Origin of the sequence: Nitrospirillum pindoramense (genome assembly GCF_007827955.1) — a bacterium.
Lineage (GTDB): Bacteria > Pseudomonadota > Alphaproteobacteria > Azospirillales > Azospirillaceae > Nitrospirillum > Nitrospirillum amazonense_B.
Window position 1 is genome coordinate 1 of record NZ_VITR01000012.1, and the last position, 57,671, is coordinate 57,671.

General features: G+C 69.0%; 39 protein-coding genes and 1 riboswitch (1 of these 40 running past the window's edge). Of the genes, 21 read left to right on the forward strand and 18 right to left on the reverse strand.

Translation table 11 applies throughout. The features are described 5' to 3' along the window. The first annotated feature begins 272 nt into the window (after positions 1-272). A complete protein-coding gene (locus tag FBZ90_RS19250) occupies positions 273-1,016 on the forward strand; it encodes an acetoacetate decarboxylase (protein ID WP_145734615.1) in 744 nt (247 codons plus the stop codon). Between the two features lie 39 nt (positions 1,017-1,055). Here FBZ90_RS19250 and FBZ90_RS19255 read toward each other — a convergent pair whose 3' ends face one another. Continuing rightward, the gene (locus FBZ90_RS19255; protein ID WP_145734616.1) at positions 1,056-1,730 is read right to left on the reverse strand and encodes a LysE family translocator; all 675 of its coding nucleotides are present in this window, start codon (positions 1,728-1,730) and stop codon (positions 1,056-1,058) included. Between the two features lie 23 nt (positions 1,731-1,753). Then, positions 1,754-1,856: riboswitch (ZMP/ZTP riboswitch) on the reverse strand. Between the two features lie 19 nt (positions 1,857-1,875). Continuing rightward, entirely contained in the window at positions 1,876-3,153 is a 1,278-nt protein-coding gene (locus tag FBZ90_RS19260) for an MFS transporter (protein ID WP_145734617.1), read from the reverse strand. Positions 3,154-3,531: 378 nt separating this feature from the next. Between FBZ90_RS19260 and FBZ90_RS19265 the strand changes: the two genes are divergently transcribed. From FBZ90_RS19265 to FBZ90_RS19290, 6 genes are all read left to right on the forward strand, one after another. After that, positions 3,532-3,732 carry a hypothetical protein gene (locus FBZ90_RS19265; RefSeq protein ID WP_145734618.1) on the forward strand — a complete coding sequence of 67 codons (201 nt, stop codon included), beginning with the start codon at positions 3,532-3,534 and terminating at the stop codon, positions 3,730-3,732. Between the two features lie 226 nt (positions 3,733-3,958). After that, a complete protein-coding gene (locus tag FBZ90_RS19270) occupies positions 3,959-4,522 on the forward strand; it encodes a RidA family protein (protein ID WP_246130527.1) in 564 nt (187 codons plus the stop codon). 95 nt (positions 4,523-4,617) lie between these two features. Next, positions 4,618-6,219 (forward strand): flavin monoamine oxidase family protein, encoded by a 1,602-nt coding sequence (locus FBZ90_RS19275; protein WP_246130529.1) that lies wholly within the window; start codon positions 4,618-4,620, stop codon positions 6,217-6,219. Between the two features lie 10 nt (positions 6,220-6,229). Beyond that, on the forward strand, positions 6,230-6,628 hold the full coding sequence (locus tag FBZ90_RS19280; protein WP_145734619.1) for a c-type cytochrome: 399 nt from the start codon (positions 6,230-6,232) through the stop codon (positions 6,626-6,628). Positions 6,629-6,914: 286 nt separating this feature from the next. Next, positions 6,915-9,380, forward strand: coding sequence for a TonB-dependent receptor plug domain-containing protein (locus tag FBZ90_RS19285; RefSeq protein WP_246130530.1), 2,466 nt, complete (start codon positions 6,915-6,917; stop codon positions 9,378-9,380). 140 nt (positions 9,381-9,520) lie between these two features. Beyond that, positions 9,521-9,883: a DUF1304 domain-containing protein gene (locus FBZ90_RS19290; protein ID WP_145734620.1), complete on the forward strand. Its 363-nt coding sequence runs from the start codon at positions 9,521-9,523 to the stop codon at positions 9,881-9,883. A 72-nt stretch (positions 9,884-9,955) separates the two neighbouring features. Here the strand turns inward: FBZ90_RS19290 and FBZ90_RS19295 are convergent, their stop codons facing one another. Then, a complete protein-coding gene (locus FBZ90_RS19295) occupies positions 9,956-10,972 on the reverse strand; it encodes a DUF6607 family protein (protein ID WP_145734621.1) in 1,017 nt (338 codons plus the stop codon). A gap of 129 nt (positions 10,973-11,101) precedes the next feature. After that, positions 11,102-13,423 carry a TonB-dependent hemoglobin/transferrin/lactoferrin family receptor gene (locus tag FBZ90_RS19300; RefSeq protein ID WP_145734622.1) on the reverse strand — a complete coding sequence of 774 codons (2,322 nt, stop codon included), beginning with the start codon at positions 13,421-13,423 and terminating at the stop codon, positions 11,102-11,104. A gap of 239 nt (positions 13,424-13,662) precedes the next feature. On the opposite strand from FBZ90_RS19300, the gene FBZ90_RS19305 reads away from it, so the two are divergent. The 3 genes from FBZ90_RS19305 to pnuC are packed head-to-tail and all read left to right on the forward strand — an operon-like array spanning position 13,663 to position 17,708. After that, on the forward strand, positions 13,663-15,846 hold the full coding sequence (locus tag FBZ90_RS19305) for a TonB-dependent siderophore receptor (RefSeq protein WP_145734623.1): 2,184 nt from the start codon (positions 13,663-13,665) through the stop codon (positions 15,844-15,846). A gap of 33 nt (positions 15,847-15,879) precedes the next feature. After that, positions 15,880-17,079: a phosphotransferase enzyme family protein gene (locus tag FBZ90_RS19310; protein WP_145734624.1), complete on the forward strand. Its 1,200-nt coding sequence runs from the start codon at positions 15,880-15,882 to the stop codon at positions 17,077-17,079. A gap of 53 nt (positions 17,080-17,132) precedes the next feature. Beyond that, positions 17,133-17,708 carry a nicotinamide riboside transporter PnuC gene (gene pnuC, locus FBZ90_RS19315; RefSeq protein ID WP_145734625.1) on the forward strand — a complete coding sequence of 192 codons (576 nt, stop codon included), beginning with the start codon at positions 17,133-17,135 and terminating at the stop codon, positions 17,706-17,708. Positions 17,709-17,757: 49 nt separating this feature from the next. On the opposite strand, the gene FBZ90_RS19320 is transcribed toward pnuC, so the two are convergent. Continuing rightward, a complete protein-coding gene (locus FBZ90_RS19320) occupies positions 17,758-18,039 on the reverse strand; it encodes a hypothetical protein (protein ID WP_145734626.1) in 282 nt (93 codons plus the stop codon). Beyond that, entirely contained in the window at positions 18,036-18,395 is a 360-nt protein-coding gene (locus FBZ90_RS19325) for a hypothetical protein (RefSeq protein ID WP_145734627.1), read from the reverse strand. Before FBZ90_RS19325 ends, FBZ90_RS19320 begins: the two co-directional genes overlap by 4 nt. Positions 18,396-18,533: 138 nt before the next feature. Here FBZ90_RS19325 and FBZ90_RS19330 point away from each other — a divergent pair, with 138 nt between their 5' ends. From FBZ90_RS19330 to FBZ90_RS19335, 3 genes are all read left to right on the forward strand, one after another. Next, on the forward strand, positions 18,534-19,022 hold the full coding sequence (locus tag FBZ90_RS19330) for an Lrp/AsnC family transcriptional regulator (protein WP_145734628.1): 489 nt from the start codon (positions 18,534-18,536) through the stop codon (positions 19,020-19,022). A gap of 62 nt (positions 19,023-19,084) precedes the next feature. Next, positions 19,085-19,906 carry a type 2 periplasmic-binding domain-containing protein gene (locus tag FBZ90_RS27930; protein ID WP_186455921.1) on the forward strand — a complete coding sequence of 274 codons (822 nt, stop codon included), beginning with the start codon at positions 19,085-19,087 and terminating at the stop codon, positions 19,904-19,906. Positions 19,907-20,045: 139 nt separating this feature from the next. After that, a complete protein-coding gene (locus tag FBZ90_RS19335; RefSeq protein ID WP_186455922.1) occupies positions 20,046-20,831 on the forward strand; it encodes a type 2 periplasmic-binding domain-containing protein in 786 nt (261 codons plus the stop codon). Between the two features lie 198 nt (positions 20,832-21,029). On the opposite strand, the gene ppdK is transcribed toward FBZ90_RS19335, so the two are convergent. From ppdK to FBZ90_RS19350, 3 genes are all read right to left on the reverse strand, one after another. Further along, positions 21,030-23,717, reverse strand: a complete 2,688-nt coding sequence (gene ppdK, locus FBZ90_RS19340) for a pyruvate, phosphate dikinase (protein ID WP_145734630.1) — start codon at positions 23,715-23,717, stop codon at positions 21,030-21,032. 259 nt (positions 23,718-23,976) lie between these two features. Further along, positions 23,977-26,106, reverse strand: coding sequence for a glycine--tRNA ligase subunit beta (gene glyS, locus FBZ90_RS19345; RefSeq protein ID WP_145734631.1), 2,130 nt, complete (start codon positions 26,104-26,106; stop codon positions 23,977-23,979). Between the two features lie 3 nt (positions 26,107-26,109). After that, entirely contained in the window at positions 26,110-27,024 is a 915-nt protein-coding gene (locus tag FBZ90_RS19350; RefSeq protein WP_145734632.1) for a glycine--tRNA ligase subunit alpha, read from the reverse strand. A 362-nt stretch (positions 27,025-27,386) separates the two neighbouring features. Between FBZ90_RS19350 and FBZ90_RS19355 the strand changes: the two genes are divergently transcribed. From FBZ90_RS19355 to adhP, 4 genes are all read left to right on the forward strand, one after another. Beyond that, positions 27,387-29,078: a bifunctional aminoglycoside phosphotransferase/ATP-binding protein gene (locus FBZ90_RS19355; protein WP_186455923.1), complete on the forward strand. Its 1,692-nt coding sequence runs from the start codon at positions 27,387-27,389 to the stop codon at positions 29,076-29,078. Positions 29,079-29,083: 5 nt separating this feature from the next. Then, entirely contained in the window at positions 29,084-30,076 is a 993-nt protein-coding gene (locus FBZ90_RS19360; protein WP_145734634.1) for a DnaJ C-terminal domain-containing protein, read from the forward strand. 4 nt (positions 30,077-30,080) lie between these two features. Further along, positions 30,081-30,455: a chaperone modulator CbpM gene (locus FBZ90_RS19365; protein WP_145734635.1), complete on the forward strand. Its 375-nt coding sequence runs from the start codon at positions 30,081-30,083 to the stop codon at positions 30,453-30,455. Between the two features lie 114 nt (positions 30,456-30,569). Further along, on the forward strand, positions 30,570-31,598 hold the full coding sequence (gene adhP, locus FBZ90_RS19370; RefSeq protein ID WP_145734636.1) for an alcohol dehydrogenase AdhP: 1,029 nt from the start codon (positions 30,570-30,572) through the stop codon (positions 31,596-31,598). Between the two features lie 31 nt (positions 31,599-31,629). On the opposite strand, the gene FBZ90_RS19375 is transcribed toward adhP, so the two are convergent. The 3 genes from FBZ90_RS19375 to FBZ90_RS27935 all read right to left on the reverse strand — a co-directional run bounded on the left by FBZ90_RS19375 (position 31,630) and on the right by FBZ90_RS27935 (position 34,501). Next, positions 31,630-31,878, reverse strand: coding sequence for a hypothetical protein (locus tag FBZ90_RS19375; protein ID WP_145734637.1), 249 nt, complete (start codon positions 31,876-31,878; stop codon positions 31,630-31,632). Between the two features lie 132 nt (positions 31,879-32,010). After that, on the reverse strand, positions 32,011-33,477 hold the full coding sequence (locus FBZ90_RS19380) for a class I SAM-dependent methyltransferase (protein ID WP_186455924.1): 1,467 nt from the start codon (positions 33,475-33,477) through the stop codon (positions 32,011-32,013). A 73-nt stretch (positions 33,478-33,550) separates the two neighbouring features. Then, complete coding sequence (locus tag FBZ90_RS27935) at positions 33,551-34,501, reverse strand: glycosyltransferase family protein (protein ID WP_186455925.1); 951 nt, start codon at positions 34,499-34,501, stop codon at positions 33,551-33,553. A gap of 328 nt (positions 34,502-34,829) precedes the next feature. On the opposite strand from FBZ90_RS27935, the gene FBZ90_RS28680 reads away from it, so the two are divergent. Next, positions 34,830-36,782 carry a glycosyltransferase family 2 protein gene (locus FBZ90_RS28680; RefSeq protein WP_186455926.1) on the forward strand — a complete coding sequence of 651 codons (1,953 nt, stop codon included), beginning with the start codon at positions 34,830-34,832 and terminating at the stop codon, positions 36,780-36,782. A gap of 39 nt (positions 36,783-36,821) precedes the next feature. Here FBZ90_RS28680 and FBZ90_RS19390 read toward each other — a convergent pair whose 3' ends face one another. From FBZ90_RS19390 to FBZ90_RS19410, 5 genes are all read right to left on the reverse strand, one after another. Continuing rightward, complete coding sequence (locus FBZ90_RS19390) at positions 36,822-40,493, reverse strand: ligand-binding sensor domain-containing diguanylate cyclase (protein ID WP_145734640.1); 3,672 nt, start codon at positions 40,491-40,493, stop codon at positions 36,822-36,824. Between the two features lie 252 nt (positions 40,494-40,745). Continuing rightward, the gene (locus FBZ90_RS19395; RefSeq protein WP_145734641.1) at positions 40,746-42,011 is read right to left on the reverse strand and encodes an MFS transporter; all 1,266 of its coding nucleotides are present in this window, start codon (positions 42,009-42,011) and stop codon (positions 40,746-40,748) included. Positions 42,012-42,136: 125 nt separating this feature from the next. After that, the gene (locus FBZ90_RS19400) at positions 42,137-42,721 is read right to left on the reverse strand and encodes a nucleotidyltransferase family protein (RefSeq protein ID WP_145734642.1); all 585 of its coding nucleotides are present in this window, start codon (positions 42,719-42,721) and stop codon (positions 42,137-42,139) included. 149 nt (positions 42,722-42,870) lie between these two features. After that, the gene (locus FBZ90_RS19405; RefSeq protein ID WP_145734643.1) at positions 42,871-45,141 is read right to left on the reverse strand and encodes a TonB-dependent receptor; all 2,271 of its coding nucleotides are present in this window, start codon (positions 45,139-45,141) and stop codon (positions 42,871-42,873) included. A 183-nt stretch (positions 45,142-45,324) separates the two neighbouring features. Next, positions 45,325-47,142 (reverse strand): alkaline phosphatase D family protein, encoded by a 1,818-nt coding sequence (locus FBZ90_RS19410; RefSeq protein WP_145734644.1) that lies wholly within the window; start codon positions 47,140-47,142, stop codon positions 45,325-45,327. Between the two features lie 176 nt (positions 47,143-47,318). Between FBZ90_RS19410 and FBZ90_RS19415 the strand changes: the two genes are divergently transcribed. From FBZ90_RS19415 to FBZ90_RS19425, 3 genes are all read left to right on the forward strand, one after another. After that, positions 47,319-48,515: a glycosyltransferase family protein gene (locus FBZ90_RS19415; RefSeq protein WP_145734645.1), complete on the forward strand. Its 1,197-nt coding sequence runs from the start codon at positions 47,319-47,321 to the stop codon at positions 48,513-48,515. 417 nt (positions 48,516-48,932) lie between these two features. Continuing rightward, positions 48,933-51,272 (forward strand): TonB-dependent receptor, encoded by a 2,340-nt coding sequence (locus FBZ90_RS19420; RefSeq protein ID WP_145734646.1) that lies wholly within the window; start codon positions 48,933-48,935, stop codon positions 51,270-51,272. A gap of 67 nt (positions 51,273-51,339) precedes the next feature. After that, the gene (locus tag FBZ90_RS19425) at positions 51,340-52,485 is read left to right on the forward strand and encodes a metallophosphoesterase family protein (protein WP_186455927.1); all 1,146 of its coding nucleotides are present in this window, start codon (positions 51,340-51,342) and stop codon (positions 52,483-52,485) included. Positions 52,486-52,487: 2 nt separating this feature from the next. Here FBZ90_RS19425 and FBZ90_RS28685 read toward each other — a convergent pair whose 3' ends face one another. Beyond that, positions 52,488-57,671, reverse strand: the 3' portion of a protein-coding gene (locus FBZ90_RS28685; protein WP_145734648.1) for a tetratricopeptide repeat protein. The gene runs 3,303 nt beyond the window's last position; 5,184 of the gene's 8,487 nt are visible here — the last part of the coding sequence; its start codon lies off the right edge, out of view — the gene reads right to left on this strand; the stop codon is at positions 52,488-52,490.

Below are 57,671 nucleotides of genomic sequence, written 5' to 3' on the forward strand. Positions count from 1 at the left end.
GTCCGAATGTCTCCGCCACGCATCCCATCCTCCTCATCGTCATGAGGAAGCGAATCACGACAGGAACTCAGACGAAAGGGTTTTTCCGCATCCTGTTAGGTGCAACGCAACAAAGATTACTCGGGCGGGGAATGGTTTTCCCGGGATGCGTCCGTCATCCTGGGTTCGCTCCGCCCGGGTATCGGTCCATGCCACGTCAGTCCACCCGCCCCGTCGACCGGTCCCGGCACCCCATCTCCCTTTTTTGCCCCAACCCCGGGAGTCGTGCCGACATGAATCGTGACGAGATCCTCTCCGCCAGTTCCATGCCGCTGTTCAGCCCCAGCTATCCGCGGGGGCCCTACCGTTTCATGCGCCGGGAATACCTGATCATCACCTATGAGAGCGATCCAGAGGCCATCCGCCGGGCCCTGCCCGAACCGTTGGAACCGGCGCCGGGCAACCTTTGCTTTTATGAGTGGATGAAGATGCCCGACAGCTCCGGCTTCGGCGATTACGAGGAAAGCGGCACCGGCATCGTCGCTCAGTGGAACGGGGAGCCGTGCAACTTCTCGGTCCAGATGTACCTGGATGACGAGCCGCCCATCACCGCCGGCCGGGAGATCTGGGGCTTCCCCAAGAAATACGGCGTCCCGCGCCTCAAGGTGCAGAAGGACACCCTGACCGGCACCCTGCACTATGATGAGGAACGGGTGGCCATGGGCACCATGACCTATAAGCACCACAGCCTGGCCGACCGCCTGGATGAGGTGGCCAAGGGCATCGGCAAGCTGAACGTGAACCTGAAGTTCATCCCAGATGTGGATGGCGGGCCCAAGGTGGCCCAGCTGGTGGGCTACAACCTGACCGACATCCATGTGCATGGCGCCTGGGACGGCCCCGCCCGCCTGCACCTGACGCCGCATGTGAATTGCCGCGTCGCCGACCTGCCGGTCCGCCGCATCGTCGGCGGGCGGCACCAGGTGGTGGACTTCACCCTGCCGTTCGGGCGGGTGCTGCACGATTATCTGGCTTGATACGGCTGGTGGGCGCATCCGCGCCCACCTTTCCCCCGCTCAACGGGCTGAGACGGCGTCGCGGACGGCATCCACCATGAGGCGCAGGCCCAGGGCGCCCATGACGGTGCCGGTCACCCGGTCGATGCCGCCCTTGGCCTTGAGATAGCCGCGGCGCGGCGCCTCCAAGGAAAAGGCCAGGGCCACCACGCTGTACCAGCCGGCCTCGATCAGGAAGATCATGGGCGGGAGGACCAGCAGCAGGTGGCGCGACGGTTCCCCGACCTGGGACGGGGCGGGCAGCAAAGCCGCGAAAATGCTGGCATAGGCGATGGCGGTCTTGGGATTGCTGAGCTGGGTCGCCAGCGCCACGATGAAGGCGCGGCCCAGCGACGGCACCTGACCGCCCGCCGGCGCGCCATCAGTCATGGCCAAGGGCGTAGCAAGGGGCGTGCCGGCCCCCTGCCACATGCGCAGGGCGAGATAGAGAAGGTAGAGGCCACCCGCCAGGCGCAAGACCATGTTCAACCAGACCACCTGGGTCAGCAGCGCGGTCAGGCCCAGCAAGGCCAGGGTGCCGAAGAGGGTGCCACCCACGCCCATGCCGGCGGCGGCGGCCAAGCCGTTGCGGCGGGATTGGCCGACGGCGGTGCGGGTGACCAGCACGAAGCTGGGTCCGGGGGACATGGCCCCCAGCAACAAGGCGACAAGAATAGGGATCAGGCTGGCAAGCATGGGGCGTCCCTTCCGTTGCGACGGTGGATGGCCCAGGCGCGCGGCACGGCATGCCCCCGCGCTTCCCGATGGTGCCCCATCTTTGACCCCGTCGTCCCGGGGCCTGCGCCAGTCACGCGGATGAAGGAGCGTAACCGCCGCGGGCTCAGCCCGCAACCGCGCCTTGCCGACCCGCCCGCCGGCCGAAGATGCCGGCCATGGCCAGGATGGCAAGCCCGCAGGAGGCCATGACCAGGGGCGTGGGCAGCAGGGTCAGCAGCGTGGGCGCCGCCATCATGGCCACCAGCGTCCCCAGGCAGTCCAGCACCAGGAACAGGCGGAAGACGGCCGCGATTTCCCCGCCGGTGAACCGCGTCTGCCGCAGCGTGGTCACCGGAATCTGCGACAGCGGGCCGCCGGTGGCGGTCCCCATGGCCGCGATCGCCATGGCCGGCAACGTCCAGGGGGCCGGCAGCAGCGAGGCCAGCGACAGCACGACGAAGCCGCCCCCGACCAACATATCGCCAGCCATCACGAGGATTAGTGGCCGCCGCGCGAGCATGCCGCCCGGTGGCAGGCTGCCCACCACCAGGTTGCTGACCAGATTGCCGGCGCCGTAGGCGGAGAACAGCAGGGCCAGCGCCGACAGGCCGCTGAGGCCGAAGCCTTCCACGCCCTGCTGCCGCACCAGCAGCGGCAGCGACAGCCAGATGGTCAGGGTCCACAGCCCGCCGGTCAGCCCGTTGCGCCAGAGCAGGTAGGTGAAGGGCGGTTCGCGCCGCACCAGGCGCCAGCCCGCCAACAGCCGGGCGGACAATCCGTCCGCAGCTCGGGTGGGGGGCGGCGGTTCCGATGCGGGCGGATCGGCGAGGTGGGGCCGCACGCTGAATACCGCGACGGCGGAAGCCAGGAAGCTGATGCCGTTCACTCCCATCAGGGCCACCGGCGGCATCAGCGTCGCCAAGGCCCCCGCCAGTGTGGGCCCCACCAGCCGGGCCAGGCGCAGCGTGCCGTCGAACAGGGCATTGGTGGCTGCCAGCAGGCTGCGGTCGCCCGCCAGCCGGGGCAGCGACGCCTGAAGCGCGGGATCGAACAGGCCGGCCAGGGCGGACAGCGCCACCGACGGCACCACCAGGGTCCACAGCGTCAGATGGCCGCTCACAGCCGCCAGCACCGGCACCGCCGCCAGCCCGGCCCGCGCCAGGTCGGCCGCCATCATGACGCTGCCATGATCCCATCGCCCGACCCAGGCGCCGGCCAGCAGGGCCACGGTCATGAGCGCCAGCGTGTCGGCCGCCGCGACATAACCAGTGTCCGCCCCCACCAGGCCCACGGCCAGCCAGACCAGGGCCATCTGGTGCAGTTGGTCGCCCACGGCCGAGAGCGACAATGCGCCCCATAGACGGGCGATGGGGCCGTGCGTCAAAGGTTTCAACAGGCGCATGGGTGGGGCTTTAGGCTGAGGACCGGAAGGACGGGCGCGGGCCCCTGCTTACAGCAAGCGGACGATCCGCGCAGTGGCGAACCCCACAGCGGCCGCATCGGGGCGCTTATCCGCCCAAAAGCTGCACAGCTTTGCGGCAACATGCCTGTAACACTCCAGAACTGCCCAATCACTGGGCGCTGATCCCACCCTGCGCGCAGCCGAAATGCTTATATCGCAGCAGCGAAGCAACTGGCCCGGTTATTGCTGACACCCCAAGATAGAGTGAAAGCGGTCCCACGCCCTTAATCGGGCGTCGGGAGGTACTGTTTTGGCAGATGGGTCGAGTAAAGAGAGCGAATAACTTATTTTTCCCAACCCATGAATTGACAGAGACGAATGACGAAACGGGCCGTCACCATCATTGTCAAAGCCATAAGCCGGATGCCGGGCGCTGATGACCGGCACATTTTCACGGCACTCTGGATGATTCCAGCTCTCGTTATTTCAAGAACACATAAATATTCCTTCAATATGGCCACCCATCAGGGCGACCATATGAATTTCCGCACCCTCCATTACCCTTCAACCCCAGCATGAGGCAACGCCCCGGGAGCCGAGCGCGGCGCTGACCCGGCAGCGCGACCCGTCACCGGCGGTCATTGATTGGTGCATCGCACCCGGCCGCCGCCGATTACCCCACTCCGCCCGCCGGGTCCGACCCGGCGGGCCGGAGACGAAAGTCGAAGACGACGCCGCGCCCCCGTCACCCTTGGGGCGGGCGGATGCAGGACCACAAAAAATAACGGAACAGGAGAGCCTTGCCTTGACCACGAATCCTCCGCAGCGCGCCGAGCGCCGCATGGCCCGTTTCCTGGGCGCCCTGGCCCTGACGGCCGTGCTGGCCGCCATCATCACCGAGGCCGGCGTCATCTCGTCCAGCGGGACGGCCACGGCCAAGCAGCCCATCACCCGCACCGATGCGGGCAGCTTCCCCATCTCCGCCGCCGTGTCCGTCCCGGCGGGATCGGATGTCGTGTATCTCAGCGGCATGACGCCGTCGGTCGCCGACCCGAACGCGCCCAAGGGCAGCATCGAGGCGTATGGCGACACCGCCACCCAGACCGTCAGCGTCCTGAACAAGATCAAGGAGGCGCTGGCCGCCCAGAAGCTGACCATGGGCGACGTGGTCATGATGCACGTCTATCTGGTGGGCGATCCGGCCCATGACGGCAAGATGGACTTCGCCGGCATGATGTCCGGCTACACCCAGTTCTTCGGCACCGCCGACCAGCCGAACAAGCCCGCCCGCAGCACCCTGCAGGTGGCGGGCCTCGCCTCCCCCGGCCTGTTGGTCGAGATCGAGGTGATCGCCGCCCGCGCTCCCTGAGCCGGGGCGTCCGCCACCAGGCCACCGCCGGGTGACGGAACGGCCAGACGATCGTTTTCCAAACGATCGCTTCGACGCAGACGAGGAAGGTGCTTATGCCTGCCATGACCGAACTGCCCGGCGCCGGGGTGACACGGCGCCATTTCCTGGAAAAGGCGGCGCTGCTGGGCGGCAGCGCCATGGTGATGACCGCCTTGAACGCCTGGGGCGCCGGCATCGCCTCCATGACCAGCGCGCCGCCCGCCCTGCGCGGGTCCGGTGCGGGACACAAGCTGCTGATCCTGGGGGCCGGCGTCGCCGGCATGACCGCGGCTTATGAGATGTCCAAGCTGGGCTACCAAGTCACCATCCTGGAGGCCCGCGCCTTCGGCGGCGGCCGCTGCCAGACGGCGCGCAAGGGCTTCAAGTTGACGGAGCTGGGCGGGGAGGAACAGGAGTGCAAGTTCGATGAGGGGCAGTACCTGAACCACGGCCCCTGGCGCATCCCGTTCTGCCACCGCTCCACCCTTCATTACACCAAGACCTTCGGCATCCCGCTGGAGGTCCTGGTCAACGAGAATGACGCCAGCTACGCCCGCTTCGACACCGTGAAGGGCCCGCTGGCGGGCAAGCGGGTGCGCCAGTTCGAGGTCCGGGCCGACATGCGCGGCTATACCTCGGAACTGGTGGCCAAGGCGGCCACCTCGGGCAAGCTGGATACCGGCCTGGCCAAGGACGACGTGGAACTGTTCGTCGAATACCTGCGCGGTGAAGGCTATCTGGAAAACGACCTCAGCTACCGCGGCACGGAAGGCCGGGGATACAAGGTCAATCCGGGCGCCGGTATCGACGACCCCGGCCCCGGCGTGCCCAGCACGCCCTACGCCTTCCCCGACCTGGTGCAGTCCAAGCTGTGGCGCATGGTGCAGTCGGTCGGCACCTTCGACCAGCAGCACACCATGTTCCAGCCGGTTGGCGGCATGGACCGCATCGCCAAGGGCTTCGAGAAGCATGTCGGCCACCTGATCAAATACAACGCGGAGGTGGAGCGCATCCGCCAGTCCGACGGCGGCGTGACGGTGGACTATCTCGACACCAAGACTGGCAAGCGCAGCACCATCAGCGCCGATTACTGCCTGTGCACCATCCCGGTCAGCGTGCTGCGCACCATCGACGCCGATTTCTCCGACACCTACAAGCAGGCCATGGCCCTGCTGTCCTATGACCCGGTGTGCAAGATCGGCCTGCAGATGAAGCGCCGGTTCTGGGAGGAGGACGACGCCATCTATGGCGGCCATGTCTACACCGATGCGCCCGGCATCAATTTGATCAGCCTGCCGTCATCGGGCTGGCAGTCGGCCAAGGGCGTGCTGCTGGGCTATTACATGTTCGGCGCCGACGCCACCGACATGAGCGGCAACACCCCGGCGGAGCGCACGGCCATCGCGCTCGACGTGGGGCAGCGCATCTTCCCGCAATACAAGGAGAACTTCGAAACCTCGTTCTCCGCGTCCTGGCACCTGATCCAGTACAATCTGGGCGGCTGGGGCAACTGGAGTGCGGAGGCGCGGAAGGTGGCCTATCCCGTGCTGAACAAGCCCGACCGCCGCATTTACCTGGCGGGGGAGCATATCAGCTACATCGGCGGCTGGCAGGCCGGCGCCATCGAATCCGCCTGGCACCAGATCGCGCAAATCCATCAGCGCGTCGCGGCGTGAGGGGGACAGGATGCGTACAGCCCTTCTTGCCGCCGCCCTGGTCACCGGCACCTTTCTGACCACGGCGCCCGCCCTGGCCCAGGACGTGGCCAAGGGCCAGGATTTGTTCAACCACAAATGCGCCGCCTGTCACCAGAAGACGGGCCTCGGGGTGAAGGGCGCCTTCCCCGCGTTGGCGGGGGACCCCTTCGTCGTGGGTGATCCCGAACTGGTGGTGCGCACCGTGCTGCAGGGACGGGGCGGCATGCCCACCTTCGCGGCGTTGCTGAGCGAGGATCAACTGGCCGACATCATCAGCTACATCCGGCAGGCCTGGGGCAACAGCGCGCCGGCCGTGAACGCGGGCTTCGTCGTCACCGTGAAGACGAACGCCCATCCGCAGGACAAGGCGCCGACCGTCACGCATTGAGCGGAACGGCGGCAGGGTTTCAACGGGCCCCAAGGACATCGTGACCGGGCTGGAAGTCGGGAAGCTTCCAGCGCGGGCATGGAACCCAAGGGGCGGAAAGCGAAAGGAGTACAATGGCAAGTCACGGCGCCTTTTCAAAAGGCGATTTGACTTGCGGCTGAACAGTTGTTTGAGACTTTGAAAAGAGGCGGACGGGGCTAATGAGCCGCCTTATTCTGAAAAAATTGCGGGGAATCGCGCCATCAAGCGCCGTGATCTAACAAAATCCAAAGATCAGGGGGCCAACATGACGCATACAAACAACACCAACGCCATAAGTGCGCGTGCCATGGGTGCGCGCAAAGCCTGGACCATCGCCCTGTTGTGCACGGCGGGCTATCTCGCCATGGGCACGGCCAGCGCCGCCACGGCGCCGGCACCGGCGGCGGACACCGACAGCCTGTCGGAAATCGTGGTGACCGGCAGCCGCCGCGTCGACCGGTCGGTCGCGGACTCGCCGTCGCCCATCGACGTCTTCTCGCCGGAGGATCTGTCCCGCCAGGCCGGCGGCGACACCAACGACCTGCTGCGCCAGCTGGTGCCGTCCTTCAACGTCGCCCGCTTCTCCATCTCCGACGGGTCGACCTTCGTCCGCCCGCCGACCTTGCGCGGCCTGCCGCCCGATGAAACCCTGGTGCTGATCAACGGCAAGCGCTTCCATCGCTCCGCCCTGGTGCAGATCGGCGCCAACGGCCTGACCCAGGGGTCGCAGGGCCCCGACCTGGCGCAGATCCCGTCCATCGCCATCAAGCAGCTGGAAGTGCTGCGCGACGGCGCCGCCGCCCAATATGGTTCCGACGCCATCGCCGGCGTCATGAACTTCACCCTGAAGGACAGCGCCGACCAGGGCACGGTGGTGGCCCAGTGGGGCCAGACCTATGCCGGCGACGGCGGCAGCGCCCATATCCAGGCCAATTCCGGCCTGCCCCTGGGTGATCGCGGCTTCGTCAACATCAGTGCCGAGTATGTGAAGAACGATCCGACGTCGCGCGGCACCCAGCGCCCCGACGCCGCCAAGCTGGCGGCGCAGGGCCTGACCATCCCCAACCCCGCCCAGCGCTTCGGCGACCCGGCGGTGGAGGCGGAGCGCCTGTTCGTCAACAGCGGCATCGACCTGGGCGACAATTCCAAGGTCTATCTGTTCGGCAACTTCGGCCACAGCTACGCCAAGGAAAGCTTCAACTACCGCAACCCCACCACGGTGTCCTGGCTGATCACGCCCATCACCCTGGACAGCGGCGCCACCTTCAAGTGGAACAGCGTCTTCCCCAACGGCTTCACGCCCTGGTTCTACGGCGACATCCTGGATAGCAGCATCACCGGCGGCTACAAGACGACGCTGAAGAACGGCCTGATGATCGACGCCAGCGCCAGCTACGGCAAGGATGAGCTGCGCTACAGCATCCGCAACACCGTCAACCCCTCGCTCGGGCCGAGCAGCCCCCGGCAGTTCTACGTCGGCACCCAGATTCAGGAGGAAACCAACCTGAACCTGGACCTGACCTATCCCGTGAACCTCAGCTGGCTGGCCAGCCCGTTGACCCTGGCGGGCGGCGGCGAATACCGGCGCGAAACCTACACCATCAAGTCGGGTGATGTGGCCTCATACCAGGCGGGCAAGTACTACACCTACGGCATGCCCATTGGGTCCAACGGCTATCCCGGCTTCACCGCCAGCGACGCCGGCCAGTATCCACGCGGCAACTACGCCTTCTACGCCGACGCGGAAGCCGACATCATCAAGGACCTGAGCGCCGGCGTGGCCGTGCGGTATGAAGACTTCGACGATTTCGGCGACACCACCAACTGGAAGGTCTTCGGCCGCTATCAGCTGACCAACTGGCTGGCCATCCGCTCGTCCGTCAACACCGGCTTCCGTGCGCCGACGCCGGGCCAGTCGCACATCAGCAGCACGCAGACCACCTTCAAGGCGGGCAGCCCGGAACCCATCGTGCTGGGCACCTTCCCGGTGGACAGCGCGGTCGCCCAATATTACGGCGCCAAGACGCTGAAGCCGGAAACCTCGTTCAACATCGCTGGCGGCCTGGTCTTCGACCTGCCGGGCGGGGTCAACCTGACCGTCGACTATTACAACATCAAGGTCGAGGACCGCATCGGCATCACCAGCGACTTCACCGTGTCCGCCGCTGACCAGGTCAAGCTGGCGGCGCTGGGCGTGGTGGGCGCCAACACCCTGGGCAACGTCAACTACTTCGCCAACGCCTTCGACACCCGCAGCCAGGGCGTCGACATCGTCGCCAACAAGACCTTTGACCTGTATGACGGCGAACTGCGCCTGACGGCGGCGGCGAACATCAACCACACCGACGTCACCAAGTACGACTCCACCGTCATCGATGCCAACCGCAAGGCGGACATCGAGAACGGCCTGCCGCACTATCGCGTGAACCTGACCGCCACCTATGATATCGGCGCGTTCAACTTCATGTATCGCGGCAGCTATTACGGCGCCTGGCAGGACAACTCCAGCGCCGGCCAGCACTACGACCCCAATTGGATCTTCGACGCGGAAATCGCCTACAAGGTGACCGAGGACCTGACCGCCACCGTCGGCGCGCAGAACCTGTTCGACACCTATCCGCAGAAGAACCGCAGCGCCGGTCGCCTGAACTACGGCGACCAGTACCCCGATACCTCGCCCTTCGGCTATGATGGCGGCATGTATTATTTCCGCCTGGCGTATAAGTTCTGATCGCCCGCCAAGTTTTGATCGCCCAACTGGGCGCAAGGGAAGGCCGTCCGGGAAACCGGGCGGCTTTTTCTTTGGGCGAACGCGGTCTTTCCCGTCATAGTGGCAGCCATAACAACGCAAAAATGGGGAACGCCCTTTTCATGAGCATGATCGCGAACATCCTGGTGGCCCTCGTGGCCCTGTTGCACGCCTGGATTCTGGTGCTGGAAATGGTCCTGTGGACCAAGCCCGCGGGCCTGCGGGCCTTCCGCAACTCTCCGGAAAGGGCCGCACAGACGGCCGTGCTGGCCGCCAACCAAGGCCTGTACAATGGTTTCCTGTCGGCGGGTCTGTTGTGGGGCCTGGTCTATCCGGACCCGTCGGCGGCCCTGCACATCAAGACCTTCTTCCTGCTGTGCGTGATCGTGGCCGGCGCTTACGGCGCCTGGTCCGTCAGCCGCCGCATCCTGGTGATCCAGGCCCTGCCGGCAGCGGTGGCCTTGGCCGCGCTGTGGCTGGCGTGAACTCAAAAAAAAGACCGGCGCCCCCCCCCCTTGGTACGGGCGGGTGGAGGGGGGCGCCGGCCCGGGGGGACGTCAGGCGCCGGACTTCGCGGAGCCCTGCGTCGCGTCGGCGATGACGCGGCGGGCCTCAGCGATGGCATCCGGAACGCCCTTGTCCCCCTTGGCGATGCTGTCGGCCAGGCCCATCAGCGCCTTGCCGGTAACGGAGCCGTTGTTGGCCTCTTCCGCCACGCTGACGCCCTGGTGCCGGGCGATGACCTGGTCCCAGGCGGCGCGAACGGCCGCCCAGTAGGTCATGGTCTTGGTCCAGTATTCATCCGCCGCGGCGACGGGGAAGGCGTTGGACCGGCTGTAGGTGTTGATCACCGTTTCATGCACGAAGGTCACCAGGGCCCCCTCGCGGAGCCCCAGCTTGGCGTTGTCCTGCTCATGCACCCAGCCGGCGGGCGTCAGCGCGTGGCGGTTGGTGCCGCTGTAGCGGTCATAGGGCGGATGGCGGGTGGCGTCGCGGCGGGCCAGGGGGCGCCACGTCTCGTCACTGGTCCAGCGCGAGACGCCGGCATCGTGGCGCCAGCGGCCCACCCCGCCATAGCGCGGGGAATCGTCCGTCTGCCACACGGTCTGGGACCAAGCCCCCTTGGCCACCGCCCCGTCCACCGGGGTCAGCGACCAGTGGCCCGTGCCCTGGTAGGTCAGCACGGCGGCCGGCTGGTAGGTCCAATCCTGCCGCCAATGCTTGACCACCACGGGCAGGCCATCCTCACCGTCCACCACCAGGATGTGCTGCAGGCGAATGACGGAGCCGCCGTCCTCCACCACCCGCACCACCTCATCCCCGCCGCTGACCTTGGGCGCGATGGGCGTGTAGTCGGGCAGGAAGGATGTGGTCTCACGGAAATCGAAGGTCACCTTATAGGTGCCGGCCATGCCCAGGATGGCGCGCCTGTCCTGTTCCGGGGCGGGGCCCACGGAAGCGGTGGCCGCCTCGGCCGCGCGGGCCGCCCGCGGCAGGTGGGTGGCGACACCCAGCAGGGCGGCGCCGGTCATGAAAGTGCGGCGGCCGGCTTTAAGCGTCTCATGCATGGTCATCGGGGTGCCCTCCTTGGGCAGGTCATGCGATCGGGGAGGAGGGTGGCGGCGGGCACGGGCGGGGCCCGCCGCCACCGGGATCCGGCCGGACGTCCCCCCGCCGGCCGGATCGGGATCAGCGCATCAGGGTCACAGCTTCAGGGTCAGCGAGGCGCCGACGTTGCGGCCCGGCTGGGTCCACGCATCCAGCACGGTGGAGGTCGCGGACTGGCCGCGCACATCACCCCACCACCAGTACTTCTCATCCGTAAGGTTGAAGATTCCGACGCGCAGGCTGGCGTTCTCCGTCACCGTCCAGTAGGCCGTGGCATCAAGGATGGTGAAGGCCTTGGGCAGGAAGTAGGTGGCGCTGCTGACGTCGGACCGATCCTTGGCGCCGGAATGGGTCATGGTCAGCTGACCGCCGTACCGGCCAGCCGGATCGCGGTAGGTCAGGCCCAGCACCACCTTCCACGGATCGACGCTGTCCAGCGGCGTGGTGACGCCGCCGGAGGTGCTGTCGCCCTGGGTGTAGGAAAAGGCGGCCAGCGCCCCGATGCCGGAGTTCAGGGTGACCTGGCCCTTGGCCTCCGCCCCGCGCAAGGTCACCCGCGACAGGTTCACGTACTGGTAGATCGCCGGGTTGGCGGCGGTGAAGGTGCCGCCAACCTGCACCTGGTCGATGAAGTCGCGGTAGCGGCCGGCATAGCCGGTGACGCTGGCGTCCCAGCGGCCGCCGCCCAACGCGGCATTGCCAGAACCCGCACCCGCCGCTTTTTCACCCCAGCCCCCGTTGAACTTGAAGCCACCCTCGATGGTCTGGCTGGTTTCCGCCTTCAGGTTGGGGTTGGAGACGGACTTGTAGTTCTGCGTGGGGTTGGCGAAGCCGTTGTTCACCTGCGATGGTGCCGGCGCCTTGAAGCCTTCCGCCAGGTTCACGAACACGCCCACGTCCGGCAGCACGTGGTAGAGGATGCCCAGCTTGGGTGAGACATGGCTGTCGTTCTTGGAAATGGGCGTCAGCGCCGTGAACAGCGGGTCGTCCTTCTTGGGCGACAGGTCGTAATAGTCGAACCGGACGGCGGGATAGAGCGTCAGCCGCCGGTCGAAGGCGTTGATCTCGTCCTGCACGAAAACGCCCGCCAGTGTGTAGTCGGTGGTGGGATAGGCGCGGGACGGGAAGGCATCGCCGGCGGACGGCACCGTGCCGTCGCGCAACGACTCCTGGTGGGTGACCGAATAATCACCGCCGTACACGAAGGTATGCGTCAGGTCGTGGCCCAGCGTCCGGCTCTGTGCCTGAAGGTCGAAGCCATAGACCCGCGTGTCGAAGGTGCTGTCGCGCGTGCGATCGGTGGCGGTGTTGCGATCCTCCGCCCCATACTGGGTGGCATGGGTTTCCTGGTAGTAGGCCGTCCAGCGCAGGCTGTCGATCACGTCCGCGCCGATATCATAGCGGTGGTCCAGGCTGACGCGGTTGCGGTCCTCGCGGTCGCGGGCGATGAGCCCCAGAACGCTGGTGGAGGACAGCGGTGGCTTGGCGATGGCGCTCAACACCGTGGTGTTGGTGTGGTTGTCATCATGATCGAAGGCCAGGCGCAGGCGGTGCGCGTCCGATGGCTCATAAACCACCTTGGCCAGGACGGCGTTGGACTGCAGGTCCTGCGGGTTGGCGGTCGTGCGGTCGGTGTTGGCGGCGTTGTTGTCGCCGTTGGTCGCGGTCTCGTTGCCGTCGCGCCGGGTATAGGCCACCAGGGCCTGCAGCTTGCCCACGCGGCCCGCCGCGACGGCGCCCTTGGACCAGGCGCCATCGGCGGAGGTGTAGCCGACCGAGCCCTGCGCCGCCCAATCCCTTGTTTTCCCATCTGGGCCCGCGGTCAGAAAATCTTCCGGATCCTTGGTGATGAAGCTGACGGCGCCGGCCACGCCGTCGCTGCCGTACAGCGCCGATGCGGGGCCGCGCAGGATTTCCACGGACTTCAACAGCCCCAGATCGACATAATCGCCGCGCCCCATGTTCTGGGCGCCGAAGCTGTAGGCATCGGGCACGCGGATGCCGTCGGTCAGCATCAGGACGCGATTGCCCTCCAGCCCGCGGATGTTGAAACCGCTGTCGCCATCGCGCCCGGTGGATGACCCGGCCAAGGTGAAGCGCGCCGGGCTTTTTCGGACCGAGACACCGGGTTCGTAGCGCACCAGATCCTTGATGTCCGTCACCAGTTGGTCGTCGATCTGCTGGCTGGTGATGACGCTGACGCTGGCGGGGACGTCACTGATGTCCTTGGCCGTGCGCGTGGCGGTAATGGTGATCGTCGCCGCGGTGTCGGCCGCATCCGCGGGCGCCGCGTCAGGTGGGGCCGCCGACGACGCGGCATCGGACACCGCCGCCGACGCGGCGTGGGACAGGGTGGCGCCCCCCAGCGCCGCCAACAGCCAAAGCGGAACGGTCGCCTGCAACAGCGTTCGCTGCATTTTTGTTTTCCCCCGTGAGGTTGGTTCCTGCCGCAGCTATATGACGCATGATATTAAGAATCAATCTCATTCTTAATTACGGGTTTGGCGGGCGCGCAACCCGGCCCTGACCAGGCAGAGGTTTGACCCGGCGACAGGAATCCGCCAAAAAACCGCCAATCCCAATTCTGTTCGTGGCTTGCCCACGCCGCCCTTCCGCGGCGGACAGGGCGGGCCGCCCCTTTCAGGATGACTGCCCCGTGACGATTTTCCTCCGCCGCCCCCACCGCCTTATGCACTCCGTGGCGGCGATCGCCCTGGTGGTGGGTGGGGCCGCGCAGGCCGAACCGGCCGACCAGCCGGCCACCGTCATCATCACCGGCGTGCGCGACCAGGGCTTCCGCGCCACCGACACCCAGTTCGGTGCCGCCGGCACGGTGCTGGACACCCCAGCGTCGGTCAGCGTCGTCACCCGGGACCTGATGGACGACCAGCAGGCCCGACGTCTGAGCGATCTGATCCGCAACGACGCCTCCATCGGTGAGAACTACGCGCCGGAGGGCTATTACGAAGACATCGCCATCCGCGGCTTCCCGCTGGATCTGGCCACCGGCCTGCAGATCAACGGCCTGACCATCGCCGGGGAACAGCCGGTGGCGCTGGAGAACAAGCAGCGGGTGGAGTTCCTGAAGGGCCTGGCCGGGGTGGATGCCGGCGTGGTGGCTCCGGGCGGCCTGGTCGATTACGTCACCAAGCGGCCGGCGGATGTACGCAGCCTGACCCTGGGCACCGACAACCGGGGCGGTTTCTACAGTGCGGTGGACGTCGGTTCCGTCTTTGGCGAGCGCAAGCAGTACGGTTTGCGCCTGAATGCGGCGCATGAGGACATCGCCAGTTACGTCGACCATGCCGACGGCTACCGCAACTTCGGCTCCATCGCCGGCGATTGGCGCGCGACGGAGAACGATACCTTCAATCTGGACCTGGAATACCAACGCCGGGTGCAGCACTCCGTCTCCGGCTACCAACTGCTGGGCGGCACCGCCCTGCCGGCGCTGGACACCGTGTCGCCGGAGCGGATGCTGGGCGCGCAGTCCTGGACCAAGCCGGTGACCATCAACGCCCTGAACCTGTCCGGCCAGTATGAGCATCGGTTCAGCGACGATTGGCGCCTGGCGGTTTCGGCCGGCCATAGCCGCACGGTCATCGACGACAACGTGGCCTTCGCCTATGGCTGCTACAACGTCCCCAGCTGCGCCGCCGGCGAATCCCCCGGTTACTACTTCGCGCCCAACGGCGACTTCGACGTCTACGACTACCGCAGCCCGAACGACGCGCGGGAGGATGACCAGGCCCAGGCCCTGCTGCTGGGCAAGGCGGCGACCGGCGCCATCGGCCACAGTCTGACCCTGGGCGCCAGCGTCTTCCGCCGCACAGTGACGCAGACCGACTACGTCTATGACTATGTCGGCAGCGACAACATCTATAATCCCACCCCCCTGGCCTTCGACCGATCCCCCAACAACCCGGGGGCCAATTACCAGCGGCTGGACAGCCGCCAATACGCGCTCATCGGCATGGACAGGGTGGACCTGGGCGCCCTGGTCCGGGGGCTGGAGCTGGACGCCGGCGTGCGGGGCGTGTTCCTGCGCGAACGCGCCTATGATGTCAGCCACACCACCATCCGCAACACGGCGGAAACCCTGCCCCTGCCGCAGGCGGCCCTGGTCTACAAGCCGCTGGCGGCCGTGACCCTGTATGCCAGCCACTCGCGCGGCCTGTCGCTGGGCGGGCAGGCGCCGGCCTGGGCCACCAACGCCAGCGAGATCCTGTCGCCGTCGCTGTCCTGGCAGGACGAGGTGGGCGCCAAGTACGACTGGAACGGCCTGCTGCTGGGCGCCAGCGTCTTCCGCCTGAGCAAAGCCTATGAGTATGCCAAGCCCGACGACAGCGCCTATGGCTTCACCTATGTGCGCCAGGGGACGGAGCGGCACGACGGGCTGGAGCTGAACGCCGCCGGCCAGGTGACTGAGGCCCTGCGCCTGACGGCCAGCGCCACCTTCATGCACGCCGTGGCCTATGGCACGGGCACGCCCGCCTATGACGGCCACCAGGCCATCAATGTGCCCCACGTGCGCACGGCCCTGTACGCCGATTACACCCTGCCCCACCTGGACGGCCTGGCCCTGCTGGCCGGCTGGCAGTATGTGGGCGCGCGGGCGGCGGCGCGCGACGCCGTGGCCACCGCGCCGGCTTATCACCTGTTCAACGCCGGCCTGCGCTACGCCCCCAGCGCGCTGGATGAAAAGCTGACCCTGCGGCTGTCGGTCGACAACCTGCTGGATCGGCGCTACTGGAAGGATGTTGGCGAAAGCGCCGGCGACGCCTATCTGCATCTGGGGGCGCCGCGCACGGCACGCTTCACGATCCAGTATTCCCTGTAAGGCCAACAGTCTCTGTAAGGTCCGCCCCTTTTCATGAGCGCCTCCCCCGCCCGGTCCCGGTTAGAAAGCCCGCACCACACCCTTCCCCTTGCCCACGGCATGGGCGTGGATACGGTGCTGCCCGACTGGCCCCCCCTGACGGTGGTGGAGGTGGCGGGCCTGCTGCGCCATTACCCGGACGCGGGCGCGGTGCGCGGCATCCTGAGCCACAGCCCCCGCCCGTTCTCCGCCGCCTCGGTGGTGGCGACGGTGGGGGGAAGCCGCGCGGCGGTGTTCGTGAAGCGCCACCACGCGCGGGTGCGCAGCGCCGCCCAGCTGGAAGACGAGCATGCCTTCATGGATCACCTGCGCCGCAACGGTGCGGCCTTGGGGGTGGGGATCTGCGAGGTGTTGGTCACCGGCACCGCCGCCCGCGCCCTGACCCTGGGCGAGTGGACTTACGAGGTGCACGGCCTGGCGCCGGGCCTGGATGTGTATCGGGAGGCGCCATCCTGGACCCCGTTCCAGGAGGTCGCCCACGCCGAGGCGGCGGGCAGGGTCCTGGCCCGCCTGCACCAGGCGGCGGCGGGGTTCGACCGGCCGCATCGTGCCGGCCAGCCGCTGGTGTCGGGCTTCACCCTGTTCGCCGGCGACGATCCGCTGGCGGCCATGGCGGACTATGTCGCCGCCCGGCCCGCCCTGGCCGACTATCTGTCCACCCGGCCCTGGCGGGACGACACGCGCCGCCTGCTGCTGCCCTTCCATGACCGGCTGAGGCCCCACCTGGGCCACCTGGCGCCCTTGTGGACGCACAACGACCTGCACGCCTCCAACCTCACCTGGACGGGGGCCGGCCCCACGGCGACGGTGGCGGCGGTGCTGGATTTCGGGCTGGCCGACCGCACCACCGCGTTGTACGACCTGGCCACGGCCATCGAGCGCAACACCGTGGAATGGCTGGCCCTGACGGAATCGCGGGCCCCCACGGTGCACCACGACCAGGTGGCGGCGTTGCTGGCCGGCTATCATGCCGTCAGCCCCCTCGGCACCGAGCAGCGCCAGGCGTTGGCCGCCCTGCTGCCCCTGGTGCATGCGGAATTCGCCCTGGCGGAAACCGACTATTTCCACGGCGTCACGCGGTCCGCCGGGAATGCCGGCCTGGCCTACGAGGGCTATTTCCTGAGCCATGCCGACTGGTTCCACGGCGCCGACGGCCAGGCCCTGCTGGCCTTCATCCGCGACCTGCCCCTGTAACAACGAAACCCTGTAACAACGCCCCCCTCTAACAACGAACGGCGCCGCCCCCCATGTCCCCGCTGGAAATCGTCGCCGTCATCGTCAGCGCCCTGGCCGTCTGGACCACCACCCGCCGGTCCCTGTGGTGCTGGCCGTTAGGGCTGGCGTCCGTCGCGCTCTACGGCGTGGTCTTCCTGGAGGCCAAGCTCTATTCCGACATGCTGCTGCAGGCGGTGTTCGGCGCCTTCCTCGTCTATGGCTGGGTCTGCTGGCGCCGGGGCGTGCGCGATGAGGGGCAGGTGGTGGTGCGGCCGCTGTCCACCCGGAACGCCATCCTGGCCCTGGCCGCCGGCGCCGTCGCCAGCGCTGCCTGGGGCCTGGCCATGGCCCGTTGGACCGATGCCTCCCTGCCTTATCTGGACGCCACCCTGGCCGGCTTCAGCCTGGTGGCCCAGTATTGGACCGCCCGCAAGCATATCGAGAATTGGTGGCTGTGGATCGCGGTCGACGTGGTCTATGTCGCCCTGTACCTGGTCAAGGACCTGTACCTGACCGCCGGCCTCTACGCCGCTTTCATCGTGCTGGCCATCCTGGGTCTGCGCAGCTGGCGGGCCGGCACCGAAGCACCGGCCGTGCAGCCGCTTTAAGCTGTTCCCTCAATTGCCGGGTGGACGCGGTCGCGTCCTAATTTTTTCCTTAGACCGAACCAGCGACTTGATGCACGCCCACCACGTTGCGGAACAGGGCCGCCACCCGGTCGCTGTAGGCCGATGCCGTGTCAGGCAGCTGGATGTCCACCTCCAGCATGTCCTCACCCGGAACGTCGGCGCGGCGGCGGGCGTAGACGTGCAGAGGCACGATGTCCAGCCGGGCCAGCGTGCCCATCAGGCGGGACAGCAGGCCGGGGCTGGCGTCGGCCGCCACCGAAAGCATGACGGGGCTGGAGTTCAGGGGCGCGGCGGCCGGCGCCGCGGTCATACCCGGGTCTCCGGCAGGCCGGCCACCGGCACGGCGGCCACGGCGACGGCCCGGCGCACGGCAGCCTCAGCCGCCTCACCCTCATGCCCGACGACGACGGCGTGGGCCGTAGCCCAGGGCCGGCCGGCCCGCCGGTCGGCCTCACCGCGATGGCGGGCGACCGACAGGGCGTAGTCGATGGCGGCGTCCAGGCCGTCCGTGTTCTCCACCGGGTCCAGGCGGCTCCAGTCCAGGGTCACGTCCAACGGACCGGCACGGTTGACGGCCAGGGCGACGAAGCCTTCGCCACTGCGCACCAGCGTCAGGGTGGGATGCAGGACGGCGTAATCGGCGGGGGAACAATCCAAGGGGGGCATGGCGGCGGCTCTTCAACAAATCGTGTTCCGATGAGAGCAACAATAGCGATCATCGCGCGCATAGTCTTTGCGAAGACGGTGTAATTTTGCCATTCTCCGCATGAGTCATGTTTGAAGCTACTATTTAGGAAATGAGTCATGCGGCATAAGCTGGATGGGCTGGATTGGAAAATCCTGGACGTGCTGCAACAGGACGGCGCCGCGTCGGCCGCGGACGTGGGGGACAAGGTGGGGCTGTCGCAATCCCCCTGCTGGCGCCGCATCCAGCGGCTGGAGGAAACCGGCCTGATCCGGCAGCGGGTGGCCCTGCTGGACCGGCGGGAGCTGGGCCTGAACTTCCTGGTCTTCGCCCATGTGAAGCTGGAGGCGCACGCCGGCGACAGCCTGGATGCCTTCCGCCGCGCCATCGCCGACATTCCAGAGGTGCTGGAATGCTTCGTGCTGATGGGCCAGGTGGATTTCCTGCTGCGCATCGTCGCCAAGGATGTCGAGGCCTATGAGGCCCTGTTCTTCAAGAAGCTGTCGCAGTTGCCGGGCGTGCGGGAAATCAATTCGATGATGGCAGTGTCGACCGTCAAGGAAACGACCGCGTTGCCGTTGGGTCAGCTACGCGCGGATTTAGGGTAGTTTAGAGGCCCAATGTTTCCCACCTAAGCGGGAACGCTCTTGCTACCGGCCGGCCGCCAACCATGCCCCTGCACCGCCGCACCGTCCTGTCCCTGCTGCTGGCCTTCAGCGCCGGCGGGATGCGCGTCGCTCCGGCCCAGGAGGTGACGCGGGCGCCATCGACACGCATCCGCATGCTGGTGCCGGAACTGCCGGTTTTGGGGGAGCGTGATCCGCAAGGACACCCCACCGGGCTGGTGGTGGACCAGGCCCGGGCCATCCTGGACCGCGCCGGTATTCCCGCCACCATTGAACTGGTGCCGGCTGTGCGCCTGTACGCCGAGCTGGCGCGGGCGGAGGTGACGCCGGCAGGGGCGCCGGCGGAAACGAGCGGCCCCAAAACCTACGGCATGATCGCCCTGCCCATCCGCGCGCCCTATCAGGCCATCGTGCCCTTGGCCCTGACCATGTCCGCGCGCCTGGTGGCGGCCGCCCGCCGGGGCGTGCCGCTGGCCACCCTGGAGGATCTGCGCCAGGTGGGGCCGGTCGCGGTCAGCGCCTCGGGCACCCAGGCGTTGACCCCCGTCATCCAGCAGTACGGCCTGGCCGTGCAGACGGTGCCCTCCGTCGTGAACGGTCTGCGCATGCTGGCCCATGGACGGGTGAACGCCATCCTGGGCATCGCCGCCGCCATCGACATGGTGGCGCGGGAGGATGGCCTGGCCGACCAGTTGGGGGACCGGCTGGAGATCACCACCATGGACGCCTGGCTGGCCTGCGCCCCCACCGCACGGACCGCGCCCGAAACCGCCGCCCTGCGCGAGGCGGCCGAGGCGCTGTACCGCGAAGGCCGGCTGGAGGCCATCGCCCGCCAGCATTTCCATAAGGCGGACAGCGGCAGCTGAACAACCGGTCAGCGGGCGTGCCCTGGCACCAACGCGACCGCTCGCAATAAGGTCAATTGCGCGTCGAATTGGGGTAGTCCAGACGGGGACGGTCGCCCACCTGACCGATGACGTCACCGTTTCCAGGCCTGCCTGTCCCATGACACTAGATCGCCGCGCCCTGCTGTTCGCGCTGCTGGCTGTGACCGCCAGCACCAAGGCGCGCGCCCAAGCGCAGGCCCCAACGGGACCGATCCGCCTGCTGGTGCCCGAATTGCCGGTATTGGGCGCGTGGAACGCCCAAGGGCTGCCCACGGGGGTCATGGTGGAACAGGCACAGTCCATCTTGGACCGGGCTGGCGTCCGCGGCACCATCGAACTGCTACCGGCCGTCCGCCTCTATACCGAACTGCTGCGGGACCAGGGCAGCGGCGGCCCCAAGACCTACGGCATTATCGCGCTTCCCCTTGAGGCGCGTCACCGGGCCATCGCGCCCCTGGCTCTGACCATGCGCGCGGCCGTGGTGGCGATAGCCCGCCGGGGCGTGCCGTTGGCGGCGCCGGACGATTTGCGCCGGTTGGGTGTGGTGGCGGTCAGTGCCGCCGGTATCCAGGTGCTGACCCCCCTTATACAGCACTACGGGCTGTCGGTGCAGGCGGTGCCGTCCATGGTGAATGGCCTGCGCATGGTGGCCCGGGGGCGGGTGGACGCCATGCTGGGCATCGCCTCGGTCATCGACGTGGTGGCGCGGGAGGATGGACTGAGCGACCAGCTGGGGGACCGGCTGGAGATCACCACCATGGAGGCTTGGCTGGCCTGCGCCCCCAATACCCAAGACGCGCTGGAAACCGCCGCCCTGCGCGAGGCGGCCGAGGCGCTGTACCGCGAAGGCCGGCTGGACGCCATCGCCCGCCCATATTTCCACAAGGTGGACAGCGACAGCTGAGCCGGCCAGCTGGTGAGCCGGCCAGCTGGCCCACATCCTGGTCACCAGCGGCTATAATTTCCAACGCTACGAGCGGGAAGCCGCCCGGACTGAGGACAACCGGACAAGAGAGGGGCCGGGAAGTCGCCCTCCCGGCCCCGTTACCCGTTGATCACCCCCTGCGGGATTTACGCCCTGGGGGATTTACGCCTCAGGGATTTACGCCTCGCTGGCCGGCCGGTCGCCCATCAGGGCCGCCTGCGCCGCCGCCAGGCGGGCGATGGGCACGCGGTAGGGGGAGCAGGAAACGTAGCTGAGCCCCACCTTCTCACAGAAATAGACCGACGCCGGGTCGCCGCCGTGCTCACCGCAGATGCCCAGCTTAATGTCCGGGCGGGTCTTGCGGCCGCGTTCGGCGGCGATGGACACCAGCTCGCCCACGCCTTCGGTGTCCAGGGTCACGAAAGGATCGTGTTCGAAGATGCCAGCCCGCTGATAGTCGGGCAGGAAGCTGGCAGCGTCGTCGCGGCTGATGCCGAAGGTGGTCTGCGTCAGGTCGTTGGTGCCGAAGCTGAAGAACTCCGCCGACTGGGCGATCTCCGCCGCCCGCAAGGCCGCGCGCGGCAGCTCGATCATGGTACCGACCAGATAGTCGATCTGCACGCCGGATGACTGCTTCACCTCGCCCGCCACCCGGTCGATCACGGCCTTCAGGATGTCCAGTTCCTTCTTGGTGCCGACCAGCGGGATCATGATCTCAGGGATCACGGTCTGGCCGGCCTTGCCCACCTCGACCGCCGCCTCGAAGATGGCGCGGGCCTGCATCTCATAGATTTCTGGGTAGGAGATGCCCAGGCGGCAGCCGCGATGGCCCAGCATGGGGTTGGCCTCGTGCAGCTGCAGGGCGCGGTGGCGCACCCGCTGGATGTCTGTGCCGGCGGCCTTGGCCACCTCGTCCATCTCCTCCTCGCTGTTGGGCAGGAACTCGTGCAGCGGCGGATCGAGCAGACGGATGGTGACCGGCAGGCCGGCCATGATGCGGAACAGCTCCACGAAATCCTGGCGCTGCATCGGGGCGATCTTGGCCAGGGCAGCGCGGCGGCCGGCCTCCGTCTCCGCCACGATCATCTCGCGCACGGCGATGATGCGCTCGGTATCGAAAAACATGTGTTCGGTACGGCAGAGGCCAATGCCTTCCGCCCCGAACTTCACCGCCGTGCGGGCATCCAGCGGGGTTTCCGCGTTGGTGCGCACCTTCATGCGGCGGAAGCGATCGGCCCAGCCCATCAGGGTGGCGAAGTCGCCGGACAGTTCCGGCTGGATGGTGGGCACATGGCCCAGCATGACCTCGCCGGTCGAGCCGTCGATGGTGATGATGTCGCCGGCGGCGATCTTCTCGCCGCGCACGGTCATGACGCCGGTCTTGTAGTCGATGCGCAGCTCACCGGCACCCGACACGCAGGACCGGCCCATGCCGCGCGCCACCACGGCGGCGTGGCTGGTCATGCCGCCGCGGGTGGTCAGGATGCCGGCGGCGGCGTGCATGCCGTGGATGTCCTCCGGGCTGGTTTCCACGCGGCAGAGGATGACGGCGTCGCCCATCTGGGACAGGCGCTCCGCCTCGTCGGCCGAGAACACCACCTTGCCGCAGGCCGCCCCCGGGCTGGCGGGCAGGCCCTTGGCGATAATCTTGCGCTCGGCCTTGGGGTCCAGGGTGGGGTGCAGCAGCTGGTCCAGGGACTTGGGCTCGATGCGGCGCACGGCCTCGGCCTCGTCGATTAGCCCTTCCTGCGCCATGTCCACGGCGATCTTCAGCGCGGCGGCGGTGGTGCGCTTCCCGTTGCGGGTCTGCAGCATGTACAGCTTCTTCTGCTGCACCGTGAACTCGATGTCCTGCATGTCGCGGTAGTGCCGCTCCAGCTTCAGGCGCACGGCGTCCAGCTGCTGGAACACCTCCGGCATGCTCTCTTCCATGGCCGGCAGGTCGGACCCGTTGGCCTGGCGGCCGGCGATGGTCAGGTGCTGCGGCGTGCGGATGCCGGCCACCACGTCCTCGCCCTGGGCGTTGATAAGGTACTCGCCGTAGAAGGCGTTCTCACCCGTGGACGGGTTGCGGGTGAAGGCGACGCCGGTGGCGCAGTCGTTGCCCATGTTGCCGAACACCATGGCCTGGACGTTCACCGCCGTGCCCCAGCTGGCCGGAATCTCATGCAGCTTGCGATAGGTGATGGCGCGCTGGTTCATCCAGCTGCCGAACACGGCGCCGATGGCGCCCCACAGCTGTTCCTGCACATCCTGGGGGAAGGGGCGGCCCAGGGCCTCCTGCACCACGTCCTTGTAGCCCTCGATCACCGCCTGCCAGTCGCTGGCCTCCAGATCGGTGTCGTAGCTGAGGCCCCGGTCACGCTTGTGGCTGTCCAGGATCTCCTCGAAATGGTGATGGTCCACGTCCAGCACGACGTTGCCGTACATCTGGATGAAGCGGCGGTAGCTGTCATAGGCGAAACGCTCATCGCCCGACCGCTTGGCCAAGCCGCGGACGGTGATGTCGTTCAGGCCCAGGTTCAGCACCGTGTCCATCATGCCGGGCATGGAAGCGCGGGCGCCGGAGCGGACGGAGACCAGCAGCGGGTTGTCCGCGTCGCCGAAGGTGGCGCCGATGATGCCCTCCACCGCCGTCAACCCGGCGGCAACCTGGTCCTTCAACTCGGCCGGGTACTGGCGGCCGTTGTCATAGAACCAAGTGCAAACCTCGGTGGTGATGGTGAAGCCGGGCGGCACGGGCAATCCCAGATTGCTCATCTCCGCCAGGTTGGCACCCTTGCCACCCAGAAGGTTCTTCATCTCGGCCCGGCCCTCGGCCTTGCCGTCACCGAAGCTGTACACCCACTTGGACACGCTGCTCATGGTTCCTCACCCGATGCGTTCGGCGGGGCCGCGGCCGGTTGTCTGTTGGGCCGCCGCTCGCCAGTTTCCCCGAAGTTTTCACTGCGATTTATGTTTTTTCGGGGTCCGGCCAAGACCGGCCCCGTTTTGGTCACGCGTACTGATATCAAAGCCTTGCAAACAATCCCGGCCAGCGGAAGGGCCAAGATTGTGACCGCCCGATGCGGTGGGCGCGGGCGGCCCATACGAAAACGGGGGCCGGTTTCCCGGCCCCCGCGACTCATCCCTCGATAACCGAGAAATCCGCCACATGGTTCAGCGTGCGACGGATGCCGGCCAGCAGACGCAGCCGGTTGGCCCGCAGGGCCGGATCGTCCGCGTTCACCGTCACCTTGTCGAAGAAGGCGTCCACCGGGCCGCGCAGGGTGGCCAGCGCCGCCATGGTGCCGACGTAGTCCTCGGCCGCCAGGGCCGGTTCGGACGACGCGCGGGCCGCATCCAGCGCCGCCGCCAGCGCCTTTTCCTCATCCACCCGCAACAGCGCCGCGTCCGGCACGCCGTCATGGGCGTGGCCGTCCTTCTTCTCCTCGATGCGCAGGATGTTGGCGGCACGGCGGAAAGCGGACAGCAGGTTGGCGCCGTCGTCGGTGTTGACGAAACCGGCCAGCGCGTCCACGCGGGCCAGCAGGCGGACCAGGTCACCTTCCGCCCGTCCGGCGAGCGCGGCGGCGATCAGGTCGTGGCGCACGCCCTTCTCGCGCAGGGCCACCACCAGTCGGTCGGCGAAGAAGGCCAGCAATTCGCCATCCAGGGCGGCGTGGTCCAGGCCCAGTTGGCCGCGCGCCACCAGGAACAGGTCGCTGAGGTCCACACGCAGGCCGTTTTCCACCACCAGGCGGATGACGCCCAGGGCGGCCCGGCGCAGCGCGAACGGATCGCGGGAGCCCGTGGGCTTCTCATCGATGCCGAAGAAGGCCACCAGGGTGTCGATCTTGTCGGCCAGGGCGACCGCCACGGAAACCGGGGCGGTGGGGCAGCTGTCGCTGGGGCCCAGGGGCTTGTAATGGTCGGCGATGGCCTCGGCCACGGCGGCGCTCTCGCCCTGCTCATAAGCGATGTAGCGGCCAACGACGCCCTGCACCTCGGGGAACTCACCCACCAGGCCAGTCACCAGATCGGCCTTGGCCAACCGGGCGGCGCGGCGGGTGGCGTCCACGTCGGCATGGATGGCCCGGGCGATGACCGCCGCCAGGCCTTCCACCCGCTGCACCTTGGCCGCCGTCGTGCCCAGCTTGGCATGGAAGGTGATGTCGGCGAGCTTCTTGGCCTGGTCTTCCAGCGGCACCTTGCGGTCCAGGTCCCAGAAGAACTTGGCGTCCGACAGGCGGGCGCGCAGCACGCGCTCGTTACCCGCCACCACGGCTTTGCCGCCGTCCTCGGTGGTACGGTTCGCCATCAGGATGAAGCGCGGCGCCAGCTTGCCGTCACTCGTTTCCAGGGCGAAATAGCGCTGGTGCGTGCGCATGGAGGTGGTCAGCACCTCCGCCGGCACGTCCATGAAGGCCTGGTCGATGGTGCCGATCAGGCCCACGGGCCATTCCACCAGACCCGCCACCTCTTCCAGCAGGCCGGGATCGTCGCGCAAGCTCAGGCCCTCGGCAGCGGCGAGCGCGTTGGCCTGTTCCAGGATGCGGGCCTTGCGCGCCTCACGGTCCAGCACGACGAAGGCGCCGGCCAGCTTTTGCTGGTAATCGGCGAAGTCGGCGATGGTCAGCACGTCGGGCGCCAGGAAGCGATGGCCGCGCGTGGTGTCGCCATAGAGCAGGGTGACGGCAGTGGGCTCGCCACTCAAGCAGACGTTGCCTTCGGACGCCTCGGGCGCCGGTTCGGCCGTCTTCAGGGTGAGATAGCCAGGCACCACGGCGCCGTCGAACAGCGCCAGGATGGACTGCAGCGGCCGCACCCAGCGGAAGGTGTTGTTGCCCCAGCGCATGGACTTGGGCCAGGGCAGTTCGCGGATGGCGGCGTCGATGATGCCCGGCAGGGCGTCGATGGTGGCCACGCCCGGCTTTTCCACCACGGCGAACCAGAACACGCCCTTGCCCGTGTCGCGCTGTTCGCACTGGTCCAGGCTGGCGAGGCCGGCGCCGCGCAGGAAGCCCTGCACGGCCGCGTCGGGGGAACCGACGCGCGGGCCCTTGCGCTCATCCCGCACGTCGGCCTGGCGCACCGGCAGGCCGGTCACGGCCAAGGTCAGGCGGCGCGGGGTGGAATGGGCGATGGCGTCGGTGAAGGCCAAGCCGGCATCCGCCAGCTTGGTGGTCACCAGGCGCTTGAAGTCCTCGGCCGCGCGCACCTGCATGCGGGCGGGGATCTCCTCGGAAAACAGCTCGATCAGCAGCTCGGCCATGGCTCAGGCCCCCTTACCGGAAACGGGCCCAGGCAGGGTCCAGTCAACTTTCTTATCCCCGGCCACCCAGGCTTCGCAGCAGGCCTTGGCCAGGTTGCGGACGCGCAGGATGTAGCTCTGCCGCTCCACCACCGATATCACGCCGCGCGCGTCCAGCAGGTTGAAGTTGTGCGAGGCCTTAACGCACTGCTCATAGGCCGGCCAGGCCAGGCCGCGCTTCAGCAGCTCGGCGCACTCATGCTCCGCGTCCTCGAAATGGCGCAGCAGCATGGCGGTGTCCGCTACCTCGAAATTATAGGCGCTCTGCTCCCGCTCATTGCGGTGATAGACGTCGCCGTACTTCACGCCCTGGCCGTTGAAGTCCAGGTCGTACACGTTCTCGACGTTCTGGATGTACATGGCCAGGCGTTCCAGGCCGTAGGTCAGCTCGGCCGCCACAACCTCGCACTCGATGCCGCCCACCTGCTGGAAATAGGTGAACTGCGTCACCTCCATGCCGTCGCACCAGACCTCCCAGCCCAGGCCCCAGGCGCCCAGCGTGGGGCTTTCCCAGTCGTCCTCGACGAAGCGGATGTCGTGCTGCGCCGGGTCGATGCCCACGCGGCGCAGGCTTTCCAGGTAAATCTCCTGCACGTTGGCCGGCGAGGGCTTCAGGATCACCTGGTACTGGTGATGCTGGTGCAGGCGGTTGGGGTTCTCGCCATAGCGGCCATCCTTGGGCCGGCGCGACGGCTGCACGAAGGCGGCCTTCCACGGCGTGGCGCCCAGGGCGCGCAAGGTGGTGGAGGGGTGGAAGGTACCGGCCCCCATCTCCATGTCATAAGGCTGGAGGATCAGGGCCCCCTGCTCCGACCAGAACTGGTGGAGCGTCAGGATAAGTCCCTGGAAACTGAGCTTCGCCGCGCCTGAGGCCGCCATTGCCTGACCGTCTTCACACTGGAAGGGCGGAAAAGGAACCTTTCGGGCCCGAAAACCCGTCCTCCCCAGCCCTTTGTTGCGTTGCGGCGCACCTTACAAGGCGGGTGAACCCCAAATCAAGGCGGCGACCGGCGCGTTTGCCGCATGCGGCCCCCCTTTTGGCGCGGGTGTGGCAGGCATGTTTCGCGGGGCACCGCCCCGCTTTGAAAGGTCCTGATCTGTTTTGCAAAGGAATGGGCCGGGTTGATCCCGCTCAACGCGGCGGAACCCTGGGCCGACGTATCGTTTTTCCAAGAGGAGCCTGCTGGCGCCCCGCCACCCCCAGGTCCCCGCCCCCTTTCTTCCCAGGGAGTCTGCCTTTCATGGACGACCAGACCGAGACGCTTGTCTTCCTGACCTATCCTGAATCCTTCGGCGCCCGGGGGCGGGTGGAGCGCATCGACACCCACATCTCCCACGTCTTCCTGGCGGGCGACCGGGCCTACAAGCTGAAGCGCGCCGTGCGCTATTCCTATCTGGATTATTCCACGGTGGAGCGGCGGCGGCATTTCTGCCTGGCGGAACTGGCGGTCAACCGGCGCTTCGCCCCCAACCTGTACCTGGGCCTGCGCCCGGTGCTGCGCACCCCGGACGGCCTGATCCTGGGGCCGGAATGGGCGGCGGGGGAGGATGAGCCGCCGCTGCCCGAGGGCCAGGTGGTGGATTGGCTGCTGGTCATGCGCCGCTTCGACCAGGACGCCCTGCTGGACCGCATGGCGACCCAGGGGCGCCTGACGCCGTCCCTGATGCTGGATCTGGCCGACCGTCTGGCCCGGCTGCACCGGGCCCAGCCCGCGCGGATGGACGGCGGCGGGGCCCAGGGCCTGGGCGAGGCCATCGCCATCACCCGCGCCAACCTGAAGCCGGGCGACGCCTTCACCGCCGGCGAGATCCGCGCCTGGAACGCCAAGGCGCAGGCCGCCCTGGCGGCGCAGGGCTTCCTGCTGGACGCGCGCCGCGACGCCGGCCGGGTGCGCGATTGCCACGGCGACCTACACCTGGGCAACGTCTGTCTGGTGGACGGCGCCCCCACGCCCTTTGACGCCATCGAGTTCGACCCCAGCCTGGCGCGCACCGACGTGCTCTATGACCTGGCTTTCCTGCTGATGGACCTGTGCTTCCGCGAGCGGACGGATTTGGCCAGCCTGGTGCTGAACCGCTATCTGGACCTGACGGGGGAGGATGTGCCCAGCCCGGAGGGGCGGCCGGTGGGGGGCCTGCCCGCCCTGCCCCTGTTCCTGTCGGTGCGCGCCGCCGTGCGCGCACAGGTGACGGCCGCCGCCGCCCGGCGGCAGACCACGCCGACCCAAAAGACGGCGGGCGCCGTGGAGGCCGACCGCTATCTGCAACTGGCGCTGGAGTTCCTGCGCCGGGACCGGCCGCGCCTGGTGGCGGTGGGCGGCTTCAGCGGCACCGGCAAGTCCACCCTGGCCCGCGACCTGGCGCCCCTGCTGGGTGTCGCGCCCGGCGCCCGGGTGCTGCGGACCGACGTTATCCGCAAGCAGCTGTTCGGCCTGGCCCCCGACCAGGCCCTGCCGGATGAGGCCTACACCCCCGCCGTGGGCGCCACCGTCTATGACCGCCTGCGCACCCAGGCCGTCGCCTGCCTGGCCGCCGGACGCAGCGTGATCCTGGACGCGGTGTTCGCCCGGCCGGAGGAACGGGAGCTGGCGGCCAAGGTGGCGGCGGAGGCGCGCATGCGCTTCACCGGCCTGTGGCTGCAGGCGCCGGAGAACATCCTGGCGGAGCGGCTGCGCCGCCGGGAACAGGACCCCGTCCGGGATGCGTCCGACGCCGACCTACCCGTCTTGTTAAGCCAGATGTGCCGGGGCGCCGGCGACGTGCGCTGGGCTATCCTGGATGCCGGCATGCCCCCCGCGGCGGTGCTGCGCCAGGCGGAGGAGTTGGCGTTGCGCCCGGCGGCGGAGGGCAGGACCGGCCGTCCCCCCACCGGCCGGGCCGCCCGGTCCGTCGATCCCATTTTCGGCTCTGGTCCATTCCCTGGAATGAGGTAGCTCCGGTGGATCCCTATGCCCTGCTGGGCGTCGCCCGCGACGCCGACGAAAAGGCCATCCGCACCGCTTACCGCGCGCTGGCCAAGAAACACCATCCGGACCTGAACCCCGGAAAGCCGGAGGCGGAGGCCAAGTTCAAGGAGATCGCCGCCGCCTACGCCCTGCTGTCCGACCCTGAGAAGCGCGCCCGGTTCGACCGCGGGGAGATCGACGACACTGGCGCCGAGACCGCGCCGCGCGGCCCCGCCGGCGGAAACAGGGCGGGCGGAAACAGGGGCGGCGGCTTCTACCGCCAGCATGCCGGTGATCCCTTCGCCAGCGGCCACGGGCGCTATCAGGCCGGCCCCGAGGACCTGGGCGGCTTCGACCATGAGGATCTGGAAAGTCTGCTGCGCCGCGCGTTTGGACAAGGTATGGGCGGGCAAGGCATGGGTGGCCAACCCGGCGGCGGCTTCCCGCTGAAGGGGGCGGACGCGCACTATTCCCTGACGGTGGATTTCCTGACCGCCGCCAAGGGCGCCACCCGCCGCCTGACCCTGCCCGATGGGCAGGTGCTGGACGTGGCCATCCCCGCCGGGCTGAAGGACGGGCAGTCCCTGCGCCTGGCGGGCAAGGGCGGGCCGGGCCTGAACGGCGGGCCCGCCGGCGATGCCTTCGTGGAGGTGACGGTGTCGCCCCACCCGCTGTACCGCCGCGACGGCGACGACATCGTCATCGAGTTGCCCGTCACCCTGAAGGAGGCGGTGCTGGGCGCCAAGGTCAAGGTGCCCACCATCCACGGCAGCGTCATGCTGGCCATCCCGCCGCGCTCCAGCAGCGGCACCCGCCTGCGCCTGAAGGGCCGGGGCATCCGCCAGGGCCACCAGGTGGTGGAGCTGAAGGTGGTGCTGCCCCCGGGGGAGGAACCGGAGCTGGCGGCCTTCCTGGAGGGCTGGACGCCCCGGCACGACGCCGACCCCCGCGCGGGTCTGGCCGACCTGGACCGCGAGGGAGCTTGAAGCCATGAGCACGACGCTGTTGACGCTGGAGTCCGTGAGCGCACGGTATCCCGATGTGGCGGTGCAGGAAATCCACTGGTGGGTTACGCAAGGCTGGGTGCGGCCCGATGGCGACCGCGCGCCGGAACATGCCGGCGACTGGCGCTTCCATCCCGTGGACGTGGCCCGCGTCGGCCTGATCCGCGACCTGCGCCACGACATGGGGGTGGCGGAGGACACGCTGCCCCTGGTGCTGTCCCTGATCGACCAGGTCTACAGCCTGCGCGCCGCCCTGCGCGGCGTGGCTGGCGTGCTGGACCGCCTGCCGCCCGAGGTGCGCCAGGTGGTGCTGTCGGCGACAGAGGGACCGGAGGCCGGCGGGAACCGCCCTCAGCCTTGACCCACCTCAAGGCCCCGGCGCGCGCCGGGGTGTCTTCTGTCGGCGACTGGACGGCCCCACTGGGTAACCACCCCCGTCCATCCCGACAGAACCACGACAGGAAGGACCACCCCGATGTCTTTGCCCCGGACCATGAAGGCCGCCGTCGTCCACACCCTGGGCCAGCCCCTGGAACTGCGCGAGGTGGCGGTGCCCGAGGTCGGCCCCGGCCAGATCCTGGTGCGCATCCAGGCCAGCGGCGTCTGCCACACCGACCTGCACGCCGCCGATGGCGACTGGCCGGTGAAGCCGCAGCCGCCCTTCATCCCCGGTCATGAGGGGGTGGGCTACGTCGCCGCCGTGGGCGCCGGCGTGACCAACGTGAAGGAAGGCGACCGGGTGGGCGTGCCCTGGCTGTACACCGCCTGCGGCCACTGCGAACATTGCCTGACGGGCTGGGAAACGCTGTGCACCGCCCAGCAGAACACCGGCTATTCCGTCAACGGCGGCTATGCCGACTATGTCCTGGCCGACCCCAACTTCGTCGGCGTGCTGCCCGACAGCGTGGGGTTCGAGGAGATCGCCCCCATCCTGTGCGCCGGCGTCACCGTCTATAAGGGCCTGAAGGAGACAGAGGCGCGGCCCGGCCAGTGGGTCGCCATCTCCGGCATCGGCGGGCTGGGCCATGTGGCCGTGCAGTACGCCAAGGCCATGGGCCTGCACGTCGCCGCCATCGACGTGGCCGACGACAAGCTGGAGCTGGCCCGCAAGCTGGGCGCCGACCTGACGGTGAACGCGCGCAAGGAAGACCCGGCCAAGCGCCTGCACAGCGACATCGGCGGCGCCCATGGCGTGCTGGTCACCGCCGTCTCGCGCCCCGCCTTCACCCAGGCCGTGGGCATGAGCCGCCGCCACGGCACCGTGGCCCTGATCGGCCTGCCGCCGGGCGAGTTCGGCCTGCCCATCTTCGACGTCGTGCTGAACCGCATCACCGTGCGCGGCAGCATCGTCGGCACCCGCGCCGACCTGGCCGAGGCCCTGGCCTTCGCCGGCGAGGGCAAGGTGAAGGCGGAGGTGGAGGTGCAGCCCCTGGACGCCATCAACACCATCTTCGACCGCCTGCGCGCCGGCACGGTCAACGGCCGCGTGGTGGTGACGCTGTAAGCAAAGTACCCGGCGGCGCTGGCGACATCGCTCAGCGCCGCTGCGGGCACTCGGGCTTGCCGCAGGGGGTGGAGCCACGCGCGACATAGGCGCCACAGATGGCGCAGGCGTGCAAATCCTCAGCGGCGGGTTCCCGTGCCCGGGGGGCGGAGGTGGCACCAGGCGCGCGGGCGGCGGGCGCCCCGCCGGCCATCTTGCGCCGCTGGGCCAGGGCGCCCCACTGATACGCCTTCCACACCAGGACGACCAAACCAACCAGGACCACCAGCTTCGCCAGCATCAATGGCTCCGCACGGCGGTGAAGGGCTGGGGGGAAAGGGCGTGGGTCATGGACGGGCGTCTTGGGATGATCGATCAGGCGGCGGAGCTTAAGCCGCCACCGCTTTGACGTCAAAGCGGCTGATCGTTCCGCTCACAGCACGCCCAGCCGCGCCAGGCGGGACAAGGCGTCGGGGGGCATGACCACCTCGCCCGCCCAATGGGCGGCCAGGGCGCCCATTTCCTCCACCGAGGCCATGACGCCACCGCCGGTGACGGCGGAGGCCAGGCGTTCCGGCAGGCGGACCTCATGGTCCGGCGCGGCGCCCGTCAGCAGGCTGTCGGCCAGCAGGGCCTGGTTCAGGCGGCGCACGCCCGGCAGGGCCGCCTGGATTTGCCCGTCGGCCAGGCAGGGGGACAGCACATCGCCCGCCACCAGGATGGCGACCGCCCGCAGCAGGCAGCCGGCACTGTCGGGGCCCCAATCCGGCACCGTGCGCGCCAGATGCTCCACCAGGTCGGCCAGGGTGGCGGGGCCACCGGCCAGCACCACCAGCACCGGGTGGAACAGCCGCGACACCTCGGGATCGGGGCTGCCCAGCGGCAGGGTGAAATCGGGCAGGGCGGCGCCGGGTTCGCCCAGGGCCACCAGGCGCAGGGCGCCCAGCCGGGCCACGCGCTGGCGCGCGTCCAGCGCCAGCGGGCCGCGCACGAAGATGTCGCGGCGCAGCGGCTGGTTGGTGACGTAGTCCTTCACCGTTTCGGCCAGGGCGCGGGTGGGGACGGACGCCGCCATGTCCTGCTGCGCCCGGGTCATCATCAGGTCGGGGAAGTTCTCCACCCAGGCGGCGCTGCCGGCGTAGCTGAGCTTGGCCGCCGCCAGGTCGTCGGCCACCTGGGCGTGGTAGGCCGGCCGCCAGCCACTGTGCATGTATTCATGCACCAGATAGGGGGCGGTGGCGCCGCGCAGGCGGTCGGTGCGGGCGCTGGCCGCCGCGTTGCCGGTGAAAAAGCCGGCCCCCTGGTTCAACAAGTGCAGCAACAGGTCGCGCGCCTGGTCGCCGGCGGCGGCCTTGGGACCGGGCAGCGCCTGGCCGTAGGCGTTCAGCAGGAACTGCACCGGCATGGCCGCCGCCCAGCCCGGCAGGCAGTTATAGCTGAGATAGGCGGCACCGCCCGGCTTCAGCCGGCGGGCGATGAGGCGGGCGATGTGCCGCCGGCTCTCATCCCCCACCCAGGTGTAGACGCCATGCAGGGCGGCATAATCCAGGGGCGGCAGCAGGCCCGTCGTGTCCTCCGCCAGTTCGGCGAAGTCGGCCTCGACCAGGCGGATGTTGGCCAGGCCGGCGGCCTGGGCCAGGCGCTGGGCGCCATGGATGTGGGTGGGGTTGAAATCGACGGCGATGACCGTCATGTCCGGGCGGGCCGCCGCCAGCGCCAGGGCCGACAACCCATGGCCGCAGCCCAGTTCCAGCCACACGGGGCCGTGCTCCGTGGGCTGCGGCGGCGCGACACCCGCCAGCGCCAGCGCCGTGTCCAGCCACAGGGGCGACAGTTCCCGATACCAACCCCGGGTATAGTCGATGTCGGAGGCGTAGCCCCGGGTCCAGTCGGCGGTCATGCTCGTGTCTTCGCGGGCGTAAACATCACTGATAGTGCGGGGCTTGGCCGGCGACAAGCCCGGCTTTGGGGTGTCACCTTTGGGGACGCTGGAGCAGGCCGCGCCACAGGCCGCCAGCCAGGGCCGCCAGCTTGGGCCCGCGCCCCCGTTCCAGTACCGCGATCTTGACGGCGGTGCTGGCCAGGATGCGCAGCGTCCATCCCCTGAGCGCTGGCACGGCGCGCCCATGCAGACGCCAGGTCCACACGGCGTTGCGCGCCTGGAACCAACGGCGCCGGGCGCCGTGGTGGGTCACGGCCAGGGACCGTCCGCCCACCGGCACCTGGGTGACGGCGCCCAGCCGATGGTCCACCAGGGCGTCCCGCACCGCAACCAGGCGGAAGCCGGCGCGGCGCAGGCGCACCGCGTATTCCACATCCACCCAGTCGATGAAAAAGTCGTCGCGCAAGGGACCGCAGGTGCGGATGGCGGCGGCGCTGACCAGGCTGCCCGAGGCCGGGGCCAGCAGCAGGTCGGGCAGCAGCGGCCCCTCCAGTCTCGGCACCACCGTCCAACGCCGGCCATCGGCGCTGGTCACCCAAGGGGTATCGGGGACACCCGGTTCCACATTGCGCGCCGCCAGCAGGCCGGTGTCCGGCGGGGCGGCGGCCAGGGCGGCGGCGAAGGCGGCACGCAGCCCCGGCCGCGCCACGCTGTCCTGATCCAACAGCAGCAGCCAGTCGGCCCCCGCCGCCAGGGCCTGCGCCAGCAGCCGATTCTGCGCCGCCGCCAGGCCGATGTTGGCGGAATCAGTGGTCAGGCTGGCGCCCGAAGCCGCCACGGCCCGGTCGACCCGCACGTCGGCGGCAGCGTCCCGCCCCCGTTCCTGCTGGAACAGATGCACGCTGTCCGCCACGCCGGCGGTAGCGGCCACGCAGGCGCCCAGGCCATCGTCGGGCCGGTAGGCGACGATGAGGGCGGCGATGCGGCCGGGGAACGGGGTTCCCCAGGGCGACTGGGCGGAAGAAGGCGGTGGGGCGTCCATGACCGCCTTGGATACCAGCCGGCCCCGCCCTTGGCGACACCCGTCGCGCGGAGGGGCGCGGCACGGGGGGCTACCCCGGGAGAAGGCGCGGCCGGCCCGTCCCCGCTTTGCCGCTTGACCCGGGGCCGCCCTGTCCCCCATGAATCGCCTCATAACGACACGGGGGCGGCACCGGGGAAAATCCGGGGACCGGCCAGTTGGGGGAGCGCCGATCGGTGTGCGGGGAAACCTGGCACAGGGGTTGGCGCTTTGTTGTTTGTGGGCTTGGCGGCGCAAGGGGTGTCGCCAGACCCGAAAGCCGTTATCCAAGAGGCGGGGCGACCGGCACGTGGATCAGAAGAACCCGGACCACCCCGATGCGGGGTCAGCGCAAGACGCCACGGCCACGCACGGCCAGGCGGCCAGCGACCTGGAGGGCGCGCCCCTCGGCGCCCATCCCGGCAGCCAGCATGTGCCGGGCACCGCCATCGACGCGGCACCGCCGCCGCCCACCCGCCCCTTGCGCGGCCCCACCGGCATGGCCCTGGCCCGCGCGGTGAGCCGCATGGTCGCGCATGGGCAGTTCGGCGACGTGGCCAGCCGCCTCTGGCAGTCGCTGGCCCCGCGATCCTTTTACCGCGCCTGGACCTTGCGCCGCGACGGGCCGCGCCGCACCGAGGCGGGTGAAATCTCCGTCGCCTTGGCCCGCCTGCCCGCCCCGCCCCGTATCAGCCTGATCATGACGGGGGCCGAGGCGAGCGGCCTGAAGCCCGCCGCCTGGGCCACCGCCGTGCGCCGGACGGTGGACAGCCTGACCCGCCAGATCCATGACACCTGGGAACTGTGGCTGCCCGCGGATACCACCGTGGACTTCCGTGACCCACGCGTGAAGCGCCGGGGGGCCGGCCTGCCCGCCCTGAGCCAGGTGGAAGGCGATACGGTGGCCCTGCTTGCCCCGGGCGATCTGCTGCCGCGCCACGCCCTGGCGCTGTGCGTGCTGGCCATGGCGCAGAATCCGGACACGCAGATCCTGTACACCGACGAGGAATGGACCGACCGGTTGGGTCATCCCTTACGCCCGGTGCTGAAGCCCGCGTTCGATCCGGACCTGCTGTACGGATCCAGCGGCGTCTACCCTGGCCAACTGCTGCTGATGCGCACGGCGCTGGCCCGGCGCGCCATGGCCGTGGGCCAGCAGGCTGGCCAGCTGGACCGTTACCGCCTGTTGCTGGAGGCCGCCCACTTGGCGGGTCGGGGGCATATCCGCCACATGCCGCGCGTCCTGCTGCGCCGCCGCCGCCCCCTGCCCCTGGGCAGCCTGTCCGCCCTGCAATCCTTCCTGGCGACCTATCATCCGGGTGCGGTGGCCGAACCCGTAACGGAGAAGGACGCCAAGGGCGAGGTCCACACCGCGCGCCGGGTGATCTGGCCGCTGCCCGAGCGCCTGCCGGTGGTCAGCCTGCTGATGCCGACCCGCGACCGGGTGGAGTTGCTGCGCCCCTGTGTCGAGGCCATCCTGGGCGAGACCCGCTATCCCGCCTTCGAGCTGGTGGTGATGGACCATGAGAGCCGCGACCCCGAGGCCCTGGCCTATCTGGATGGGCTGCGCGACCGGCCGGGGGCCCGGGTCATCCTGCACCGCGGCCCGTTCAATTTCGCCGACATGATGAACCGCGCCGCCGTCGCCGCCGCCGGCGAGGTGCTGGTGTTCCTGAACGATGATATGGAGCCGCAGAACCCGGATTGGCTGCGCGAGCTGGTGTCGCAGGCCATCCGCCCCGATATCGGGGCCGTGGGGCCCAAGGTCCTGGCGACCAACGGCACGGTCATGCATGGCGGCATCGTGCTGGGCCTGGGCAATGGCCCGGGCGCGGCCCGCCTGGCCGGGTCACGCTTCGCCGGCCGGCCGGGCGACACCGTGGGCGACCTGGGCATCGGCCTGTGCGCCCATCGCGTCAGCGCTGTGGCCAGCGCGTGCATGGCCATCCGCCGCAGCTGTTTCGAGGCCGTCGGCGGCTTTGACGCCGACACCTTCCCCATCGCCTTCAACGACGTGGACATCTGCCTGCGGCTGGAACAGGCGGGGTATGCCACCTTATGGACGCCCCACGCCGTCCTGACGGCGCTGGAGCCTTACGCCTCCGATCGCCGGGAACGGGTGGAGCAGGAGCGCCTGGCCTTCCTGGAGCGCTGGGGTGCCGCCATCGGCCACGACCGGTCGTGGAACCCCGGGCTGTCCCTGGATGGGCCGGAGGACTGGCTGGCGCTGCCGGGGCTGGTTCACGGGCCGGTGACGCGGTAGGGCTTCGACCCTCTGGTGCCGGCCGCCGCTGGCGTCGGATCAGTTGGACGCCACCTTGGGCTCGGTTGGCGTCTCTTCGCCAGATAGCGGCCGGTGATGGGTCTCGCGCTCGTACGGGTCGACCAGGGCGCTATCGCCCAGGCCGGCCAGCCGGGCCAGCGGTTCCAGAGGGCCGGGCGCCGGCGCCACGCCGCCGCCCGCCCCGGTATCAGACACCCCCGTATCGGCCACACCCGTATCGCCCCCCGGACCATCGCCGGTGGGGACGATGGCCCATCCCTGGCGGGCCGCGCGGTCCAGCGCGTCACAGGCCAGCACCGTCCGGTTGCGGCCGCCCTTCTTGGCCTGGTAGAGGGCACCGTCCGCCCGGGCCAACAAATCCTCCAGCGTTTCATCGGGACCGCGCCACTGGGCGACGCCCAGGCTGGCGGTCACTTGGGCCGCCTGTCCATCATAAGTCACCTCCAGCGCCGCCAGGCCGATACGCACGCGTTCCGCGACCGCGCGGGCGCCGGCAAGGTCCGTCTCCGGCAACAGCATCATGACCTCCTCCCCGCCGAAGCGGGCCAGCAGGTCCACGGTCCGGCAGGCTTGCCCCGCCTCCTTCACCGCCGCGCGCAGCACCTCATCCCCCATGAAGTGGCCATAGGTGTCGTTGATGCGCTTGAAGTGGTCCAGGTCGAACAGGATGACGGAGAAGATGTGGCCATAGCGGCGCGACCGATCCCATTCCAGGCGTGCCAGCTCGAAGAAACGGCGGCGGTTCAGGATGCCGGTCAGGGGGTCGGTGCTGGCCAGTTGTTCCAGCTTGGCGTTGGCGGCCCGCAGATCCCGGGTGCGGGTGGCGACGATGCGTCCCAGCGCCCGCTCGCGGCGCATCTGCGCCTCGGTGCGCACCGCCAGAACGCAGGCCACCAGGGCCAGCAGGCCGAACAGCACCAACAGCCGGAACCACGGCTGCTCATACCAATGGGGCAGGACCGTGAGGTGGAAGGCCAGTTCCGCCAGGGGCGGGATGGTCAGCGCGGCCGTGGCGCCCGCCGTCGGCGGGGCAACCGGCTCGGCATCCGGGTCGAAGCCCACCACCGCCTCCTGCCGATCCGACAGGACCAAGCCGGGCAGGTCGGTCCAGGCGCGCACGCGGAAGGTATAGTCGCCGTGCGACAGGTTGGTATAAACGGCCTGCGGCTGGGCGCCGGTGGCCTCCACCCAGTCCTCGTCAAAGCCATCCAGGCGATAGGCGTAACGGGTGTCGCGCGGCGCGCGGAAATCCAGCAGCGACAGGGCCAGGCGTATCGTCTTGACCCCCGGCTTCAGCGTCAGCGTGCCGCCCGGCGTGGGCAGGCGGCCGGGCGGCTGCACCACGTGGTTGACATCCAGCGAGGTGACGGCCAACACCCCCACCGGCACCGAAGGGGTCAGCAGTTCCGGCCGCACGACGGTCAGTCCCCCCAGCCCGCCGAACAGCACACGTCCATCGGGGGATCGCGCGGCGGCCTTGATGTTGAAGGAACGAACGATGACACCATCCCGGGCGCTCAGAACCCGGGGCGGGAAGCCGGGGCCGTTGAACCTCACCAGGCTGGCGGCGGCGCTGGCCCAGATGTGGCCCTCCGCATCCAGGGCAAGGGCGGATATGGCGTTGCTGGGCAGTCCCTGCGCCTCATCCAATACCTGGGGGACGACGCCCGGCCGCCCGGCCAGGGCATCGCGCATCAGGGCGGGCGGCAGGATCGCCAAGCCACCGCCGTATGTGCCGGCCCAGAGGTTGCCAACGCCGTCCAGGACAATGTCGTTGACCACGTCGTGCATCAGGACCCCCACCGTCCCCGGCCGCGATGAGGTCCGCAGGGTATGGAAGCGCAAGCGCGGCAAATCGCGAAGGTCGGCCACGGCCAGGCCGCCGGATGTCGCCAGCCAGACGGCGCCGGCGGGCGCACCGGCATCGGGCGGCATGACCAGAATCTTGTTGACCTGATCGCCCGGCAGACTTTCCGGGTCCGCCGGATCATGGACCAGATGGGTCAGGGCGCCGCCCGGCCCCTGGATGAACAGTCCGTCATAGCCGCCCGCCAGCACGCTGGTCCCCCCGGCGGCGGGGACAATGGCAGCGGGGACAATGGCAAGGGACAGAACGACGGTGTCATCCAGGGCCGGTATCCAGGATGGGGTTGCCGCCAGGGTGTCGGGATTGACGTGGGTGACGCCCCGGCCACCCGCCAGGACACCGCCATCGGGCATCACCACGATGGTGCAGACATCGATGCCTTCATCCACCGATGGCCGCAGGACATGGCGCAGGACGCCGTTGGCATCCACGACGTCCACCCGCCCATGGCCCAGCCCCAGCCAAACCCGGCCGGCCCCATCCACGGCCAGGGCATGCACATCGGGGTCGGCCAAGCCCGTGCCGCCGGGGGCTGCCGTCTGAACCGTGGCGATCAGGCGCCGTCCCGCCTCCACCCGATCGGCGCCGCGCTCCGTTCCCACCCAGACATTGCCGCTGCGGTCGCGCAGGAAGGCGTGGACGACATCGGCGGCCAGCGAGGTCGCCACCATCTCGGAATGGGTCAGGCGGCCGACTTGGCCATCGGCGGCCCGCGTCACGATTCCGGCACCGTCGGTGGCCAGCCAGAGCGGACCACCCGGCCCTTCGGGTTCAATGAAGGCGCGGATCATGTGCCGGGCCGCCAGGCCGTCCCCCTCCGTCAGACCGGCGATCTCCTTAGGACGGGCATGGTCGGGGTCCCAGGTGAAGGCGCCGCTGTCGGCGGTGCCCACCCAGATACGGCCCCGACCGTCCTCGTACAGGGCGCGGACGTCATCCGCCAATGCGCGCGCCAGATCGGGGTTGCCTGCGGGCGCCGTCACGCGGGTGAAGCCCGCCTCGCCGGCGGCGCGCCGGAACAGCCCCGGATGTCCCCCGAGCCAAACGGCGCCGCGGCTATCCTCCAGAACCGTGAACAGGCGGGCGCTGATGCCACCGGGGCCGGCGTCGACGATCGGCGTCACCGTGGCCGACGCCGGGTCGTAATGGTCCAATCCCTGGTCCGAGACGATCCAGGCGCCGCCATCCCGGGCGGGCGCCATGGCCATGATGCGAGCGGCCGCGTCGTGGCGCGCGATGGGCACAGGGCGGAAGCCGTTGACGTCCGGGTCGAAACGCACCAGGCCCCCGGCGTTGGTGCCGACCAGCAGCTCACCGGTTTCAAGAACCAGCAGGTTGCGCACATAGGCATCGGGCAGGACCCCGGCCGGGGGCGGCGCGCCCGCATCCCGCGTGCCCGCATCCCGCTTGATGGTGGCGCGGACATCGGCCGCCGCCCGATAAATCTGCGCGCGATAGCCGTCAAACCGCACCAGTCCCCCGGGCGTGCCCAGCCAGATGAGCCCCTTGCGGGTCTGGGCCACGCTGGTCACCACGTCATTGGGCAGGTGCAGGGAACTGATGAAATGGTCGAATTCGGGGCCGGACAGGCGCGCCCAGCGGTCGGGGGCATCGCCCATAGGCCCCCCGCCGGCCCGCGTGTCGAGCACCCGTGTGTCCGGCACCCGCGTTTCCGGCACCTGCGGGTCGGCTTGGTCAGCGGGCTGGGGCACGGGGCCGGCGGACGCGGGCACGACCGCGCAGGCGATCATGAGCGCCATGCCCAGCCACCGCGTCAGGGCGCTTACCGCACCGCCCGCCCGCAAGAAACGCCGTCCCACCATGGCCGGGCCCAATGCCCCTTCCCAGTCTCAAGAATTCGCCACGACGGGCGACCCGGCGAGCATGTTGACGCTGAACTCTTACCAAATCCTCGCCAGCACGCGACATCGCCCATGATTTCCGGAAATTATCGCGCTTGAGCGTGACGAAGACCGGGAATCGCGGGGGGGAACAGCAGTGCAAAAGGTTAGGCGCCCGCAAACACGGGGCGTCGTCCGGCTGGAACATGCGGCGGCGGCGGTGGGCCGCCTGGATCAGCCATCCTGGCGACGGGCATGGGCCAGCAGCCAGCACCCCAGCAGGGCCAGGGCGATGGCGCCCCCGGTGCCTGACACCGCCAGCCACCCGCCATGGTCCCAGGCCAGGCTGGCCACGGCGGAACCGCAGGCGCCGCCCACGAAATAGGTGGTCAGGTAGACGGTGGTGACCCGCCCCCGCGCACCATGGTTGCCGGCATAGATGATACTCTGGTTGGTGATCTGCAGACCTTGGACGCCAACGTCCAGCAGCAGGATGCCGGCTGTCAGCGCGACCAGCGGCCCGACAAGGCCGGAGCCCAGAGGGGATAGAGAAGTCCATGGAACGACGGGCGCCAACAGCGCCATGAGCAGCCAGGCGCCCAGACAAGCGGCGGCGAACAGGCCCGTCGCCCGATGAGCGTGGCCCCCGTCCGCCAGGCGCCCCGCTCGGCTGGCCGCCAGCGCCCCGGCCAACCCGGCCAGGCCGAACAGGCCGATGGTGGCCTGGTCGAAATGATAGGGCGCGTCGCTGAGCACGAAGGTCAGGCCCGTCCACAGCACGCTGAACCCGGCGAAGCCCAAGGCCCCCATGAGGGAGCGCCAGCGCAGCACCGCGTCGGTGCGCGCGAGGTGCAGCACGGAAGCCATGAGGCGGCTATAGGGAATGCGGGGCCGCGCCGGGTCGGCCGGCAGGGCCCGGGCCAGCAGCAGGCCCAGCACCACCATCGCCACGGCGGCGGTGACATAGACCGCGCGCCAGCCAGCATAATGGGCAATGGCGCCGGCGATGGTGCGCGCCAGCAGGATGCCGAGGATCAGGCCGCTCATCACCGTGCCCACCGTGCGCCCCCGGCTGTGATCGGGCGCCAGCGAGGCGGCGAAGGGCACCGCCACCTGGGCGGCGCAGGACAGCACGCCCAGGCCCAGCGACGCCGCGGCGAAGGTCAGGAAGGTCGGGCTGGCCGCCGCCGCCAGCAGCAGGGCGACGCACAGGGCCAACAGGGACAGGATCAGGCGCTTGCGGTCATGGGTGTCGCCCAGCGGCACCACCAGCAGCAGGCCCAAGGCGTACCCCACCTGGGTCACGGTCACCAGCATGCCCGCCGACCCCATGCCCACCTGGAAACTGGCGGCGATGTCGGCCAGCAGCGGCTGGACATAGTAGATGTTGGCGACCACGACACCGCACGTGACGGCGAACAAGGCCGTCAGTCCGGCGGAGAGGTTTTGGCCGGCAGCGCCAACGGTGGGCGCGGGCGGCGTGGGGGACGGCACGGACATGAGAAGGGCGACCTGCGCTGGGAACAAGGACGGCCGTTCTCTGTACCGGGCACGGGTTAATTAGGAAACGGTTAGTTGCGAAAACCAGGCCCGCCCGCCTGGGGCTTGACGATAAACGGGGGTGCTCAGTCCTCATCCACCTGCAGCAGGGGCCAACGCTCCAGCCACCGCTTGTCCCGTATCCGCTGACGCACGATGTCCAGTTTGGCCCCGCGAAACGCGGGCGTGGGGCGGATGATGCGGCCGAACAGATCGGCCAGCCCGAAGGGCGCCAGAATCTCCAGCCCGTCAGCGCTCGTCAGGCGCACCGCCACGGCGGTGGCCGTCTCTGGCCAATGGCGCAGCGCGTCAGCGGTGGAGGCATAGGGCGCATCGCTGTTGCGGCTGTGCATACGGGCCTGGTTTTTCACCGACCATGGCGCGTCCGGATCCTGCGCCAGCAGGCGATCGGTCAGCGCGCGATCAATCGCCAGAGACGTGCGCTCCGGATCGAACCAGAGCACATCGACATCGCTTTCAGGCAGGTCAGCTTCCAAAGATTGGACCGCGCGCACGCGATGCAGATGGTCCCAAACGGCGTTCCGCACGAAGCCGGCGCCAACCCAGCAATCGGGCAGACCAAGCGCGCGCACGTGGTCCAACAGGCGCATCCGGCGGGCATCGCCCAGGATGATACCCTTCAGGCGGTCACCGTAAGTCAGTTGTTGCATGAGGGACGCCCCGGCGGCCGTTTCCACAAAGGATTGAGCCTCGCCGGTCTCCCGGCGAGGCTCTTTAGTGGTATCGGTCTTTTGTCCGGGACCAATAGGTCCCAAAAGGTCACATCCCAAAATGTCGCAGTTATGCAACCAAACCCGGCTTAGAACTTCTTGCGCAGGGAGACGAACAGGGCGGTGGGCGCCCCGGCCTGCAGGGTCTGGAAGGTGCCCGTCGGGTCGCTGACGGTGTAGCCGTTGGTGCCGATGGACGACACGTAGTGACGGTCGAACAGGTTGGTGACGTTGCCCTGGATTTCCAGGTCCCGCTGCCAGCCACCGCCCTGGAAGCGGTAGCCGAAGGTGAGATCCACCGTCATGTAGCCGGGGACCTTGCCGTCGTCGATGTAGGTGTAATAGCGCTCGCTCATGTAGTTGCCCGAGATGGCGCCGAACAGCATGCCGTTATCGAACGACAGCTCGGCCTTCACCATGTTCTTCGGGCTGTCCACCGTGGTCTTGCCCTTGGTGGCGGCATACAGGGTGCCGTCGCCATTCAGGGTGTCATCGTCATAAGTGGACTTGTTGTAGGAGTAGGAGCCGTACAGCGACCAGTTCTTCACGAACTTCCAGGTGCCGGCCAGCTCGACACCCTTGGAGGTGACGCCGCCGACGTTGGACAGGGCCGACGGGTTGCCCTGGATGCCGGAACCGACGGTGGTGGCCAGCAGGCGGTCATGGAAGCTCACGTAATAGGCGGCGGCGACGGCCTCGAAGGTGTCGACATGGGCGCGGTAGCCCAGTTCGAAGGCGTCCGAGGTTTCGGGCTTCAGCTTGTCCTTGATGGCGTTGAAGCCGGCCTGGGTGGTCGAGAACGGACCGTCGGTGTGCGAGCTGACGAAGGCGCGGGCGTTCTTGGCATAGTCACCGAAGACTTCGCTGTTGTCGTTCAGCTGATAGTTGAAGCCGATCTGCGGCAGGAAGCCCTTGGAGGTGTCGATCGAGCCGTTGATGATGTCGCTGGCCGAGGTGTAGCGCTCGGTCTTGCTTTCGTTGTCAACCTTGATCGACTTGAAGCCGTAATTGATCTTCAGCGCGTCTAGAAGCTGCCAGGTGTCCTGCAGGTGGAACACGTAGGTCTTGGTGTTAAAGGCGTACTGCCACTGGGTGTAGAAGGGGTTGTCCTGGAACTCATCCGCCGTGCGGCCGGGGCTGTTGATGCCCAGGCCGTAGAAGCGGCGGGCCTGGTCGAAATCATTGTTCTCGAACCACAGGCCGCCTTCGATGGTGTGGTCGGCCAGGGTGTAGGTCAGGCTGTCCACCGTGCCGATGCGCGACACCGTGTATTCGGTGGTGCGCATGGAGATGGGGGAGCCGCCGAAGGCCGCGGGGGTCGCCAGGTACGGCGTGTCCCAGGTGCCCATGCCCTTGTCATGATGGCCGTAGACCATGGCCTTCAGGGACAGGCGGTCGTTGATCGGGTATTCCAGCTTGGTGGAGCCGATGATGTCCTGACGATTGCCGGCGCCATCGTAGTAGACGTCGTCGGGCGTGCTGTAGGGGGCCGGGATGGCCTTGCCCGACTGGTAGGCGGTGGCGATGGACTTGGCCAGGGTGTAGTTGTCCGAGATGTTGTCCAGCTTGTAGCCGAACTTGCCGATCAGGGCCAAGGACAGGTCCTGGTAGTCGTTCTCGTGCCGGTCGGAATAGTTGACCATGGTGGTCAACGTGCCCTCGCCCACCGGCTGCACGAACTTGCCGTTGGCCTGCTGCTGCCACTGCTCGCCGCTGCCCTTCCACTTGTTGCCGTGCTGGTAGTCGTAGCTGAGGTAGCCACGGCCGCCGCCGTCGATCTCGCCCGATTCGATACGGCCGAAGGCGCGGACGGTGGCGTTGCTGCCGTAGGCGACGCTGGCCAGCCCACCGGCTGTCGTGGCCGGATCGACGGACGTGAACTTCAGCGTGCCGCCCAGGTTGGAGGTGGACGCCGTATCCAGGGCGCCGGTGCCCTGGGCCATCTGGGTCACGCCCAGGTTTTCGGACGAGATGGCGCGGCTGATGTGCAGGCCGTTGTCGTTGGCGTAGCTCATGTCGCCCAGCGGGATGTCATCGAGCGTGAAGCCCAGCTGGTTCTGGTTGAAGCCGCGCACGGAGATGCGCACCGCCCATTCATAGGCGCCATAGGGATCGGCGGCCTGGTAGTTCACGCCTGGCAGCTTGGCGATCACCTTGATGGGGCTGGCGCCGGGGACGGCGATCTGCATGTCCGTGGGCGTGATGGCCTGCACCTGACGGGTTTCGCCACGGCCGAACACCACGATTTCCTGGATGGTATCGGCATCCGCGGCGGCGTCCGGCGCCGTCTGCGCGAACGCGGCAGAAGAAACACTGAGGATCAGCAGGGACACACCCGCCAACAACCGATTCTTCAACATCGAATTTCCCCCTTCGATTATTTAAATGCTTCCCAATTCGATAATATACGGAAGCGGTATCCGCCTTTTGGCAGCTGACTTGACGTGCGTGCTGCATAGCAACACGGTATGAATATTTTGCGACAGTGCCGTGACCGATCTGTTTACTGGCAACGGTGTGACATTTCGGCACCCCGTTTCGCGTCAGACTGGTTGTGGCCGCTCCACGCCCGGCGCCGTCGTGGCCGGCACCCGCCAGCGGCCCAGCGTGCGGGCCTGGTAGGGCTTGGCATCGATGGTGACCGCGACTAGATCCGCCACCGCCGCCTCATGCGTCAGGGTCAGCAGGACGTAGCCCTTGGTCGTATGGTCGTTCAGCAGCACCTCGGAATTCTGCGCCTTCAGGATGTCACCGAGCTGCGGCAGGCCGAGTTCCTCGCCCGGCGAGGGGCTGGTGATGGAACTGGCGCCGAATTCCGCCGCCACGCGGGTGGTGCCGGCGGCGTCGCGCAACTCGTTCACCCAGAAGGCGTGGCTGTCGCCCGACAGCACCACGGTGTTGCCGGCGCGGCCGTCAACCACCGCCGCCTTGATGGCGTCGTAGACCCGCTCGCGGGCCGCCGGATAACCGTCCCAGCCATCCAGGTCATAGGGGATGTCGAAGCTGGCCATATGAACGATGGGCGCCAGCTTGGCCCGGGCCGCCTCGGGCAAGCCGCCCAGCCAACGGGCGACGCCATCGGCGCCCATGGCCTTTTCCAGTTTGGGCGCGATGGTGCGGGCCATCACCACTTCGTTGCCCAGGACCTGCCACGGGGTGCCGGCCGCGACCGACGCCTTCAGGGTGGCCGCCAGCCATTCCTCCTGCCGCACGCCCATCATCTGGCGTTCGGGATCGGCGCAGAAGGTGCGGATGGCATCCTCATCCGGACCCAGGACATAGGGCGCGGGCGCGGAACCACCGGCCTTCACCACCGCCATGACCTTGGCCGTCACGCTGGCATCCGTCACCCTGCGCCGGCTCTTGTCGCCCGCGACCTCGTAAACCGCCATCGGCAGGTCGCCCGGCACGCTCCATTCCAGTTGCCGGGAACGGGCCTGCAGCCGCGTCTCCACCATGACCAGGGTGGCCAGGTCACCGAACTGGAAGGCGCGCTGGATCTCCTCCGCCGCCTGGCCGACGCGCGGCTCGCGGATGGGCATCCACTCGTAATAGGCGCGCACCGCCGCCGCCTCGCGCGTCAGGAAGGCGCCCTGCTCGGGATGATGGTTCTCCGCCCCGCCGGCCCAGGTGTCGTTGCACACCTCGTGGTCGTCCCAGACACAGATCCAGGGGGCGCGGGCATGGGCGGCCTGCAGATCGGGGTCGCGCCGGTACTGGGCATAGCGCAGGCGGTAATCGGTGAGGGTGACGATGTCGTGCGGCGGCTCGGGAATGCGGCCCAGGCGGCGGCCGTTCTCCATGCCGTAGTCATCATCCTTGGCGCCGTATTCGTAGATGTAGTCGCCCAGCTCCACCACCGCGTCCAGGCGATCCAGCTTGGCGATGTGGTCATAGGCGTTGAAATAGCCGTTGGGGTAGAGGGCGCAGGTGACGGCGGCCATCACCACGCTGTCAACGCGCCCCTGGGGCAGGGTGCGGGTGCGTCCCACGGGCGACGTCGCCGCACCGCAGGTGAAGCGGTACCAGTAATCCTGGCCGGGCTTCAGCCCATCCACGTCAACCTTGGCGGTGAAGTCGCGGGCGGACGTGGCATCCACCGTGCCGCGCCGCACCGGCCGCTGGAAGGCGGCGTCAGCCGCGACCTCCCACGCCAGGCGCACGGCGGTGGTGGCACTCGGGGCATCGGGCGTCACCCGCGTCCACAGCACCACCCGGTCGGCCAGGGGATCGCCGCTGGCGACGCCATGCCGGAAGGCCGCCCCCGCCGCCGCCCACACGGGTCGCGCGCTGAGCGCCAACGGGGCGGCGGCCCCCAGCAGCAAAAGCGACAGGGCCCGGCGGCGGCTCAGCACGGTCATCGAGGTCATCCAGAAGCGGTTAAGGAGGACCGTCGGTTACGCCATCCGCTTGAAAGAACGACGACATATTGATTAACGATTCATGACCGCCCCACCCCGCGCGGCCAACGCTGGCGCCGGCGGCCCCGCTGGGGCACCTTAGGCGCGGGGGGCCGGACGCCCCGGGGGGAGAGGTCATGCGTATCGTTCTGCTCAAGGGCCAGTCGCAGTATGGCTCGCTTCGGCTGCATATCGACCAGCTGGCGGCGGCATTCGCCGCCATGGGGCACGAGGCCATCGTCGTCGACTTGGCGGCCCCGGACGGGGTGGCGCGGCTGAACGCCGCACTGGCCCGCCCGGTGCAGTTCTTTTACGCCCTGAACAGCATGGGGGTGGACCTGCGCGTCGGCGACCGGTCGCTGTACGACGTGGCGGACGCCCTGTTCATGACCTTGCATGTCGACCACCCGGTGCACCTGTGGTCCCGGCTGGAAACGAAGATGGATCGGCGCTTCGTCGTCAGCTTCCTGGACGAGACACATGTGAAGTTGGCGCGCGACTGCTTCCCGCCGGACCATTTCGCGGCCCTGTCCCTGATGCCGCCGGGGGCCAACACCAGCATCCCGCCGGTCATGCCGGACGAGAGGCAGCTGTTCCAGCGGTGGGAGGCCGACCGCGACATTCCGCTGCTGTTCACCGGCACCTATCGTGGCATGCCCCAGCGCGGCTGGCGCGGCGCCGAACGCAACTTCGTCACCACCCTGTTCGATGATGCGGCGGACCTGGCGCTGAGCCAGGACACCCTGGCGCTGGAGGATGCCATCGACCAGGTGCTGGCCACGCGCGACACCTGCCTGCCGCCCGCCAGCCGCACGCAGCTGATCCAAAAGTCGCGGGAGGTCTATCAATATGTCGAGGCGTACCGCCGCCACCAGCTGCTGGTGACCCTGAACCGGGCCGGCGTGCCCCTGGTGGTTTATGGCAAGGGGTGGGAGGATCGGCCCTTCCCCGCCTTCGACTGGCGGGGTGAAGGCAGTTTCGAGCAGACGCTGGGCCTGCTGCGGCGCACCCGGCTGGTCCTGAACAGCAACAACAACTTCGTCGCAGGCGGCCATGAGCGGGTGTTCGCGGCCCAGATCAATGGCGCGGCCGTCCTGTCGGACACCAGCCGGTATTACGACCGGCACTATGCCGACGGGCGCGACATGCTGTTCTACCGCTGGACGGCGCTGGACACCCTGCCGGCCCGGGTGGAGGCCGCCCTGGCCGGTCCCGCCGGCCTGGCCGCCATCGCCCGCGCCGGCTTCCACCAGGCCGCGACGCACCACACCTGGGATGCGCGCGCCCGCCACATCATCGACCTGTTCGCCGCCGTCAACATCCTGACGCGCTGACCAGCACGGACAGCGGGACCACGTCCGGCACGGACAACGGGACCACGTCCGGCACGGACAGCGGGACAAATTTCGGCCGCCGCCGCGGCACCGCGTCATAATGGCGCAGGCGGCGACCTTGTTTCGTGACACTCATTCTCAATATCCATTGATTCCTAGACCCAATCCGGCCATGAGCAAGCCGCCAGACGGATGGCACACGCCAATAAGACCCAAGTGATTCCGTGTGGCACAGCCCGGAAACGCTTGCCCGCCAGCCGGCTATTTAAATTCTAACGAAGCCGTTAATATTGAGTCGTTATCGATTATTTTCTTCTGCGTAATAATTACGAAACAACTTATCAATCAAAATTTAACGTGCACCCCCAAGGCGCCAAACCTAGTGAAGCGCAACGTTTTTCCTGGGGGAGCCGAAAAATGTTCAACAAAAGCAAAAGCAGCCGCTGTTTCCATCGTCATGACTTCTGGGGCCACGACTTCCTGGGCCGCACCGTCCTGCGCCGTGCCCTGCTGGCGGGCAGCGCCGTGGGTATGGTCTGGACGGCCAGCGCCTGGGCGGCACCGGCCGACGCCAATGCCGACGCGGGCCCCGACGCAGGCGCCAGCCGCGCCACCGCCGGCACCGGTTCGGAAGGCGTGGAGGTGGATACCATCCTGATCGAGGCGGAACGCAACCGCGCGGCGGCCGAAGCGCCGGTGAAGGCGTCGCTGGACCAGAGCCAGCCGAAATCCATCATCAGTCGCCGGTATATCGAGCAGTCGACACCGGAGACGGGGGACATCACCACCACCGTCCTGATCGCGCCCAGCATCGGCGGCATCGCGTCCAACGGCGGCGGCGTGGGTGAAACCAACAAGACCACCCTGCGCGGCTTCGCCGACGGCCAGTACAACATCACCTACGACGGTATGGCCTTCGGCGACACCAACGACCCGACCCATCACCCGGCCTCGTACTTCCCGGCGTCCACCATCGGGTCGGCCGTGGTGGATCGCGGCCCGGGGGCGGCGGGCGACCTGGGCCAGGCCAATTTCGGCGGCGCCATCCATTATTTCTCGCCCACCGTGGACGATCAGTTCGGCCTGTCGCAGAAGATCACCTTCGGCTCGTTCAACACCCAGAACTTCGTGTCCACCATCCAGACCGGCAAGCTGGACGCGCTGGGCGGCACCAAGGTCCTGCTGAATTTCGACGAGCGACAGTCGGATGGCGAGCTGAGCTTTTCCGGTGGCGACGCCCAGAACCAGTTGATCAAGATCCAGGTGCCCATCAGTGAGAAGTGGCAGGCGACGCTGTTCGCCACCCACAACCGCACGCACTTCTACCAGTCCGATGCCGGGCCGGGGGAGACATGGGCCCAGGTCGTGGCCTATGGCAAGGATTTCGCCCTGAACGACAACCCCAAGGACGAGCATTACTACAAGTACAACCAGCAGCGTAAATCCAGCGACTTCGACTACATCAACCTGAAAGGCGACCTGGGCGACGGCTACAGCATCGACAACGACGCCTACACCAATTTCTATTCCAACCAGACGGAATCGGTGAACGACGTCACCGGCCTGGTGGGCGCCGCCAACACCTCCGCCCCCGGCAACAAGAAGCTGCCCAAGACCGACATCGGTGGATACAGCAAGGGCAACCGCTATCGCGTCTTCGGCGACATCCTGCGGGGCAACAAGGACTGGACCTTTGGCACCCTGAAGGTGGGCGGCCTGGTCGAAACCTCCAGCACCGATCGCCACAACCTGCTGCAAGACCTGACCCAGGGCATCGACGACCTGAAATATTCCAGCCTGACCAAGCCGGTGGTGGCCAACGTCTCGAACGTGAAGACGCTGGAGGACAGTTCCTGGCTGCAGTACCAGATGTTCGCCGATTTCGAGCTGCGTCCCATCGACCGGCTGACCATCACCCCGGGCGTGAAGTACGTGAACTTCGACCGCACCGTGGACGCCGCCATGGAAAACAGCGGCGTCGCCAATTTCACGCGCGGCCCGCTGCACGGCGACAACGTCTATGACAAGACGCTGAAGTTCCTGACGGCCAATTACAAGATCACGCCGGACGTGGCGGTCTACGCCCAGTACGCCACCGGCTTCCTGATCCCGTCCCTGTCCACGCTGTACGTCAACAACCTGGACCTGAACGCCCTGAAGCCCCAGGAAACCACCAACTACCAGTTGGGCGCCGTGTGGAGCAGCAACAACGTGACCATCGACGCGGACATCTACCGCATCGACGTCACCAACCTGTCGGTGGCCGACCCCACGGGCCAGTTCTACGTCAACGCCGGCAACGCCCGGTACAGTGGCGTGGAAGGCCAGGCGGCCTATAGCTTCGACAACGGCGTGACCTTTTTCGCCAACGGCTCGATCAACGCCGCCAAGGATCTGACGGCGCGCCAGGGCCTGACCAAGGTGCCGAAATGGACGGACGCCATCGGGCTGCTGTTCAACCAGGGCCCCTGGCAAATGTCACTGAGCCGCAAGCAGGTGGGCCGCCAGGTCGTGGCCTATAACGGCGGCACCGCCACCACCACCGCCGACGGCACCTTCCTGACGCCGGGACAGGCGTGGGAGATTCCCGCCTACACCACCACCGATGCCTCGGTCTCCTACGACTTCGGCATGGTGCGGCTGAAGCTGGCGGCCTTCAACCTGGCCAACGACCGGGCCATCACCACCTATGGCGGCGGCCTCTACACCTTCCAGGCCGGACGCCAGATCCAGGGCACCATCCAGGTCAAGTACTGATCCTACCGCCGGGCGGGGGAAAGGCACGGCAGCCCTCCCCCGCCCCTCCAACACAGGGTATCCCGCCATGATCCGCCCCGCCCGCCTGCTGGCGCTCGCCGGTGTCTGCCTGCCCCTGTCCGTGGCAAACGCGGCGCCCACCGAGGCCCCGCCCCCCGGCGACCCGGTGGTGTTCCACTTCGCCACCGTAGGTGACAGCCGGCAGGATCCGGACGACCCCCGCCTGACCATCCATGACGCGCCCTTCCTGCAGGCGACGCGGCAACTGGCCCGCATCAACCGTGAGGTGGAGGCGGCGCACGCCCAGGCGCTGATCTTCCTGGGCGACATGGTCATGGGCTACAGCCCCGATCGGTCGCTGCTGGACCGCCAGTACGCCTATTGGCGCGGCATGATGGCGCCGCTGATGGAGGCCGGCACCTATGTCCTTCCCGTCGCCGGCAACCATGAGACGGAAAGCAAGGTCAAGCAGCCGAACGGCAAGACCCTGAAGCTGGCGAACCCCGCCAATGAGGATTCCTGGCGCGCCAACATGGGCGACCTGCTGCTGGACACCGCGCTGTGGCAGCGGCTGACCGGCGTGCCGGCCACGCACTGGTCGGTGGACAACGCCCCCGCCTCCGGCACCGACCGCATCACCAGCGACCAGCGCCAGTTGACCTACAGCTTCGACGCCGGCCCCGTGCACATCGCCGTCATCAACACCGACCCCAGCGGCGCCGACGGCACCGCCCCCGTCGCCTGGCTGGAGGCCGACCTGACGGCGGCGCAGGCGCGCGGCGCCACCCATCTCTATGTCTTCGGCCACAAGATGGCTTACGGCTACGACTTCCCCGTGGCCAAGAACGGCAAGGCGGAAAAGATGGAGAAGGAAACCGGCCTGGACGCGGGCGACGTGGGGCTGCGCGACGCCTTCTGGCAGACGGTCGAACGCCACCACGCGACGTACTTCTGCGGCCACGAGCACATCTTCCACGCCTGGCAGCCGACCAAGGCCCAGGGCGGCCAGGCCTGGCAGGTCATCATCGGGTCCGGCGGCTCCCCCCTGGCGGCGGTGAAGGCCGGCGGCACGCAGGAGGTGGACCGCCTTTTCGCCTGGGCGGAGGTCTGGGCCTATCGCAGCGGGCGCACCCATATCGCCATCCACGGCTTCGACGAGGGCGACGCGCCCAGCCGCACCCTGCAGGAGTGGGACATCCCCGCCCAGCGCTGACGTCAGGCGGCGGCCAGGCGGCGCAGTTCAATGGCCATGGCGGCCAGCGCCGCCGCCGGCCGCAGGTCGTAATCCTCCAGCGCGAACAGGCGGTGCGACGGGAACCAGGGCCGCACACCCGTGCCCAGCGTGGTCCAGTCGCGCGACGCGAAGCGCCAGCAGGGGGTGCCCACGGCCCCGGCCATTTCCCCCACCGAGGTGGCGGCGCTGATCACCAGGTCACAGGCGGCGGTCAGCGCCGCCGCCGTTTCCAGATCGTCGCGCAAATCGGCGTCCGGGAAGCGATGCAGCGTGATGCCGTGGTCGCGCGCCAGGGCCGCGATCTCCTCCTCCGCCGGCTGGTAGTGCAGGCTGACCGCCACCACCCCCGGCAGGGACAGCAGCGGCAGCCATTGCGGCAGGGTGGAATAGACCCGGGACCGTTCGGAACCCAGCTGCCCCGACCGCCATGCCACGCCCAGCACCAGGGGACGCCCCGGCGCCAGCGCCACCAGCCGGTCCCGCCAATGGGCCACCTTTTCCGGATCCGGCCGCAGAAAGCCACCGTCGCGGCCGGCGAAACCCGTCAGCGTCGGCGCCAGATGGGCCGCCAGATCCCCGGCCGCCACCGTCAGGTCGGCCCCCGCCGCCTCCAGCGCGCCCGCCCCCGTTCGGCGCGGCAGCGGCAGAAAGCGCAGGGTGGGGAAGCTGCGGCCCAGTAGTCCGGCCAAGCGCGGATCGCATTCCACGGAAACGGCCTTGGCCCCCTGATCCGCCGCCAGCGCGGCCAGGGCGGGATAGAGACTGGCGAACAGCAGTTCGTCCCCCAGGCCCTGTTCATGCCAGACCCTGAGGCTGCGCCCCGCCAGGCTTTCGCCGCGCCAGGCGGGCCGGTCGAACCGTGGCGCATGGCCCTTGTCCTCCGCCACGAAGCGATAGGCGTATCCCTGCCAGCCGCGGGACAGCGCGCCCAATTGCAGATCGACCAAGCCACGGTTGAGGCGCGCCGTGGCCAGGGCTGGGTCCAGCGCCACCGCGCGGGCGTAGCTGTCGCCTGCGGCGGCGTACTGGCCGGCGTCGTTCAGGCAGCGCCCCCGGTTGTTCCACACCGTCGCCTGGTCGGGCGCCAGCGCCACGGCCCGGTCCAGCCAGGGCAGGCCGGCGTAGAGGTCCCCATCCCGGCGCAGCGCCTCGCCCAGGCCACAGAGGGCGTCGATGATGACCGGGTCCGGCGTGTCCGGCACCTGGCGCGGCGTCAAGGCCCCGCCCAGCGCCCGGCGAAAGGCGTCGACGGCCGCCGCCGGCCGGTCCAGCGCCAGCAGCGCGGTGCCCAGGTTGGACGCCGCCGCCGCCAGGTCCGGCGCCAAGGCCAGCGCCCGTTCCTGGCAGGCCGCCGCTTCTGCCGCCCGTCCCTGGGCCAGCAGGGCGTTGCCCAGGTTGGTCAGCAGGTCCGGCCGGTCCGGCGTCGCCGCCAGCGCCTGACGGTAGTGGGCCTCCGCCTCCGCCGGCCGGCCCAGTGATTGCAGCACGTTCCCCAGGTTGGAGTGCGCGGCGGCATAATCGGGCATCAACGCCACCGCCCGGCGCAGGAAGGGCAGGCCCGCCTCCGTCCGGCCCACCTGCGCCAAGGCCAGCCCCATGAGGTGCAGGGCCACCGGCTGGTCCGGCTGGCGGTCCAGCACCGCGCGGTACAGCGGCAGGGCGCCAACGGCGTCGCCCGCCTGGTGGCGGGCCGCCGCATCGGCCAGCAGCGCGTCCTCGTCCGGCTCCGGCGGCGGCGTTGGGGCAGAGGTCGGTGGCGTTTGACGCAGCCGGTCCAGCGCCACCACAACCGGCGCCACCGCATCGGCCGCGCGGCCATCGGCGGGGGCCGGGACCACGGCCATGGTGGCGAACCAGGGCCGCACGGCCGTGCCCAGCATGGACCAGTCGAGGCGCGTGCCCACCCGCCACACGGGCACGCCCAAGGCGCCCGCCAGCTCACCGACGGAGGTGGGGGCCGTGACCACCACGTCCAGGCAGGCGGTCAGGGCGCCCGCGGCCTCCAGATCCAGGCGCAGGTCGGTGTCCGGCCAACGGTGCAGGGTGATGCCCAGGGCCGCCTCCACCGCGCGCACCTCATCCTCGACCTCGCCATATTGCAGCATGACGGGTATCACCCCCGGCAGGCGCAGCAGGGGCGCCCAGTCGGCCAGGCGGGTGTAGGCGCTGTCGCGGTCCAGATCCCGCACCATGCTTTGCCAGCACAGGCCCACCCGCAGGCCGGGCCCCAGCGCGTCCAGCCGCCGCCGCCAATGGTCCAGGTGCGCCGGATCCGGCGTCAGGTAGGGTTGGCCACCGAAGTCGCCCAGCCGTCCGCGCAACAGCCGGGGCAGCCCGCCGGCGGGGATGTGCAGGTCGGCGCCGGCAGCCTGGGCGGTGATGAAATCCGCCACCACCGTCACGCGGGTCGCCGCCGCGAAAGCCCGGGTGAAGTAGCCCACCAGCCGCGCGTCGCATTCCAGGACGAATTCCGCCTCGGGATGCGCGGCGATCAGGTCGTGGTAGAGGCTGGCGAACATCAGCTCGTCCCCCAGCCCCTGCTCCCGCCAGACCAGCAGACGGCGGCGGCCCAGCGCCTCCCCCTGCCAACGGGGCTGGGGGAAACGCCGGTCGGGCAGGGCCTGGCCAGCGGCGAAGCGGGCCTGATACCCGTCCCACCCCGGGTTCAGCCGCCCTTCCGCCAGGTCCAGGACGGCCAGGTTGTAGCGCGCCGGGGGGAAGTCCGGCCGCAGGGCCAGCGCCCTCCGAAAGCCGTCGCGCGCCAGCGACTGCATACGCCGCGCCACCTCGCCCGTGGGGCCGCGCTGGCCCAGCCAGGTCAAGGCCAGGTTGTTGGCGGCCTCGACATAGCCGGGGTCCAGGGCCAGGGCCCGTTCATGCTCCAGGCGGGCGGCGCCCCACATCTCCTCCGCCCCCAGGGCCAGGCCCAGGTTGGTCAGGGTGTGGGGTGTCCGCTCCGCCGCCACGGCGGCCCGCGCGGCGTGCAGGGCCTGCCCCGTCCGCCCCAGGCCGGCCAGGGCGCGCGCCTGTTCCACCAGCACCTTGGCATAGCCGGGGCGCAGGGCCAGCGCCCGCTCCGCCGCCGCCAGCGCTGGGGCCCAGGCGCCCCGGTCGTTATGGGTGCCGGCCAGATTGCCCCAGGCTTCGGCGTAATCAGGGGCGCACTCGGTGGCGGTGGCGAAGGCCGCCTGCGCGCCCGCCAGATCGCCCAGCGTGCGCAGGGCCCCGCCCAGGCTGTTGTGGGCCTGGGCGAAGCCGGGGTCCACGGCCACCGCCTGGCGCAGCAGGTGTACCGCCTGCTCCACCTCGCCAACCTGCATCAGGACCACGCCCAGCAGGTGCAGGGCATCGACATCCTGCGGCGCCCGCGCCAGCACGGCGCGGTAGGCCGCCGCCGCCGCCGCCAAATCGCCCGCGCGGTGCGCGGCCATGCCGGACCCGACCGTCGCCCCGTCGGGCGGGGCCGCCGCCTCCTGAGCCAGGCGCAGCAGGCTTTGGCGCATGGCCGGCACCACCTGCTCGGGCGGGCCCCAGCCCGACAGCCACAGGCGCTGCGCCGGCAGCCAGGGCCGCGTGCCGGTGCCCAGCGCCGCCCAGCCGGCCATGTGCTGGAAGCGCCAGGTGGGCACGCCCAGGGCGGCGGACAGTTCGCCCACCGCCGTGCCGGCGGACACCACCAGGTCCAACCCGGCCATCAGGGCGGCCACGCCCTCCTGGTCGTTCCTGAGGTCCAGGTCGTCCCACAGATGCAGGGTCACGCCGGTCGCGGCGATCACCTCCGCCATCTCCGCCGCGGCATCACCCGCGCGGGCGTCATATTGCAGCACCACGAAATGGGTGTGCGGCACGGTCAGCAGCGGCGCCATCTGCATCAGGGTCAGGTACAGGTTCTGACGCCCCAGGCTGCGCAAGCCGCTGCGCCAGCTCAAGCCCACCTTCAGGCCGGACCCCAGGGCGGCCAGCCGGTCCCGCCACGCCGCCGCCCGTTCCGGGTCGGGCCGCAGCCAGGGATCGGTGGTCGTCGGGAAGTCCCCAAGCGCCCCGCGCAGCAGGGCCGGCAAACCGCCCAGGGGCACATGCATGTCGGCATCACGCGGGGTGTTGGTGCGGCCCCGCACGTCCAGGACCATGCCCGCCGGCACTTGGGGGGCCAGGGCACGGGCCAGCAGGCCGGCAAGCCGGGCATCCATCTCCACCACCAGCCGGCGGCAGCCGCGCGCGCCCAGCCATCGCAGCAGATCGGGCAGGCAGCCGGCGAACATGATCTCATCGCCCAGGCCTTGCTCCGCCCACACCAGCAAGGTGCGGCCCCGCACGTCGCCCCCGGTCCAGGCCGGCAGGGTCAGATCCGCCCGGGCCGGGCTGTCCGGCACGGCGAAACGGGCGGGATAATCGCGCCACCCCGCCGCCAGCTCGCCATGCTCCAGCGCGGCATAGGCCATGTTGACCCGGGCGGCGGGCCAACCTGGCCGCAGTTCCAGGGCGCGTCGGTAATGCTCGCGGGCCTCCGTCATGCGATGCATGTCGTAAAGCAGCCGGCCGAGGGTGAGGTGGACGTCGGGGCTGTCCGGCTGCACCGCCAGGGCCGCGCGCAGATGGACAAGGCCGCCCCCCGGATCGCCCATCAACTGACACAGGCTGGCCAACCCCAGCAGGGCGGGAACCGAGGTCGGCTCCATGGCCAGCGCCCGGACGAACGCCTCCCGCGCGTCGGCGGCCTCGTTCAGCTTGGTCAGGGCCAGACCCAGGTTGACCCAGCCGCCGATCCAGGCGGGGTCGGCCTCTGTCGCGCGGCGCTGCGCCTCCGCCGCCGCCTTCAGATCGCCCAGCGCGTCCAACGCCAGGCCCCGGTTGGCATGCAGGGCGGCACGCCCCGGCGCCAACCGCAGGGCCCGGTCATGGCAGCGCAAGCCATCCGCCGCCTGGCCCAGGCCCACCAGCGCCAGCCCCAGGCCGGACAGGGCGTCCGGATTGTCGGGCCCCAGGGCCAGCACCTGGCGATAGCGGTCGGCCGCCGCCGCCCAGCGCTGTTCCCGCCGCAGCAGGCCGGCCAGCGCCGCCAACGCGACCGCATGCCCCGCATCCGCCGCCCGGCCCAGCCGGTCAACGGCCCTATCCGTGTCGCCAGCGTCGCGGGCCGCCATGCCTTCCGCATACAGCGCGTC

Bases quoted from the DNA above. Each gene is read 5' to 3' on its own strand.
- FBZ90_RS19295 (WP_145734621.1), bottom strand. From the start codon at position 10,972: ATGACCATGCATGAGACGCTTAAAGCCGGCCGCCGCACTTTCATGACC.
- FBZ90_RS19375 (WP_145734637.1), bottom strand. From the start codon at position 31,878: ATGCTGGCGAAGCTGGTGGTCCTGGTTGGTTTGGTCGTCCTGGTGTGG.
- pnuC (WP_145734625.1), top strand. From the start codon at position 17,133: ATGTCCCCGCTGGAAATCGTCGCCGTCATCGTCAGCGCCCTGGCCGTC.
- FBZ90_RS19365 (WP_145734635.1), top strand. From the start codon at position 30,081: ATGAGCACGACGCTGTTGACGCTGGAGTCCGTGAGCGCACGGTATCCC.
- FBZ90_RS19405 (WP_145734643.1), bottom strand. From the start codon at position 45,141: ATGTTGAAGAATCGGTTGTTGGCGGGTGTGTCCCTGCTGATCCTCAGT.
- FBZ90_RS19380 (WP_186455924.1), bottom strand. From the start codon at position 33,477: ATGACCGCCGACTGGACCCGGGGCTACGCCTCCGACATCGACTATACC.
- FBZ90_RS19320 (WP_145734626.1), bottom strand. From the start codon at position 18,039: ATGACCGCGGCGCCGGCCGCCGCGCCCCTGAACTCCAGCCCCGTCATG.
- glyS (WP_145734631.1), bottom strand. From the start codon at position 26,106: ATGGCCGAGCTGCTGATCGAGCTGTTTTCCGAGGAGATCCCCGCCCGC.
- FBZ90_RS19255 (WP_145734616.1), bottom strand. From the start codon at position 1,730: ATGCTTGCCAGCCTGATCCCTATTCTTGTCGCCTTGTTGCTGGGGGCC.
- ppdK (WP_145734630.1), bottom strand. From the start codon at position 23,717: ATGAGCAGCGTGTCCAAGTGGGTGTACAGCTTCGGTGACGGCAAGGCC.
- FBZ90_RS19290 (WP_145734620.1), top strand. From the start codon at position 9,521: ATGAGCATGATCGCGAACATCCTGGTGGCCCTCGTGGCCCTGTTGCAC.
- FBZ90_RS19335 (WP_186455922.1), top strand. From the start codon at position 20,046: ATGACACTAGATCGCCGCGCCCTGCTGTTCGCGCTGCTGGCTGTGACC.
- FBZ90_RS19355 (WP_186455923.1), top strand. From the start codon at position 27,387: ATGGACGACCAGACCGAGACGCTTGTCTTCCTGACCTATCCTGAATCC.
- FBZ90_RS19265 (WP_145734618.1), top strand. From the start codon at position 3,532: ATGACGAAACGGGCCGTCACCATCATTGTCAAAGCCATAAGCCGGATG.
- FBZ90_RS19260 (WP_145734617.1), bottom strand. From the start codon at position 3,153: ATGCGCCTGTTGAAACCTTTGACGCACGGCCCCATCGCCCGTCTATGG.
- FBZ90_RS19300 (WP_145734622.1), bottom strand. From the start codon at position 13,423: ATGCAGCGAACGCTGTTGCAGGCGACCGTTCCGCTTTGGCTGTTGGCG.
- FBZ90_RS19330 (WP_145734628.1), top strand. From the start codon at position 18,534: ATGCGGCATAAGCTGGATGGGCTGGATTGGAAAATCCTGGACGTGCTG.
- FBZ90_RS19410 (WP_145734644.1), bottom strand. From the start codon at position 47,142: ATGACCGTGCTGAGCCGCCGCCGGGCCCTGTCGCTTTTGCTGCTGGGG.
- FBZ90_RS19280 (WP_145734619.1), top strand. From the start codon at position 6,230: ATGCGTACAGCCCTTCTTGCCGCCGCCCTGGTCACCGGCACCTTTCTG.
- adhP (WP_145734636.1), top strand. From the start codon at position 30,570: ATGTCTTTGCCCCGGACCATGAAGGCCGCCGTCGTCCACACCCTGGGC.
- FBZ90_RS19350 (WP_145734632.1), bottom strand. From the start codon at position 27,024: ATGGCGGCCTCAGGCGCGGCGAAGCTCAGTTTCCAGGGACTTATCCTG.
- FBZ90_RS19415 (WP_145734645.1), top strand. From the start codon at position 47,319: ATGCGTATCGTTCTGCTCAAGGGCCAGTCGCAGTATGGCTCGCTTCGG.
- FBZ90_RS27935 (WP_186455925.1), bottom strand. From the start codon at position 34,501: ATGGACGCCCCACCGCCTTCTTCCGCCCAGTCGCCCTGGGGAACCCCG.
- FBZ90_RS19250 (WP_145734615.1), top strand. From the start codon at position 273: ATGAATCGTGACGAGATCCTCTCCGCCAGTTCCATGCCGCTGTTCAGC.
- FBZ90_RS19285 (WP_246130530.1), top strand. From the start codon at position 6,915: ATGACGCATACAAACAACACCAACGCCATAAGTGCGCGTGCCATGGGT.
- FBZ90_RS19395 (WP_145734641.1), bottom strand. From the start codon at position 42,011: ATGTCCGTGCCGTCCCCCACGCCGCCCGCGCCCACCGTTGGCGCTGCC.
- FBZ90_RS19420 (WP_145734646.1), top strand. From the start codon at position 48,933: ATGTTCAACAAAAGCAAAAGCAGCCGCTGTTTCCATCGTCATGACTTC.
- FBZ90_RS19425 (WP_186455927.1), top strand. From the start codon at position 51,340: ATGATCCGCCCCGCCCGCCTGCTGGCGCTCGCCGGTGTCTGCCTGCCC.
- FBZ90_RS27930 (WP_186455921.1), top strand. From the start codon at position 19,085: ATGCCCCTGCACCGCCGCACCGTCCTGTCCCTGCTGCTGGCCTTCAGC.
- FBZ90_RS19310 (WP_145734624.1), top strand. From the start codon at position 15,880: ATGAGCGCCTCCCCCGCCCGGTCCCGGTTAGAAAGCCCGCACCACACC.
- FBZ90_RS19400 (WP_145734642.1), bottom strand. From the start codon at position 42,721: ATGCAACAACTGACTTACGGTGACCGCCTGAAGGGTATCATCCTGGGC.
- FBZ90_RS19275 (WP_246130529.1), top strand. From the start codon at position 4,618: ATGCCTGCCATGACCGAACTGCCCGGCGCCGGGGTGACACGGCGCCAT.
- FBZ90_RS19325 (WP_145734627.1), bottom strand. From the start codon at position 18,395: ATGCCCCCCTTGGATTGTTCCCCCGCCGATTACGCCGTCCTGCATCCC.
- FBZ90_RS19390 (WP_145734640.1), bottom strand. From the start codon at position 40,493: ATGGTGGGACGGCGTTTCTTGCGGGCGGGCGGTGCGGTAAGCGCCCTG.